This window comes from Streptosporangium sp. NPDC000563 (assembly GCF_040299985.1).
Lineage (GTDB): Bacteria > Actinomycetota > Actinomycetes > Streptosporangiales > Streptosporangiaceae > Streptosporangium.
In genome coordinates, this window is sequence record NZ_JBEPDA010000005.1 from 311,561 (window position 1) to 369,063 (window position 57,503).

Annotated in this window: 50 protein-coding genes (2 of these 50 running past the window's edge); 33 read left to right on the top strand and 17 right to left on the bottom strand. The window is 69.6% G+C overall.

All coding sequences use genetic code 11. The features are described from left to right. Window positions 1–389: the 3' portion of a VOC family protein gene (locus ABT352_RS16500; RefSeq protein WP_350945674.1), read on the top strand. Its footprint begins 31 nt before the window's first position; 389 of the gene's 420 nt are visible here — the last part of the coding sequence; its start codon lies beyond the left edge, outside the window; it ends in the stop codon at window positions 387–389. Between the two features lie 10 nt (window positions 390–399). Here ABT352_RS16500 and ABT352_RS16505 read toward each other — a convergent pair whose 3' ends face one another. Next, window positions 400–1,125 (bottom strand): alpha/beta fold hydrolase, encoded by a 726-nt coding sequence (locus ABT352_RS16505; RefSeq protein ID WP_350945675.1) that lies wholly within the window; start codon window positions 1,123–1,125, stop codon window positions 400–402. 163 nt (window positions 1,126–1,288) lie between these two features. On the opposite strand from ABT352_RS16505, the gene ABT352_RS16510 reads away from it, so the two are divergent. Continuing rightward, a complete protein-coding gene (locus tag ABT352_RS16510; protein WP_350945676.1) occupies window positions 1,289–2,107 on the top strand; it encodes a helix-turn-helix domain-containing protein in 819 nt (272 codons plus the stop codon). A 279-nt stretch (window positions 2,108–2,386) separates the two neighbouring features. Here ABT352_RS16510 and ABT352_RS16515 read toward each other — a convergent pair whose 3' ends face one another. After that, entirely contained in the window at window positions 2,387–3,199 is an 813-nt protein-coding gene (locus tag ABT352_RS16515; protein ID WP_350945677.1) for an NmrA family NAD(P)-binding protein, read from the bottom strand. A 493-nt stretch (window positions 3,200–3,692) separates the two neighbouring features. Here ABT352_RS16515 and ABT352_RS16520 point away from each other — a divergent pair, with 493 nt between their 5' ends. The 3 genes from ABT352_RS16520 to ABT352_RS16530 all read left to right on the top strand — a co-directional run bounded on the left by ABT352_RS16520 (window position 3,693) and on the right by ABT352_RS16530 (window position 8,462). After that, complete coding sequence (locus tag ABT352_RS16520; RefSeq protein ID WP_350945678.1) at window positions 3,693–5,159, top strand: MFS transporter; 1,467 nt, start codon at window positions 3,693–3,695, stop codon at window positions 5,157–5,159. 246 nt (window positions 5,160–5,405) lie between these two features. Further along, window positions 5,406–5,849, top strand: a complete 444-nt coding sequence (locus ABT352_RS16525) for a VOC family protein (protein ID WP_350945801.1) — start codon at window positions 5,406–5,408, stop codon at window positions 5,847–5,849. Between the two features lie 276 nt (window positions 5,850–6,125). Further along, the gene (locus ABT352_RS16530) at window positions 6,126–8,462 is read left to right on the top strand and encodes an NACHT domain-containing protein (RefSeq protein ID WP_350945679.1); all 2,337 of its coding nucleotides are present in this window, start codon (window positions 6,126–6,128) and stop codon (window positions 8,460–8,462) included. Between the two features lie 240 nt (window positions 8,463–8,702). Here ABT352_RS16530 and ABT352_RS16535 read toward each other — a convergent pair whose 3' ends face one another. The 7 genes from ABT352_RS16535 to ABT352_RS16565 all read right to left on the bottom strand — a co-directional run bounded on the left by ABT352_RS16535 (window position 8,703) and on the right by ABT352_RS16565 (window position 16,280). Further along, window positions 8,703–9,902, bottom strand: coding sequence for a cytochrome P450 (locus ABT352_RS16535; RefSeq protein WP_350945680.1), 1,200 nt, complete (start codon window positions 9,900–9,902; stop codon window positions 8,703–8,705). Window positions 9,903–10,100: 198 nt separating this feature from the next. Continuing rightward, the gene (locus tag ABT352_RS16540; protein ID WP_350945681.1) at window positions 10,101–10,892 is read right to left on the bottom strand and encodes an ABC transporter permease; all 792 of its coding nucleotides are present in this window, start codon (window positions 10,890–10,892) and stop codon (window positions 10,101–10,103) included. Beyond that, window positions 10,889–11,839 (bottom strand): ATP-binding cassette domain-containing protein, encoded by a 951-nt coding sequence (locus ABT352_RS16545; protein WP_350945682.1) that lies wholly within the window; start codon window positions 11,837–11,839, stop codon window positions 10,889–10,891. Before ABT352_RS16545 ends, ABT352_RS16540 begins: the two co-directional genes overlap by 4 nt. Before the next feature lie 22 nt (window positions 11,840–11,861). Next, window positions 11,862–12,710, bottom strand: a complete 849-nt coding sequence (locus ABT352_RS16550; protein WP_350945683.1) for a DUF4097 family beta strand repeat-containing protein — start codon at window positions 12,708–12,710, stop codon at window positions 11,862–11,864. A 190-nt stretch (window positions 12,711–12,900) separates the two neighbouring features. Next, entirely contained in the window at window positions 12,901–13,419 is a 519-nt protein-coding gene (locus ABT352_RS16555) for a YlcI/YnfO family protein (protein WP_350945684.1), read from the bottom strand. A 232-nt stretch (window positions 13,420–13,651) separates the two neighbouring features. Next, the gene (locus ABT352_RS16560) at window positions 13,652–14,743 is read right to left on the bottom strand and encodes a hypothetical protein (protein WP_350945685.1); all 1,092 of its coding nucleotides are present in this window, start codon (window positions 14,741–14,743) and stop codon (window positions 13,652–13,654) included. A gap of 361 nt (window positions 14,744–15,104) precedes the next feature. Beyond that, window positions 15,105–16,280: a hypothetical protein gene (locus tag ABT352_RS16565; protein WP_350945686.1), complete on the bottom strand. Its 1,176-nt coding sequence runs from the start codon at window positions 16,278–16,280 to the stop codon at window positions 15,105–15,107. A 377-nt stretch (window positions 16,281–16,657) separates the two neighbouring features. On the opposite strand from ABT352_RS16565, the gene ABT352_RS16570 reads away from it, so the two are divergent. The 8 genes from ABT352_RS16570 (at window position 16,658) to ABT352_RS16605 (ending at window position 23,929) form a co-directional block, all read left to right on the top strand. Continuing rightward, window positions 16,658–17,095: an ester cyclase gene (locus ABT352_RS16570; RefSeq protein ID WP_350945687.1), complete on the top strand. Its 438-nt coding sequence runs from the start codon at window positions 16,658–16,660 to the stop codon at window positions 17,093–17,095. 159 nt (window positions 17,096–17,254) lie between these two features. Then, the gene (locus tag ABT352_RS16575) at window positions 17,255–18,316 is read left to right on the top strand and encodes an iron ABC transporter substrate-binding protein (RefSeq protein ID WP_350945688.1); all 1,062 of its coding nucleotides are present in this window, start codon (window positions 17,255–17,257) and stop codon (window positions 18,314–18,316) included. Between the two features lie 110 nt (window positions 18,317–18,426). Further along, complete coding sequence (locus ABT352_RS16580) at window positions 18,427–19,938, top strand: ABC transporter permease (protein ID WP_350945689.1); 1,512 nt, start codon at window positions 18,427–18,429, stop codon at window positions 19,936–19,938. After that, the gene (locus ABT352_RS16585; RefSeq protein WP_350945690.1) at window positions 19,935–21,002 is read left to right on the top strand and encodes an ABC transporter ATP-binding protein; all 1,068 of its coding nucleotides are present in this window, start codon (window positions 19,935–19,937) and stop codon (window positions 21,000–21,002) included. The genes ABT352_RS16580 and ABT352_RS16585 overlap by 4 nt, the downstream gene beginning before the upstream one ends. 331 nt (window positions 21,003–21,333) lie before the next feature. Next, the gene (locus tag ABT352_RS16590; RefSeq protein WP_350945691.1) at window positions 21,334–21,879 is read left to right on the top strand and encodes a helix-turn-helix domain-containing protein; all 546 of its coding nucleotides are present in this window, start codon (window positions 21,334–21,336) and stop codon (window positions 21,877–21,879) included. Window positions 21,880–21,882: 3 nt separating this feature from the next. After that, window positions 21,883–22,245 carry a hypothetical protein gene (locus ABT352_RS16595; protein WP_350945692.1) on the top strand — a complete coding sequence of 121 codons (363 nt, stop codon included), beginning with the start codon at window positions 21,883–21,885 and terminating at the stop codon, window positions 22,243–22,245. Next, a complete protein-coding gene (locus tag ABT352_RS16600) occupies window positions 22,242–23,135 on the top strand; it encodes an ABC transporter ATP-binding protein (protein WP_350945693.1) in 894 nt (297 codons plus the stop codon). Before ABT352_RS16595 ends, ABT352_RS16600 begins: the two co-directional genes overlap by 4 nt. Beyond that, entirely contained in the window at window positions 23,132–23,929 is a 798-nt protein-coding gene (locus ABT352_RS16605; RefSeq protein ID WP_350945694.1) for an ABC transporter permease, read from the top strand. The genes ABT352_RS16600 and ABT352_RS16605 overlap by 4 nt, the downstream gene beginning before the upstream one ends. A gap of 128 nt (window positions 23,930–24,057) precedes the next feature. Here the strand turns inward: ABT352_RS16605 and ABT352_RS16610 are convergent, their stop codons facing one another. Then, window positions 24,058–24,573, bottom strand: a complete 516-nt coding sequence (locus tag ABT352_RS16610; RefSeq protein ID WP_350945695.1) for an FBP domain-containing protein — start codon at window positions 24,571–24,573, stop codon at window positions 24,058–24,060. Window positions 24,574–25,090: 517 nt separating this feature from the next. Between ABT352_RS16610 and ABT352_RS16615 the strand changes: the two genes are divergently transcribed. Then, entirely contained in the window at window positions 25,091–25,819 is a 729-nt protein-coding gene (locus ABT352_RS16615) for an FHA domain-containing protein (protein ID WP_350945696.1), read from the top strand. Between the two features lie 148 nt (window positions 25,820–25,967). Here ABT352_RS16615 and ABT352_RS16620 read toward each other — a convergent pair whose 3' ends face one another. Then, window positions 25,968–27,428, bottom strand: a complete 1,461-nt coding sequence (locus ABT352_RS16620; RefSeq protein ID WP_350945697.1) for a protein kinase domain-containing protein — start codon at window positions 27,426–27,428, stop codon at window positions 25,968–25,970. A 327-nt stretch (window positions 27,429–27,755) separates the two neighbouring features. On the opposite strand from ABT352_RS16620, the gene ABT352_RS16625 reads away from it, so the two are divergent. Further along, entirely contained in the window at window positions 27,756–29,264 is a 1,509-nt protein-coding gene (locus ABT352_RS16625) for a glycosyltransferase family 39 protein (RefSeq protein WP_350945698.1), read from the top strand. Window positions 29,265–29,345: 81 nt separating this feature from the next. Here the strand turns inward: ABT352_RS16625 and ABT352_RS16630 are convergent, their stop codons facing one another. Continuing rightward, window positions 29,346–29,564: a helix-hairpin-helix domain-containing protein gene (locus ABT352_RS16630; protein ID WP_350945699.1), complete on the bottom strand. Its 219-nt coding sequence runs from the start codon at window positions 29,562–29,564 to the stop codon at window positions 29,346–29,348. A gap of 688 nt (window positions 29,565–30,252) precedes the next feature. Between ABT352_RS16630 and ABT352_RS16635 the strand changes: the two genes are divergently transcribed. Beyond that, the gene (locus ABT352_RS16635) at window positions 30,253–30,672 is read left to right on the top strand and encodes a VOC family protein (protein WP_350945700.1); all 420 of its coding nucleotides are present in this window, start codon (window positions 30,253–30,255) and stop codon (window positions 30,670–30,672) included. Between the two features lie 87 nt (window positions 30,673–30,759). On the opposite strand, the gene ABT352_RS16640 is transcribed toward ABT352_RS16635, so the two are convergent. Continuing rightward, the gene (locus tag ABT352_RS16640) at window positions 30,760–32,421 is read right to left on the bottom strand and encodes an alpha-amylase family protein (RefSeq protein WP_350945701.1); all 1,662 of its coding nucleotides are present in this window, start codon (window positions 32,419–32,421) and stop codon (window positions 30,760–30,762) included. A gap of 116 nt (window positions 32,422–32,537) precedes the next feature. Here ABT352_RS16640 and ABT352_RS16645 point away from each other — a divergent pair, with 116 nt between their 5' ends. From ABT352_RS16645 to ABT352_RS16665, 5 genes are all read left to right on the top strand, one after another. After that, window positions 32,538–32,927 carry a hypothetical protein gene (locus ABT352_RS16645; protein ID WP_350945702.1) on the top strand — a complete coding sequence of 130 codons (390 nt, stop codon included), beginning with the start codon at window positions 32,538–32,540 and terminating at the stop codon, window positions 32,925–32,927. Window positions 32,928–33,136: 209 nt separating this feature from the next. Continuing rightward, window positions 33,137–35,413, top strand: a complete 2,277-nt coding sequence (secD, locus tag ABT352_RS16650; protein WP_350945703.1) for a protein translocase subunit SecD — start codon at window positions 33,137–33,139, stop codon at window positions 35,411–35,413. 270 nt (window positions 35,414–35,683) lie between these two features. Beyond that, on the top strand, window positions 35,684–36,040 hold the full coding sequence (locus ABT352_RS16655) for a four-helix bundle copper-binding protein (protein WP_350945704.1): 357 nt from the start codon (window positions 35,684–35,686) through the stop codon (window positions 36,038–36,040). 282 nt (window positions 36,041–36,322) lie between these two features. Then, window positions 36,323–36,538 (top strand): EF-hand domain-containing protein, encoded by a 216-nt coding sequence (locus ABT352_RS16660; protein WP_350945705.1) that lies wholly within the window; start codon window positions 36,323–36,325, stop codon window positions 36,536–36,538. 595 nt (window positions 36,539–37,133) lie between these two features. Next, a complete protein-coding gene (locus ABT352_RS16665) occupies window positions 37,134–38,810 on the top strand; it encodes a tRNA ligase subunit PheS family protein (RefSeq protein ID WP_350945706.1) in 1,677 nt (558 codons plus the stop codon). Window positions 38,811–38,832: 22 nt separating this feature from the next. Here ABT352_RS16665 and ABT352_RS16670 read toward each other — a convergent pair whose 3' ends face one another. Further along, window positions 38,833–40,143: a hypothetical protein gene (locus ABT352_RS16670; protein ID WP_350945707.1), complete on the bottom strand. Its 1,311-nt coding sequence runs from the start codon at window positions 40,141–40,143 to the stop codon at window positions 38,833–38,835. 482 nt (window positions 40,144–40,625) lie between these two features. Here ABT352_RS16670 and ABT352_RS16675 point away from each other — a divergent pair, with 482 nt between their 5' ends. Next, window positions 40,626–41,372, top strand: a complete 747-nt coding sequence (locus ABT352_RS16675) for a sensor histidine kinase (protein ID WP_350945708.1) — start codon at window positions 40,626–40,628, stop codon at window positions 41,370–41,372. Between the two features lie 87 nt (window positions 41,373–41,459). Here the strand turns inward: ABT352_RS16675 and ABT352_RS16680 are convergent, their stop codons facing one another. After that, entirely contained in the window at window positions 41,460–43,316 is a 1,857-nt protein-coding gene (locus tag ABT352_RS16680; RefSeq protein ID WP_350945709.1) for a sensor histidine kinase, read from the bottom strand. 140 nt (window positions 43,317–43,456) lie between these two features. On the opposite strand from ABT352_RS16680, the gene ABT352_RS16685 reads away from it, so the two are divergent. Next, on the top strand, window positions 43,457–44,152 hold the full coding sequence (locus ABT352_RS16685; RefSeq protein ID WP_350945710.1) for a response regulator: 696 nt from the start codon (window positions 43,457–43,459) through the stop codon (window positions 44,150–44,152). A 95-nt stretch (window positions 44,153–44,247) separates the two neighbouring features. Here the strand turns inward: ABT352_RS16685 and ABT352_RS16690 are convergent, their stop codons facing one another. Then, on the bottom strand, window positions 44,248–44,613 hold the full coding sequence (locus tag ABT352_RS16690) for a response regulator (RefSeq protein ID WP_350945711.1): 366 nt from the start codon (window positions 44,611–44,613) through the stop codon (window positions 44,248–44,250). Between the two features lie 234 nt (window positions 44,614–44,847). Between ABT352_RS16690 and ABT352_RS16695 the strand changes: the two genes are divergently transcribed. The 3 genes from ABT352_RS16695 (at window position 44,848) to nhaA (ending at window position 47,965) form a co-directional block, all read left to right on the top strand. Continuing rightward, window positions 44,848–45,480: an IclR family transcriptional regulator gene (locus ABT352_RS16695; RefSeq protein ID WP_350945712.1), complete on the top strand. Its 633-nt coding sequence runs from the start codon at window positions 44,848–44,850 to the stop codon at window positions 45,478–45,480. Window positions 45,481–45,604: 124 nt separating this feature from the next. Then, window positions 45,605–46,417 (top strand): SAM-dependent methyltransferase, encoded by an 813-nt coding sequence (locus ABT352_RS16700; RefSeq protein ID WP_350945713.1) that lies wholly within the window; start codon window positions 45,605–45,607, stop codon window positions 46,415–46,417. Between the two features lie 234 nt (window positions 46,418–46,651). Then, a complete protein-coding gene (nhaA, locus tag ABT352_RS16705; protein WP_350945714.1) occupies window positions 46,652–47,965 on the top strand; it encodes a Na+/H+ antiporter NhaA in 1,314 nt (437 codons plus the stop codon). A gap of 36 nt (window positions 47,966–48,001) precedes the next feature. On the opposite strand, the gene ABT352_RS16710 is transcribed toward nhaA, so the two are convergent. Next, window positions 48,002–50,809, bottom strand: a complete 2,808-nt coding sequence (locus tag ABT352_RS16710; RefSeq protein WP_350945715.1) for an ATP-binding protein — start codon at window positions 50,807–50,809, stop codon at window positions 48,002–48,004. A gap of 178 nt (window positions 50,810–50,987) precedes the next feature. Between ABT352_RS16710 and ABT352_RS16715 the strand changes: the two genes are divergently transcribed. The 7 genes from ABT352_RS16715 to ABT352_RS16745 form a co-directional block, all read left to right on the top strand. Next, window positions 50,988–51,344 carry a VOC family protein gene (locus ABT352_RS16715; RefSeq protein ID WP_350945716.1) on the top strand — a complete coding sequence of 119 codons (357 nt, stop codon included), beginning with the start codon at window positions 50,988–50,990 and terminating at the stop codon, window positions 51,342–51,344. Between the two features lie 182 nt (window positions 51,345–51,526). Then, a complete protein-coding gene (locus tag ABT352_RS16720; RefSeq protein WP_350945717.1) occupies window positions 51,527–51,979 on the top strand; it encodes an iron chaperone in 453 nt (150 codons plus the stop codon). A gap of 227 nt (window positions 51,980–52,206) precedes the next feature. After that, a complete protein-coding gene (locus ABT352_RS16725) occupies window positions 52,207–53,376 on the top strand; it encodes a homogentisate 1,2-dioxygenase (RefSeq protein ID WP_350945802.1) in 1,170 nt (389 codons plus the stop codon). Between the two features lie 149 nt (window positions 53,377–53,525). Then, the gene (locus ABT352_RS16730) at window positions 53,526–54,617 is read left to right on the top strand and encodes a hypothetical protein (protein WP_350945718.1); all 1,092 of its coding nucleotides are present in this window, start codon (window positions 53,526–53,528) and stop codon (window positions 54,615–54,617) included. Further along, on the top strand, window positions 54,617–55,753 hold the full coding sequence (gene fahA / locus ABT352_RS16735) for a fumarylacetoacetase (protein WP_350945719.1): 1,137 nt from the start codon (window positions 54,617–54,619) through the stop codon (window positions 55,751–55,753). Before ABT352_RS16730 ends, fahA begins: the two co-directional genes overlap by 1 nt. A gap of 157 nt (window positions 55,754–55,910) precedes the next feature. Then, complete coding sequence (locus tag ABT352_RS16740) at window positions 55,911–56,348, top strand: NfeD family protein (RefSeq protein ID WP_350945720.1); 438 nt, start codon at window positions 55,911–55,913, stop codon at window positions 56,346–56,348. 76 nt (window positions 56,349–56,424) lie between these two features. After that, window positions 56,425–57,503, top strand: partial view of an SPFH domain-containing protein gene (locus tag ABT352_RS16745; protein WP_350945721.1) — the 5' portion only. The gene runs 19 nt beyond the window's last position; the window shows 1,079 of its 1,098 coding nt (coding positions 1–1,079); the start codon lies at window positions 56,425–56,427; the stop codon falls past the right edge of the window.

The window sequence follows — 57,503 nt, forward strand, 5'->3', positions numbered from 1 at the left end:
ATGTCGAGCTCTGGGTGCCCGACCTGCCGCGGGCCGTCGCCGGTTGGGGGTGGCTGCTGGGCGAGCTGGGCTACACCCTCTTCCAGGACTGGGCCGACGGGCGCAGCTGGCGGCTCGGCTCCACCTATCTGGTCCTTGAGCGGTCGCCCGCTCTCAGCGCGGACGAACACGACCGGTGCCGTCCCGGCCTGAACCATCTCGCCTTCCACGTCGAGAGCCGGGCCATGGTCGACGTCCTGGCCGAGCGGGCCCCGCGGCACGGCTGGACGCTGCTGTTCCCGGACCGCCATCCCCATGCCGGCGGCGAGCAGCGCTATGCCGCCTATCTGGAGGACGCCGACGGATTCGAGGTCGAACTCGTCGCCCTCGAAACGTCACGCCAGGACTGAGACCGCGCAGTCAGCCGAGCTTGAGCAGCAGTTCGGTGAGTTCGACCGGCATGGTGATCATGCAGTCGTGGCCCGTCTCCAGTTCCCACACCTGCGCCGGGCTGCCGTTGGCCTGTATCGCAGGGATGGCCCGCCGCTCGATGCCCTTCGGCACGCCGGCGACGCAGTGGATGTGCGTCCGCGGAATCATGCGCACGGCCGGGTCGTCCAGCCGGACCGGTTGCAGGAGACAGAGCACCGACTGATCCGACAACATCGTCCGCAGCCACGCCACGTCCGCGGGGTCGGTGACCCCGAACAGGCCCAGGGGTGGTGGCGACTCGGGCATCGGCGGGATCCGCCAGCCGGCCTCGGACTCCGCGGCGCGGTCGATGAGGGCCTGGGTCACGGGCTGCACGTCCACCGCGCTCTCGCCGTTCTCCGGGACCATCGCGTCGAGATAGACCAGGTGGGCGATCCGGTCCGGGATTCGGTTGGCGGCGGAGGAGATGACCAGCCCGGCGTAGCTGTGGCCCACCAGGATCACGTCGGTGAGGTCCTCCTCGGTGATCAGTCTGACGATGTCGTCGACGTGCGTGTCCAGCCCTACCTCGGGGCCGAGCAGATGCGCCTTGTCGCCGTGGCCGGTCAGTGACGGCGCGACCACCCGATGCCCGGCCGATGCCAGCAACGGGACCACCCGTTCCCAGCATTGCCCGCTGTGCCAGGCCCCGTGTACCAGCAAATACGTTGACATGGTGTTGCTCCTCGCTCCGGAAAGGGGCCGCCGGCTGATTTCGCCGGTGTTCGTCGTCTTGGAAGCGAGGTTTCCGCTCACCCGCTGACGGAGCCAGAGTCCCCGCGATCCTGGGGGTGACAGGGCCAGGAACGCACGACGGCGCGCGGATTACAGTGGCGACATGGGCGACGACCTCAATCTCCTCGGCGATTACGTACGCGCTCGCCGAGAGCTCGTCACTCCCGAACAGGCCGGCATCCCCTCCCAGGGGGTACGGCGTGTGCCGGGCCTGCGCCGGGAGGAGGTCGCGATGCTCGCCGGTATCAGCGCCGACTACTACCTGCGCCTGGAGCAGGGCCGCGACCGCAACCCCTCCTCGCAGGTCCTTGAGTCCCTCGCCCGCGTGCTGCTGCTCGACGACAACGCGACGTCCTACCTGCTCCGTCTCGGGGCGGGAAAACCCCGGCGAAGGCGGCGGCCCCGGAAGGAGACCGTCCCTCCGGGCGTCGCCAAGCTCGTCGTCACGCTTCCGCTTCCCGCGTACGTGGAGGGCCGCTATTTCGACGTCCTCGCCGCCAACGCACTGGCGACCGCTCTGTCGCCGCGACTCGTGGCGGGGGGCAACCGCCTGCGGGACGTGTTCCTCGACCCCGCCGAACAGGCCCTCTACCCGGACTGGGAGGACACCGCGCAGGGCATGGTCGCCGGCTTTCGCGGGTCCGTCGGCACCGACATCGACGACCCCCGATTCATCGAGCTCGTCGGCGAGCTCTCCCTCGCCAGTCCTCGCTTCAGCAGGCTCTGGGCCCGCCACGATGTGAACACGTGCGAGGGCACCCTCAAGCACATCGACCACCCCCAGGTCGGTGGCCTGTGGCTGAACCGGGAGAGACTGGGTGTCAGCGGCGCGACAGGCCAGACGCTCGTCGTCCTCCACCCGGACCCCGGCACCGACAGTGCCGACAAACTGGCGCTTCTCGCGTCCGTCACGCGGACGTGACCCCGCTCATGCTCAGCCGCCGACGAGGCGGCGATCACTCGTGTCGATACTGTCCGGCCTGATCCGGGAAACAGCGAGTCAACGCGTCCAGCGGGTGATGGCGCTCACGGCGTGCAGCCAGGACCTCGTCACGTGCGTGACAGAACGACCGGCCGTGTCCAGAGCCGGCGAAGGCTTCGGCGTTCGGTGAGCTGATCTCCGACGCCCGGTTGTGGGAACGTGGAAACCCACGTCACAGGACCGGTGAGATCGGTCCTGGGCGGGTTCAGCCGATGGAGATCAAGCCCGGAAACGGTCCGCGTGCTCGTCCACCCACTGCGTGTACGTACGTGCGGGACGGCCGGTCACCCGTACGACCGTGTCGTCCACGGTCTTGGAGGAATCGCTGGACTCGGCGTACCAGCCAACGACGTACTCGGCGTCCGCCCGGGACACTCCGGTGGCCGTCAGCCTGTCGATCGCCTGTTCGTGCGTTATCGGCTCGAAGGCGATGTCGCGGCGGAGCGTCCGCGACAGGATCGCGACCCGCTCACTCGGGGTGAGCGGTTCGGGACCGGTGAGGTTGTATGCCTGTCCCGCGTGGCCGTCGTCGAGCAGTGCGACGGCCGCCACGGCCGCGATGTCGGCCTCGTGCACCAGCGCGCTGGGAAGGTCGTACGGTTCTCGGACCACTCCTTCGGCTCGGATCGATTCGGCCCAGGTCAACGTGTTGGACATGAACTCCTGCGCTTCCAGACGTGTCCATTCCACGCCCGAGTCCGCCACCGCCTGCTCGACCGGACCCACCCAGCCGCCCCACAGCACGGTGAGGCGCTGAACACCGGCGGCGACCGCCCGCCGGACCAGCTCGGGGCCGACCTCGGCGAGTCCGTTCGTCACCGTGATGTGCAGCCGGTTGACGCCGTGGAGTGCGGCGTCCAGCTTCTCCGGTGTGTTGTGCGTGCCGGCCACCAGCTCCACCTCGGCCGGAAACCTTCCCGTGTTCGCCGCCGGATCCCGCGTCAAGGCCCGAACCCGCTCTCCTCGGCGGACCAGCTCCGCCACAACGTGTCGGCCGGTGTTCCCGGTGGCACCTGTCACCAAGGTCGTCACAGTCGCGCTCCTTACATCGTCTTTGTCCGGATGCGTCGTTGACGAACCTAGAAACTCAACCGCGCTTGAGGTCAAAGCACCCGCTCGCCCCTGTCGTTGCGAGGCGCGTCACCAGGTACGCGCGAAGCGACACCCCGATGGCCGCATCCGGCCTCTTCGGAGGCCGACAGGTCAACAGACCGACAGATCGACGGCCTCGCGTTCTCCTCGCGGAGACCTCCAATGGTCTTAGGTCCAAGGTCTCAGGCCATGCCGGACCGGACGTCCGATGCCGTCGGCCACGGCGGGCGGCATAGTCGTCCCGAAGACAGCGCGGAACACGCGAAGACGGCGCGGAACACGAGAGGGAGGGGAGGGGCGATGATCGGACCGGACGGGCCGAGCGCGGGGGCCGCCCATCCCAGTGCCCTCAGGGGGTGTGCCAACAAATGTCCGCCGGTTCCGGTGCAGCCATGACAGGCCACCGGACCACATACGGACGAAAGGCACACCCATGTCCACAACCCAGTCCCCGGCTCGCAGCCGACGGCCGGGATGGAGCCTCGCGCTGCTCGCGCTCGGGCATCTGATCATCAGTCTTGACTTCACCATCATCTATGTCGCTCTTCCCGACATCGCGGCCGATGTCGGCTTCACCCCGCACACCCTGCAATGGGTGGTCACCGCGTACGTCGTCCTGTACGGAGGTTTCCTGCTGCTCGGCGGTCGGTTGTCCGACCTGGTGGGACGCCGGCGGATGTTCGTGCTCGGCATGGTGCTGTACGGGGTGGCCTCCGTGCTGGGCGGCCTGGCCACGGCGCCCGCGGTGCTGCTCACCGCACGCGCTCTGCAGGGTCTCGCAGGCGCGGTGCTCTTCCCAGCGGTGCTCGCCCTGGTCAACACCACCTTCGCCGAGGGCAGGGAGCGCAACCGCGCGCTGACGGTCTGGGCTATGGCGGGCGCCGGTGGGCTCACGGCGGGCGCGCTCGCGGGCGGGGTGCTCACCCAGGCCCTGGGCTGGCAGGCCGTGTTCTACGTCAACGTCCCGCTCGCCGCCGCGGGGGCCGTCGCCGCCTTCGCCCTGCTGCCTCCCGACGGCCGTGTCACCTCGGGGAGCGTCGACGTGCTCGGAACGCTCACCGGTACGGCGGGCATCACGCTGCTGATCTTCGCGGTCGCGCACGGCTCCGAGGTCGGCTGGACGCGGGCCGAGGTGGTCGCCTCGGCCGTTCTCGCGATGGTCCTGCTGGCCGCGTTCCTGCGCGTCCAGGCTCGGGGGCGGACTCCGCTGATGCCGTTGCGGCTGTTCGGCAACCGCGCGTTCAGCGGAGCGGTCGTGGTCATTCTCGTCTTCGGGCTGACGATGCAGGCCGTGCCGTACTTCCTCACCCTGTATTTCCAGGATGTCCTTGGCTTCAGCGCTATGGAGACCGGGCTCGCGTTCCTCGGCCCGACCCTCTCGATCACAGCGGGGAACTTTCTCAGCGAGCGACTGGTCCATCGTTTCGGCACCCGGAGCACGCTGATCACCGGCATCGTCGTCAACGCCGTGGGCGCCGCGTTCCTCGCCCCCGGCATGCACACGGACGGTTCCTTCCTCACTGTCCTTGCCGGGATCGTCGTCATCGGTCTGGGCATGGGCATCACCTACGAAGCCATGTGGATCGCCGCTGGCACCGGTGTCTCGGCGGACGAGCAGGGGCTCGCCTCCGGGGTGGCCTCCACCGCGCTGCAGGTGGGAACCGCCGCGGGCCTGGCGGTCCTGGTGGCGGTCGCCAACCACGGCATCGAGGGGCTGTCCGGGCAGGCGTTGCGCGTCGCCTCCGCCGAGGGAATGCGCGTCGCCGTCTACGTCCTGGGCGCCGTCATGCTGACGGCCGTCCTCGCCGCCCTCAGGCTTCCCGGTCCGGGTGCCCGGGACGCCGCCGCGTCCCAGCCCGCCCCCGACCCGGACACTGCCGACCTGCACCCCACCGGCTGACATCGACTGAAACCGACTGCCCCCGGCTCACACCGGCTGACCTCGGCTGACGGGTCCGCGGTGCGTCCTGGAGGCCGTGACGACTCATGTCGCCTACCCTCTCTCCAGGAGAACCACCAACCGACCTGGGTGATCGCCCCGGTCGGTCGGTGGCACGCTCGTCGACGGCGCCCCTGCTCGGGTAGGTCTGCCGCCGTGTCCGATTCGTTCAAGACGACATTCCTACCGCTCGGGCATGTTGATCATATGGAACAAAAAGTACATTTCATTACTTTGTCGACACGCGATCTCGATGCCGCCCGCGCGTTCTACCGCGAAGGTCTGGGCTGGACGCCGCTGCTGGACGTACCGGAGGAGATCATCTTCTTTCAGGTGGCCCCCGGGATGGTCTTGGGACTGTTCGACGCGGAGAAGTTCGTCGAGGACATGCAGGGCACGGCGGTCGACGGCAAGCTGGGGGGCTTCACCCTGTCGGTCAACGTGCCGACCCCCGCCGACGTCGACGCCACCGTGCGGCGGGCCGTCGAGGTGGGTGGCACGCTCGTGAAGTCTCCCCAGACCGCGAACTTCGGCGGCTACCACGGCCATGTCGCCGACCCCAACGGAGTGATCTGGGAGATCTGCTACAACCCCGGCTGGCGGCTCGATGAAACCGGCCAGGTTCACCTTGGCCTGGTGGAGACGGGATAACCGCACTGTCCGGGCAGCCGCCCCCCTGCCTCACCTTGTTGTTCACCGCTCTTCAGGGGCACTCCCCCCAGCACGGGCCGGGATCGACGGGTGCGGTGGGGCGGTGGCGCTTCTCCTCGTCGGCATGCGTCCGGTTGACGCCGTGGAGTGCGGCGTCCGGCTTCTCCGGTGTGTTGCAACGTCACGCCGCTGCATCGTCGCCGCTGAGAGGGTGCCAGTAATGATCGCGGTCGGCTGTCGGTAATCACGATTCAGCACTGAGATGGGCCATGATTCATGCCGCCGGTACTGGACGGCGGCGAATATATCGATGTGAGCCGACGCCCCATTCGCTGGTGGAATTCAGCCGCTCTGCTGGCCATCGTCGCGCTGGTCACCACAGTGGTCTCGGTATGGCGAGCGCTGAAACCGGACGACCCGGTCAATCCGGCTGATCTGGCCGCGGTCGCGATCGCCGCATCGGTGGCCACGGCCGCCGTCGTGGCATGGGCCAAGCGCCGCAACACCAGCGCCAACAGACCCGCCGATGTGACGAAAGCCGCCGATGTGCTGGCCGACCTGGTGCGCAGGCAATGGCAGGACGAGGCCCGTAACCGGCTGCTTGATGACCCCGCACCCATTCCGATCCGCTGGCAGCTCACCGCCAACGAGACGGTGATGAGCATCCCTCGGCTGATCAGCACCGCGACCGAGTTCACCTTCGCCGGCCGCAGCGACGACATCGCCGCCCTCGCGAGTGACTTTCGTGCCCTGACCCGGCGGCGGCTGGTCATCACCGGCGGCGCGGGCATGGGCAAGACCACCCTGGCGATCCAGCTGCTGCTGCAACTGCTGTCCACCCGCGCGACCGATCAGGCCTGCGCCGACGAGAGAGAGATCGTGCCGGTGCCGGTGCTGCTGCCGGTCTCCGGCTGGGACCCCGGCGCCCATCCCCGGCTGCAGGACTGGCTCACCGTCCGGCTGGTCCAGGACTACCCGGCACTGGTCGCTCCCGAGCTCGGTGCCGGCGCCGCCGCCGCGCTCGTCTCCGGCGGTCACATCCTGCCCGTCCTGGACGGCCTGGACGAAATCCCCGCACCCGCCCGCGCCCAGGTGATCGCCGCGCTCAACGCCTCGCTGACCACTCGCGACCAGTTAATCCTCACCAGCCGCCGCGCCGAGTTCACCACCGCCATCCACGAGGTCGGCCGCCCGCTCACCGCAGCGGCGATCATCGTCCCTCAATCCCTCCCCTCACACACCGCCGCCGACTACCTGGCCGCCTGCCTCCCCGCCTCCCCGGCCCAGGGCTGGAGACAGACCCTGACCGCACTGCGCTCCCGCACCGTCCCCGGCCTGACCCAGCTCGCCGCCACCCCGCTGGGCCTGTGGCTGATCCGCACCGTCTACGTCACCCCCGGCACCGACCCCGCCCCCCTGACCGGCCCGCTCGGAGCCGACGCCAGCGCGCTACGCACTCACCTGCTGGACCACGTCATCCCCGCTGTCATCGCCGCCCGCCCGCCCAGCACCGACCCCGCCGACCACTTCCGTCCCCGCCACCTGCTCGACCCCGACACCACCCGACGCTTCCTGACCTACCTGGCCCACGTCTTCCCTCCGGCCACCCGCGACATCACCTGGTGGCACATCGCCCGCACCACACCCCACATCCGTTCAACAGTCGGGATCGCGCTCGGCCTCGCACTCGGAATCGGGTTCGGGATCGTGTTCGGGATCATCGGGACCATGTTCGGGATCTCGTACGAGACCGCGTCCCGGATCGCGGCCAGGAGCGTGTTCGGTCTCGTGCTCGGGATCGCGCTCGGAATCACGTTCGGGCTCACGAGCGGGCTTGTGCGCGCCAAGCCCTGGGTCAACGAAAGGCCCGGCTACGCAGACCCGCACCTGCGCGGACGAACCTCTCTTCTCTTCCGCTCCATGAAAGACGCCCTCACGTTCGGGCTCACGATCAGGCTCACGATTGGGATCATGTCCGGGCTGACGCTCTCGTTCGTACCGTCGACGCTCAATGTCGATCTCGATTCCGGGGTCTTTTTACGTCCCGGCCGAGTCAATTTTTTCGATCTCAATTTTGAATTCATATTCGGGTTCGGGTTTCTAGTCTGGCTAGGGATCACGCTGGCATCCGGGCTGATCACATGGGCGGAACAACCCACACTCGCATCGACCAGCACGCCCCGCTCCAGTTGGCGAGCCGACAGAGCGCTTACCCTTCTGCGATTGGTCGTGGCCGTGCTCGCGTGCGGGCTCGTATTCGGGCCCTTGGTCGGGCTCGATATCGCGACCGAGATCAGGACCGGGATCTCGACCGAGCTCTGGGACTGGGTCTGGGAACAGCTCACGACCCTGCTCATGATCTGGCTCGCGTTGGGGCTCACGCTCGGGCTCGGGGCCGGGACCGTGATGGGCAAGCATCATGCGTGGCTGGTCTGCACCATCGCGGTGACCCGGTTAGCCCTCCAACGCCGGCTTCCCTGGCGGATTATGGATTTTCTCGATGACGCTCACCGCCTGGGACTGCTGCGTGCGGTCGGTCCGGTCTATCAGTTTCGCCATGCGGCCCTGCACGACCATCTCGCCACTACCGCCCCTTCTGGTGAAGCCTCGTAATCACTGATTCGTCTCGCCCTCTTCGCGTCCCCTTCGGCCCGGTACCGCTGTCAGAGGGACGGCCAGTTGCGCAGGGCCGCGTCGGCCGCCTTTGGAACACGGCGATGATCCGATGTTGTCCCCCGATCTCGCCTGGCCGACATGGGCCCTGGTCGGCAGCGGGTGCTGGAGCTCCTCGTCGAGGATGGCCGACGAGAGCCGGAGAAGTGGGGGCGGTGACGCTCTGCGTGAGCGGACCGGTCACGTGTCCCAGGTGACCGAGAGGCTTTTGACCCCGTAGATGTCGGCGGTCTCCGGGCGTAGGGCGATCTCCTCAGCCGGTACGGCCAGGCGCAGGGTGGGGAAGCGGGCGAGCAGGGCGGGGAAGGCGACCCGCAGCTCGACGCGGGCGAGTTGCTGGCCCAGGCACTGGTGGATGCCGTGGCCGAAGGCCAGATGCCCGCCGTCCTGCCTGCGCAGGTCGAGCCGGTGGGGGTCGGCGAAGCGCTCGGGGTCACGGTTGGCGGTGTTGTACGACAGGATCATCATCGAGCCGGCCCTGATGGTCTGGCCGCCCAGCTCGACGTCCTCCAGCGCGACCCTGAAGAACTGTTTGGCGACGCTCAGATATCTCAGCAGCTCCTCCACGGCCCGGTCGACGAGCGCGGGGTCGGCGCGCAGGGCGGCGAGCTGCTGCGGGTTCTGCAGCAGCGCGAAGGTGCCCAGCGCGAGCATGTTGGCGGTGGTGTCGAACCCGGCCGACAGCAGGATCAGGGCCATGCCCTTCAGCTCCTCGTCGGTCAGGTCGCTGTCGAGCAGGTCGCTGAGCACGTCGTCGGTGGGGTTGGCGCGCTTGGCGGCCACCAGCTCGGCGAGGTATTCCTGGGTCGCGGTGTAGGCCGCGATGAGTTCCTCGTCGGCGACCTCCCCGCCGAGGAACTTGTCGATGTTCTCCTGGAAGCGGCCGCGGTCCTCGTACGGCACGCCCAGCAGTTCGCAGATGATGACGGAGGGGATGGGCTTGGCGAACGCGGTCACCAGGTCGGCCGTCGGGCCGGCCGCCTCCATCGCGTCCAGGTGCTCGGCGGTGACCTGCTCGACGCGCTCGGTGAGCTGCCGCATCCGCCGGACGGTGAATTTGCCCACCAGCGGTTTGCGATAGCGGCTGTGCTGTGGCTCGTCCATCAGCAGGAACTCGCCGGGCGGTGCCGGAGGGACCTCGATGTCGCCGAAGTCGACCAGCGGGTGGTGGCGCATGAGCTCTCTGCGTGAGCTGAAGCGAGGGTCGGCCAGGACCGCTCTGACCAGGTCGTAGCCGGTGACCAGCCAGCCGGCGTGTCCGTCGGGGAAGGTGTAGCGGCTGATCGGGCCGTGCTCGCGGGCGTCGAGCAGTTCCTTGGGCGGGTCGAAGGGGCAGCCGGGCGGGCGCGCGGTCGGCAGCGTGGTGACGATGTGTTCCATGGTCGTTCCTCTTCTCGGCATGGGGGTTACTCGCGATGGCGCCGCGTGTTCTTCGCGGCTCGAAGTCGCTGTCGACTTCGGGAGGCGCATGAGCCGAACCGGGTGTCCGCGAGTCGAGGTGCGGCTTGGCGGGTGGACTCGCGGTCGAACGGCTTCTTCGACCAGGCGGGGCTCAGCGGTTCTTCGACCGGACGCGGTTCAGCGGGTGGACTCGCGGTTGAAGAGCCTCTTCGACCAGAGGTAGCCGCCGAGGCCGATGACGAGGCACCAGCCGACCGCGATGGCGGCGCTGTTTCCGATCGGGGTGCCCATCAGCAGGCCGCGCAGGGTCTCGATGAGCGGTGTGAACGGCTGGTACTCGGCGAACCAGCGCAGCACGGTCGGCATCGAGTCGGTCGGGACGAACCCGCTGCCCAGGAACGGGAGCAGCACCAGCGGCAGGCCGACGTTGCTGGAGGACTCGACGGTCTTGCTGGCCAGGCCGAGCGCGACCGCCAGCCAGATGAAGGCGAAGGCCATCATCACCAGGACCCCGGCGAGGGCGAGCCAGTCGCCGGGGCCCGCCGACGGCCGGAAGCCGATGAGCAGCGCGACGCCGAGCACCGCCGCGATGCTGAGCATCGTCTGGATGAGGCTGCCGATGACGTGTCCGGTCAGGACGGACACGCGGGCGATCGCCATGGTGCGGAACCGGTCGACGATGCCCTCGGTCATGTCCATCGCGATCGAGATCGTGGTGCCCTGGATCGCGGCGGTGATCGTCATCAGGATGATCGCGGGGGTGACGTAGTTGACGTATTCGGCGCGTCCGCCGGTGACTCCGCCGATCCCGGCGCCGAGCGTGCCGCCGAAGACGTAGACGAACAGCAGCAGGAAGACGATCGGCATGCCGATGAGCTGCAGTGTCATGGACGGGTAGCGCACCATGCGTCTGAGGTTGCGGCGGAGCATCGTCGCCGAGTCGGTCAGGGCGTGCGACATGGTGCTCATCGGGGGGCCACCTTCTCCTTGTTGCCGGTGAGAGCGAGGAAGACGTCGTCGAGGTCGGGGGTGTGCACGCTCAGCGAGCCGACCTCGACCGCGTCGCGGTCGAGCCGGTCGAGCAGGGCCTTCAGCGATGTGAGGCTGCCGTCGTGCGGTACGCGCAGGACGAGCGTGTCGCTGTCGCGGGACACCTCGCCCACGGCGCGTGCGGCGGATTCGAGGTCGCGTTCGTCGGCGAACCGCAGCAGGACGTGGCCGCCGGGGACGCGCCGCTTGAGCTCGTCCGCAGTGCCCTCGGCGACGATCTTGCCGTGGTCGAGGACCGCGATCCGGTCGGCGAGCTCGTCGGCCTCCTCCAGATACTGGGTGGTGAGGAAGATGGTGACGCCACCGGCCACGAGCTCCCGCACGATCTGCCACATGGCGCGGCGGCTGCGCGGGTCGAGCCCGGTGGTCGGCTCGTCGAGGAAGATCACCTGTGGTGAGCCGACCAGCGTCATCGCGAGGTCGAGCCGTCGCCGCATCCCGCCGGAGTAGGTCGCCGCCGTCTTCTTCGCCGCGTCGGCGAGGTCGAACTGATCGAGCAGCCGCGCGACCCTGCGCCTGCCCGTCTTGCGGTCGAGGTGGTGCAGGTCGGCCATGAGGGCGAGGTTCTCCTCGCCGGTGAGCAGGTTGTCGACCGCGGAGAACTGGCCGGTGACGCCGATCGCGGCGCGCACCGCGTCCGGCTCGGTGGATAAGTCGTGCCCCGCGACGCGCGCGCTGCCTCCGTCCGCCCGGATGAGGGTGGACAAGATCTTGACCGTGGTGGTCTTGCCGGCGCCGTTCGCGCCGAGCAGCGAGAAGACGGTGCCGCGCGGGACGTCCAGGTCGACGCCGTCGAGCACGACGTGGTCGCCGTACGAGCGGCGCAGCCCGGTCGCCGTGATCGCGGAGGGGGACGGCATGTTCATGAGAGACCCTTCTGATGTCTGGTCAGGAGCGACGGACGGTGATGTCGCCGAACGACGTGTGCGCGCGGACCTCGACGGTCTGCTCGGACTCCTCGGGTGCCTCGCCGAGGTCGTCCAGCGAGTTGGACACCCGCCCGTAGGAGGTGTCCAGGTCGAGCCATGCGGCGGTGCCGGAGGCGATGCCGATGTCGAGGTGGCCGGTCGAGGTGTGCAGCGTGACCGTGTCGCGTGCGACCCGGCCGACGCGAATGGCTCCGTTGGAGGTCTTGGCGTCCACCAGCGCGTCGGCCCGGTCGACGGAGATGTCACCGTTGGCCGAGCGCACCCGCAGCTCACCGGTGACGGTGCCGAGGTCGGTGTTGCCGTTGGAGTTCTTGACGACGGCGGCGCCGTCGATCTCGCCGATGCGCACGCGTCCGGTGCCGGTGGAGACCTCGACGTCGCCGGTGACCGCTTCGACGGTGATGTCGCCACCGGAGGTGCTCAGTCGAAGCGGCCCGGTCCGGTCGAGGTGGAAGTGCCCGGCCGACGCCTTGAACCGGCACTCTCCCAGCGTGCCGACGCCGCGCAGGTCTCCCATCGACAGGTCCGCCTGCACGTGTGAGCCGGTGGGGAGCTCGATGAGCAGGTCGACCGATCTGGTCTTCTTGGAGAAGTCGAGCATGCGGGCCTTCGGCCCTCGCACCGTCAAGGTGCCGTTGGCGTATTCGACGCGGGTCTTCTGCGCGGCGTCCACGTCGGACTCGTCGGACGCGTCGCTCGGCCGCACCTCGACGACGGTGTCGGTCCGGTCGCTCGCGATGATCTGGACGTCGCCGATGAAGAGCTCGATCGTGGCGGAGATCGGTTCGGGCGTGGCGAAAATTGGCATGGCTGTCCCCTCGGAGTGAGTCAGAAGAACATTTCCGCTGGTCGGAAGTGTGTGGAGAAAGTGGCTCTGGATGTCGGGGTGGGCCGGTGAGCCCGGCCGGTGAAACGCCGTACGCCGCGTTCGCCGCGTCGGTCGGGTGGGCCGGTGAGCCCGGCCCGTGGGACGCCGCGCGACGCGTCGGTCGGCTGGGTCAGCGAGCCCAGCCGGTGGAACGCTGCGCGCCGCGTTTGCCGCGTCGGTCGGAGTCGTGGTCGCGCTCCGAGGCACGCAGCGCGGTCGAGGCGGCCCGCACCAGCCAGGCGTTGAGCGAACGGCCCTCCTTGGCGGCCGCCTCCTCGATCGCGGCCTTGAGCTGCTCGGGGAGGCGGACGTTGATCCGTGTCACCGGCCCGTCCTCGAAGCTCGCCGCGGCGTCGTCGGCCGACGGCGCGCTCGGAGCCGGGGTGTCGGCGGCGAGATGCTCCATCTGCCGAACCGCCACGACGAAGCTCGGGTCACGCCCCCGCAGGTGAACCTGGACCGAACCGGGAGCCAGATCTCGGGTGATCTCGTCGGCGGCCGCCGACAACGCCTCAAGCAGGGTGAGCCGGATCGCCGACTCCATCGAAACGGTCAACCGCTCGATCAGCACACTGGCGTCGCCTTCACCGGTCTCGGCGGCGGTCAGCAACTCGCGACCGAGCGAGGCCACATACGGGGTCAAGTCCATGGCATCACTATGGCACACGGTGATGCCACACACAAGCCATATTGGCTCAGCTTGGCATCACTCTGGCTCAGGACGGCCGTCCGGGCGATATCGACCTCGCGGGCGTCGGTCTTTCCCAGTGGCGGCCGACGGCGTTCGACGGCGCCGTCATCACCGCCGACCGCCGCCGGGAAAGGCCGACGCTGTTTCCCTCGTCGGCGGCCCGGTGCCCGGAGGGGAAGGAAGGCCGAGGTCAGCGGGCTATGTATGTGATCATCGCTGGGTGGTCGACCGGGACAGTGCCGTTGTAGCAGCTGACGTACCGGATGCTCACATACGTCGAGTACGTCTCCCAGGGGTAGTACAGATTGCAGAACTCCGGGCCGTAGCCGAACGCGGTCACCTGGACGTTGTCCGCATATCCGTTGACCTCGCCGAACATCACCTGTTTCCTGGCGACCCCGAAATTGTTGAGCTGCAGGCCCCCGGACTGCGAGTTGTAGTTGACCGGGTACGGCGTCGGCACATAGGGGCCCTGGGTCGCGGGGGCGTTGTCGAAGGTGTAGGCGAAGCGGTACCCCGAAGGCGTCCAGGTGATGGCCCGCTCGCGGTGGTAGGTCAGGCTCCATCCGGTGTTCAGTGATGTGCCGACGGCGTCGTAGCAGCGCACCACGATGCTCTGCGCGGCCGTCGTCGCGCTCCATCCGCCCAGCTTGCAGTGTGCCGGTACGGTCGGCTCGACCGCGGTGACCTGGATGTTCCCAGCCTGGCCCGCCGAGCCGAGTCCCGGCAGGGTGACCCGCCACGTTCCCGGGGCCGTCAGCGGCACGACGGTGTTCACCGCGGCCGGCCCCGAGGAGTTGAACCCCGTGGCCACGGCGGAGCCGTCCCAGTGCACGTACCCGAACGCCTGGCGCGCGGGCAGGTACTGTTCGCTGGAGCCGAAGGTGACCGAGAACCGCGAGGCGATCGGCCCGACGCCGTACCGGTGACACCGCACCGCCACGATCTCGTCGGCGCCCGACTGCCACCAGCCCTCGACCTGGCACCAGTCGGCTGAGGAGGAGATCGCCGTGACGTGGGCGACTCCCCCCGCGGCCATTCCGATCTGCGGGAACCTCACGAACACCTGACCGGGCTCGCCCTGGGTGGCCTCGACCTTGAGCCCCTGCGGCCACGAGCCCGCCTGGTGCAGGGTCTCCACCACCGCGCTGCCTCTGACGACGGCGAATCCCCAGCGGGGAGGCTCGGCCGCGGTGGCGGTCACAGTGGCTGCGGCGGTCGTGACGGTCCCGGTGAGCCCGGTCGCGGCGAGGGCCGCGACGCAGAGCGTTCTTACGATCACTGCCCATAGCCGGCGCATGTCATCCCTCGTCCGCATCGGAGTGGTGGTCATGAGCGGGGATGGCGCGCGGGCGCCCCCAGACTCTTGATAACCCGCCGACCGGGCGGTCGAGAAGGCCCAATTTGACCGCTGAACTTGACTCCTGTTCGACGGTCAAAGTCGAGAGTGGTTCACCTTCTCAGCGCGGGGGGCACAGACCGATGACCACCGACCGCCGTCCCGCCTTCCGAGCCGCGCCTTCCGGGGTAACCCGGCGAGCTTCTCGCCGGGCCACCCCGGTCGGATTACGGGATGCGGGCCGATCGAGCGAGACGATCAGGCGATCAGGTGAGTGGTCGAGAGAGACGGGCGGTGACGCCGGTCAGGTTTTCGGCTTCAGCAGGTGGTGCCGCAGCCGCACGTAGCCGTACCCGTCGGACAGGTTGAGCGTCGCCACCTTCGGCGTGACCCAGGAGAAGGTGCCGTCAGAGTCGTGATCCCGGAAGTCGATCTTCACCCAGGTGTGGGTGTCGCCCACCGCGACCACCGTTCCCTCCTCGAAGTGGAGCCGGCCGTTGATGGCCGGCATGTCCACCACCCACCGCTCCGTCTCAAGATCGGGGACGGCGTAGACGGTCTGCTCCGCGATGGAGGGCCCCAGCGGATAGTCCTCGAACAGCCGGCCGTCGGCGACGACATCGGACCACACGACCACGGTGCCGACCTTCAACCCCGCAACGGCCACCACCGGAGGCCGGGAGACGGCGGCCTTCTTCGCCTGGAGGTACTCCTCGTAGCTCGCGGCGGTGAACACCGGGGAGATCTCCCCGGGAATCACGAACTCCTCGCCGGGATGCCTCGGACCGAAGACGAAACGCACGGTGATGGTCTTCTCGTGCACCGTGAACCGGTATTCGATCGGCGAGTGATGACCTTTGTCGTCGCGTTTGTAGGAGTGAGCGCACAGGGCCTTGTAGACGGCGAGGACGCGGGGACCCCAGTTGGCCAGGTCACCGGGGTCGGCCGGGATCACGTACGCCGCTCCCATCTCGATCAGACGGGTGACCAGTTCCTTGATCGCCCCTTCCGTCGAGTCGGCGGAGCACTTGGGCGCCAGACCGGCGACCAGTCCGAAGGAGCACTCCCAGGCGCGCTGGAAATCCTCGATGTGTTCCCGTTCGGAGATGCGAACCTCGGCGGCGTCCTCGGTGGTTATCTCCGCCACCAGGTTGAAGGCGCCCCCCTTCGGCTCAGCGGGCTTCCACACGCAGGGCTTGCCCGACTGGAGATAGCGGACGATGCCGCCGCCCCACCCCTGGGAGGTGCAGGTCGCCATGTCGAACTGGAACGTGCCAACACCGATCCCGAAGGAGTCGTGCTGGGACGGGTCGTACGGCGGACCGCTGACCAGGACCAGGTCGCCGGGTTTCCCCTGCGTGGCCAGGGTGATCGTCCTCGGCGTCCAGTAGTCGCTTATCCCCAGCGCCTTGGGGAATCCGCGCAGCTGGTCGGGTGCCACGACTCGGTAGTTGTGAGGGGGGTGATAGGAGGTGCTCATGCTGGTCAACCTAACCCGCACGGGACTCGCCGACCAGCGCTATTTTCGCTGATTTCCATTTATGGTGCAGAGTTCAATATAAATCGCTTTTTTGATGGTTTCAGCTGTTTTGTAACTGAATCCTTCTCGCCGACGTACCGGGCGAGCGGGCATGACGAAGCCATGACACCCCCATGGGGTGACCGGGAATCTACAGCACCTTCCGTGGTGCGAATACCACGACACCCGGACCAAAGGCTCACTTCCCACTGGATAGCTTTGAAAGAGCGCCGTCAAGGCCCCCGGTCCGATGCCCCCTGAGCACACCCGACGTACGGCATCCCGGTCGGATCGGAAGTCCCGGAAGCTCAACGCCTCGTCCAGCACCAGGAGGTCACGTGAATTCCTTGGAGCTCGAACGCCGTCTGATCGAAGCGATCAACGCTCATGATCTGCACCGATTACTCGACTGCTACAGCCCGGACGCCGTCCTCGTCTCACCGGCGGGCACGCTGGAGGGACACGAGCAGATCGCCTGGTTCTACGAGCAGTACTTCAAGGGGTTTCCCGACTTCAAGAAGACGGTCTGGCTGGAGGTCCCCTGCGAGGATCCCGTGGTCGCGGAATGGACGCTCACCGGCACCCACACGGGGCCCTTCCTCCTGCCCGACGGGCGCGAGGTGGAGGAGACCGGCCGCCGCATCACCATCCGCGGCGCGTGCATGGCCTACGTCGCCAACGACAAGATCATTACGCAACGGGACTACTTCGACCAGCTGGAGCTGTACAGCCAACTCGGCTTCGGCCTGACCGACCTCGGCCTCCCCGGCACGTAGGTCCTGACCGAACCCGGACACAGGTCCCGACCGAACCCGGCACACAGATCAGGCGCCCGCCCCCGGGCCACCCCACCCCCTGCCACAGCTCCTTAGGTTAGGCTCTGCTAACTTCTACAGCGATGCAGTTGCAAGCGCCATGATCGAAGGAGCACCCCGGTGCCGACGTCCCTCCCCAGAACCATGCTCAAACTGGCCACCACGGGTGCTCTCCTCTTCGGTCTGGCCGCGTGCGGCGGCGAGTCCGCGGACACCGGCGATGCCGCCGGCCAGGCGGCCGAGAAGAAGATCACCGTCTACAGCGGGCGCAACGAGGCCCTGGTCAAGCCCCTGCTGGAGAAGTTCACCGCGCAGAGCGGCATCGCCGTCGAGGCCCGCTACGCCAGTACCTCGGCCATGGCCACCCAGCTCCTGGAAGAGGGGGAGAAGTCACCGGCGGACGTCTTCTTCGCCCAGGACGCCGGCGCGCTCGGCGCCGTCGCCAAGAAGGGGATGTTCGCCCCGCTTCCCGCCACCGTGCTCGACAAGGTGCCCGCCACCTACCGCGCCAAGAGCGGGGAGTGGGTCGGCGTCACCGCCCGCTCGCGGGTGCTGGTCTACAACCCCGACCTGGTCCCCGCCGACCAGCTGCCCACCTCGGTGTTCGACCTCACCGCTCCGGAGTGGAAGGGCAAGGTCGGGGTGGCCCCGACCAACGCGTCCTTCCAGTCGTTCGTCACCGCCGTGACCGTGCAGCACGGAGAGGCCAAGGCGAAGGAGTTCCTCGCCGGGCTCAAGGCCAACGAGCCGCAGATCCGGGAGGGCAACGGCCCGATCCTGGAGGAGGTCGACTCCGGCAAGGTCGCCGTCGGCCTGATCAACCACTACTACCTGGGCGAGCTGGCCAAGGAGCGGGGCAAGACGCCCGACGGGCTCGCCGCCAAGCTGCACTTCTTCCCCGACGGGGACAGCGGCGCCCTGGTCAACGTGGCGGGCGTCGGCGTGCTGAAGAAGGCCGCCGGCAACCCCGACGTGCAGACCTTCGTCGACTACCTGCTCGGCGCCGAGGCGCAGAAGTATTTCGCCGAGGAGACCTTCGAGTACCCGGTCCTCGCCGACGCCGCCCCGCCCGCCGGGGTGCCCGCCCTGGACGAGCTGAAGGTCCCCTCGGTCGACCTGAACGACCTCGACCAGCTTGAGGCGACGATCGCGCTCATCAAGGAATCGGGACTGGTCCCCTGAGAACGTCGCCGCTCTCCGTGAGGCGGCCGGGTCGCGGCGGATCCTCGCCGCGGCCCGGCCGTCCCGGCGTCCCGGCAGGAGGTGCGAGGCGGCCCCGTCCGGCCAGGCCCGTGGTGCTGGCGCTGTCGGTGCTCGCCGTCGCGGTCGCCCTCATCCCGCTCGCCTACCTCGCCGTCCGGACCGCCGAGGCGGGCGGCGCCAGGATCGCCGAGGAACTGCTCACCGCGCGGGTCGCGGCGCTGGCGGCGAGCACGCTCGCGCTCGCGGCCGTGGTGACCCTCGCCTGCCTGGTGCTCGGGGTCGGCTCGGCCTTCCTGCTGGTGCGCACCGACCTGCCGGGCCGCCGCGTCTTCGCCGTCCTCGCCGTCCTGCCCCTCGCGGTGCCGACCTACATCGCCGCCTTCGCCTGGGTGTCGGCGGTGGACGGCTTCGAGGGCTTCTGGGCGGCGGCCCTGGTGCTGACGCTCTGCTCCTACCCCTACGTCCTGCTGCCGACCGCCGCGGCCCTCGCCGGTGCCGACCCGGCGCAGGAGGAGGTGTCGCGGTCACTGGGCCACGACGCCTGGCACACCTTCACCCGGGTGACGCTGCGCCAGATCCGCCCCGCGATCGCCGGTGGCGGGCTGCTGGTGGCGCTGTACGTGCTGTCGGACTTCGGCGCGGTCTCGATCCTGCGCGCCGACACCTTCACCCGCGCCATCTTCCTCGCCTTCGACCTCGGCTTCGACCGTACCGGCGCGCTGGTGCTGTCGACCGTACTCGTGGCGCTGACCGTGCTCATCCTGGCCGGGGAGGGCGCGACCCGGCGGCGCGGAGCCCGCTATGCCCGGCTGAGCGGCACCCGCCGCCCGCCCGCCAGGGCCGCCCTGGGCGCGGCACGCCTGCCCGCCGCGGCCGCGCTGCTCGCCGTCGCGGTCCTCGCGCTCGGCGTCACCGCGTACAGCCTCGCCCGGCGGATGGCCGAGGGCATCTCCCGTCCGGGAACCTGGCCGGAGGTGCTGGCCGCCGCGGGCAACTCCCTCCTGCTCGCGCTGGCGGGGACGGCGCTGACCATGCTGCTCGCCTTGCCGGTCGGGGTGTTGAACGCCCGGGTGCCGGGGCGCCTGTCCGCGACGCTGGAGCGGCTCAGCTACCTCAGCCACGCCCTGCCGGGGGTGGTGATCGGCCTGTCCCTGGTGTTCTTCGGGATCAACGTCGCCTTCCCGCTCTACCAGACGACCTGGCTGCTCGCGCTCGCCTACGCCGCGCTCTTCCTGCCGCTGGGCGTCGCCGCCGTCGCCACCGCGACGGCCCAGGCGCCGCCCGTACTCGAAGAGGTCGCCCGCTCCCTGGGCAAGGGGCCGCTCGCGGTGCTGGGCACGGTGACCCTGCCGCTCACCCTGCCGGGGATCGGCGCCGGCGCGGCGCTCGTCTTTCTCACCTGCATGAAGGAACTGCCCGCGACGCTGCTGCTCCGCCCGACCGGTGTCGACACCCTCGCCACCGAGCTGTGGTCGAACACGGCGGTCGCCGCCTACGCGGGCGCCGCCCCCTACGCGGTGTTGCTCGTGTTGTTGTCATCGGTGCCCACCTGGCTGCTCGCCGCGCGTACCGGGATTCTCAGCAAGGAGGTTCAGCGGTGAGCCGGTTGGAACTGCGCGGGCTCGCCCGGCGCTACGGGTCCGTCGCCGCCCTCGACGGGGTCGACCTCACCGTGCCGAGCGGCACCCTCACCGCCGTCCTCGGCCCCTCCGGCTGCGGCAAGACGACCCTGCTGCGCTGCGTGGCGGGCTTCGAACGCCTCGACGCGGGAGAGATCACCGTCGACGGGCGGGTCGTCGCCGGTCCCGCCGCGCACACGCCGCCCCAGCGGCGCCAGATCGTGATCGTGCCGCAGGAGGGCGCGCTCTTCCCCCACCTGTCGGTGCGCGAGAACGTGGGGTACGGGCTGAGCCGGGCCGAGCGGCGGGGCGACAGGATCGAGGAGGCGCTGAGCCTGGTCGGCCTGGCCGGGTACGGCGATCGGATGCCGCACCAGATGTCCGGAGGACAGCAGCAACGGGTGGCGGTCGCCCGCGCCATGGCGCCGCGCCCCTCCCTCATCCTGCTCGACGAGCCGTTCAGCGCGCTCGACGCCGGGCTCCGCGCCGAGTTGAGGCACGACGTACGGGCCGCGCTGCGCGCGGACCGCGCCACCGGGATCCTGGTCACCCACGACCAGGGCGAGGCGCTGTCGACGGCCGACCAGATCGCGGTGATGCGCGAGGGCGTCATCGTGCAGAGCGGCTCCCCCACCGATGTCTACCACCGGCCCGCCGACGCCTGGGTGGCCGCCTTCGTCGGCGAGGCGATCCTGCTGTCCGCACAGGACGAGCCGGGTCACCACGGTGATCCCGCGGTGTTGCGCACCGCGCTCGGCCCGGTCGTGGTGGCCGAACTCCCCCCGGGAGGCGGGGCGCTCACCGTGCTGGTCCGTCCGGAACAGGTCCGGATCACCACGCCACCGGCACCGCAGGCCGTGATCGCGACCGTGGTCGGCGACGACTTCCACGGCCACGACGCGCTCGTCACCCTGAGCCTGTCCGACGGCACGCACGTCATCGCGCGGGTGACGGCACCGACCGAGCCGATGACCGTCGGCGACAGGGTCGGTGTCCAGGTGGAGGGCGGCGGCCTGGCCTGGCGCGACCGGCCGGGCACCGGGTGACACGGGAGGACGCTCCTTCCCGCCCGGTCTTCCCACGGGGTGAACACGGTCGCACCGGGTGAACACGGTCGCACCGGCCATGGTCACGGTCCTCGTGCGGTCCCGTGAATGGGCGGCGCGCTCATCGACTCGCCGAGGAGGCCCGCTGGGCCGAGGCCGGCCGGGGGCCGCCGGCCACGGCTGCGCCACCAGGCGATGGCGGCCTTCATCTACCGCGTCGGCGTAGGTGTCGGGCCGATCATGTCCGGGTGGGAACACGCCGACGGCGATCAAGCTCACGTGTTCGCACCCCCATGTCTTTCTCATTATCGATAGTGATAATGTTCTGATCGTGAGTACTTCGACAGGGCGCTGGGCCGAGTTGGCGCTCCATCCCGTGCGCATCCGCATCCTGGGCGCCGTGGCCGGCGGCCGTCGCACGGCATCCGATCTGGCGGGCCTGCTGCCCGACGTGCCACAGGCGACGCTGTACCGGCAGATCGCCACGCTGGCCAAGGCGGGTCTTCTGGAGGTGGTGGACGAACGCAAGGTCGGAGGAGCGACGGAGCGGATTTACGTCGTGGCGCAAGGCGGGGTGACCCCCACCGCCGAAGCGCTGGCTTCGACTTCCACCGAAGATCACGCGCGGTATTTCACCGCGTTCATCAGCAGCCTGCTGTCGGAGTTCTCGCGCTACCTCGCCAGGGAGCACGTCGACCTGGCTGCCGACGGCGCCGGCTACCAGCAGCTGGTGCTGCACCTGGATGACGAGGAGTTCATCCGCTTCGCGCAGGGGTTCGCCGAGTTGGTCCAGCCCCTGCTCACCAACGAGCCGGGACGAGGCCGCACGGCCCGGTTGCTGGCGACGATTCTCCTCCCTCTGACGAAAGAAGGCTGACACATGGCGACGGTGATCATCAAAGACGGTTCGATCATTATGGAGTTCGGCCCGTGGGAGCGATTCTTCGTCGGCCGCGCCCGGCACACCATTCCCTTGGCGGCGGTACGACAGGCGATCGCCGCGGATCAGCCGCTGCGTGTCCCGCGCGGCGCAAGAAGGGGACTGACCGTGTCAGGCCACACCAAGATCGGCGTGTGGGGCCTCTACGGTGGTCCACGGCAACTGGTGTCGGTCAACCGCCACCTGCCCGGAGTGCACCTGCTGCTGGATCGCGCGAGCTCCGGCGGCGAATTCGACGAAGTCGTCATCTCGGTCCCCGACACCGACCGGCTCGTCGAGGCGATCCGGGCCGTGGCCTCATGAGCGGCATCGAGGTCCGTGACCTGACGAAGAGGTACGGTGCGCTCACCGCCGTCGACGACCTCAGCTTCACCGTCAGACCGGGAGCGGTCACCGCCTTCCTCGGCCCCAACGGGGCCGGCAAGACCACGACCATGCGCATGATGATCGACCATGTCGTGCCCACGTCCGGCAGCGTGACGATCGGTGGACGACGCTACCGCGACATCCCTCGTCCGACCACCGTGGTAGGCGCGGTCTTCGACGCCGCCTCCTTCCATCCGCACCACTCGGCAAGGGACCACCTGCGAATCTACGCCGCGATGGGCGGATACCCCAGTGGCCGGGTCGAGGACCTGCTCAGCCTTCTGGGCCTGGCCGGGGCCGCCGGGCGCAGGACGGGCGGTTTCTCCACCGGCATGCGGCAGCGGCTCAACCTGGCCACCGCTCTGCTGGGCGACCCCCACGTCTTGCTGCTGGACGAGCCGAGCAACGGCCTGGACCCCGAGGGCATCGCGTGGCTGCGGTCCTTCCTGCGCGATCTGGCCGATGAGGGCCGCACCATCCTGGTCTCCAGCCACGTGCTCAGTGAGGTCCAGCAGGTCGTCGACGACGTGGTGGTCATCAGGCAGGGGCGGTTGCTGGCCGCAGGCTCCCTGCGTGAGCTGTCCGATACGACGCAAGCCGTGCTGGTACGCACGCCCGACGCCGCCGAGCTGCGGCCGATCCTGTCACGCCAGGCCCACCAGGTGGACGCGACCGGCCCGCAGAACCTGCGCGTCCACGGTCTCGACCCGGCCCAGATCGCCGATCTGGCCGCTGCTCACGGGTTGCGCGTCCACGGCCTGACCACCGAACACCGCAGCCTGGAGGAGATCTTCCTCGACCTGACCGGCGAACGGACGAACGCATGAAGCCCCTCATCCACGCGGAGCTCCGCAGGCTGCTCGCCACCCGGATGTGGCTGGGCACCCTACTCGTGGCCGCCCTCCTCGGCGGCGGCCTGATCGGACTGCTTGCCCTCGTCGGACCGGAGAACTTCGACCCCCCGATGCCAGGGCTGCACACCGAAGCCGGAGTGCGAGCCGTTGTCGGCTTCCTCAGCTTCACCGCCTTCATCCCCGCCGCGATCGGCACCCTGGCCGTGACCTCGGAATACCGGCACCGGACCATCAACTTCACGTTCCTGTTCGCGCCGGAGCGCTGGCGGGTGCTGGCCGCCAAGCTCATCACCTACGGTCTGGCGGGCATGATCTACGGACTCGTCCTGTCGGGCACCGCTGCTGTGGCGTTGTTCGGCGCCGCCGCGGCCCGCGGCATCAGCCTGGGGCTGCCCGCCGGGACCGTCATCGAGCTGCTGGGCCGCCTGGCGGTCGCGATGGTCGCCTACACAGTGCTCGGCGTGGGCATGGGCGCGCTGATTCGCCACCAGATCGCGGCGTTGTGCGTGGTGATCGGCTACCTGTACGGGGCGGAGCTGCTGCTCATCATGATCCCCGGTGTCCGCAACCTGTACCCCTGGCTACCCGGTGGCGCGACCGCGGCACTGACCGACTTCACCGCCGTGGCCGACGCCATGGCCCGGCAACTGTCCAGCGACCCCGTCCAGTTGGTGTCTCCGACGGCCGGGACGTTGATCCTGCTCGGATACACCGCGCTGGCGAGCACGGCCGCGCTGCTCCAGCCGATGCGCCGCGACCTCGCCTGATCGCTCCCAGCCGGCTCCGTCGCCGCCCCGATCTCCGGGAAGCGCAACCATCTTCTTGTCGGCCAGGCACCGGCGCGGCCTGCTCCGGCCGTCTGTCCTGACCCGCCCTCGTGCGGACCGCGATCAGGTCACGCCGAACGCAGGTCGCCGTCGAAGACCTTGTCCAGGAAGTCCTCCAGGTTGACGGTGGTCCTCGCGATCCGCTCCTCCATGGTGAGCGTCTCCTCGAACCGCACGCCGGCCTCCGACCGTTTGATGCCCCGCATGTAGAGGGAGCAGGCGAGGTCGGCGCAGATGTAGGTGCCGACCGTGTTGCCCTGGCGGCCCGCCGCGCCGACCCTGGGCGCGACGAACAGGGCGACCCCGCTGCCGGAGTGGGGGGTCACGCAGATCGAGCACACGGTGCTCTTGGTGAAACCCCTGCGCACATCCTGCGCGACGCGCAGGGTGACGCCGACGAGCTCGCCCTGCCGCTCGACGACCAGGTAGCCCCGGTCGGGAGCCCCGGGATCGCGCCAGCCGAGGAAGTCGAGGTCGGCCCAGGGGAGCTCGGGCAGGCCCCTGGGCAGGTTGATCCTGCTCGCCTCCCCCTTGGAACAGTTGACGAAGGCTCTGCGTATCTCTTTCTCGCCGACCGGATTCATCACTCACCTACCGTTACCACGATCATCGGAAAACCTCCCCGCGCCCCGCCTCCGCCGGCGCCGCGCTCGGCGCCTCCACCGGCCCGCGAGCGGTCAGGTCATGCGCGACCAGGACAGGTTAGGCCAGTCCGCCGACCGATCGGACCAGGTCGGACCCGGATGGGCAGGCCGGGGCAGGGCTCGGCCGGGCCGAGGTGCTCTCGGCTCTTCGGGCAGCGGCCAGTGTCTCAGCACGTCCCGGAGGACGTCGAGGGATTTTTCCACGGCTCGGCGGCCGAAAGGCGACGGGAAAGAGACGGTGGCCGGTCCCCGTGGGGGCCGGCCACCGCTTCAACGGCCCTGACTCGGACGAGGCGTTCCGTTCCCCGAGGGAATCTCATGCCGTTTTCGGCCCTCGCCGAACAGCGGCCGTCAACGCGCTGAGCCCCGGTAAATCCAGCACGGACGAGAACAGCATTCGGCATAGGCTGAGGACCAGGGAACCTGGAAGCTTCCAGGGTGCTGTTAGGGCGGGTGGATGCGAACGATCCTCTTACAGGCCGAAGGCTCTGGCGCCGAACCGGCCGTCATCGAGCTTGCCCCAGGCCACGAGATCGTTTTTGGTCGCGGGACGGCGAGCGTCCCCGTCGACTTTCCGCTGGATCATCCGGAGATCTCCAGGCGGGCCGGGGTCATCCATGCCATGGAGGATTACTGGCTGCTCACCAACCTCAGCCGTAATTCCACCCTGGTCGTGGAGAATCCCGAAGGCGGAGGAGAGTTCCTCAAGGTGGCTCCTCGGCGGGTCGCGGCGCCCGTGCCGTTCGAGTTCGCCCGCGTGGTGCTTCCGGTGGCGGGCGGCGCCTGTTCCTTCCTGGTGTTCGCCTCGCAGCACAGTTTCATCGACCCCGACACACCCGAGAGTCTGACGGTCGGCGAGCCGACGATCTCCAGCTTCTCCCTGGACGAGACGGCGAAATACTTCCTCGTGCTGGTCGCGCTCTGCGAACCGCGCCTTCGCGACTGCGCCTCCTCGGTCATCCCGACGGTGCCGGAGGTGTTGGAGCTGCTGCGCGAGGTGCCCGGCTGCGAGGGGCTGACCCGCGCGGCGGTCAACTTCCACATCGACTATCTGGCGCGTAAGAAACTGCGCGTCAAACCGTCGGCCGGTTCGCGCAAGGCCGACTGGCAACGCGCCGCGCTGGTCTCCGTCGCGCTGCGCTTCGATCTGGTGCGGGAGGAGCACCTGCAGCGACTGAGCCTGTGATCACGGCTGACGCCCGGCGCCCCCTCCCCGCGATCACGGCCGACGCCCCCTCCGCGCGATCGCGGACGCCCCCTCCGCCCGATCACGGCTGACGTCCGACGCCTTTCCACGCGATCACGGCTGACGCCCGCGGCGCCCCTCCACGCGATCACGGCTGGTATTCGGCCCGGTGCTTCCGCACCCGTTCGACGAACGACCGGAACCGTTCGGGAACCCCGTTCTCCTCCCGGATCACCCCGTCGGAGGAGCGGAAGGCCGCGGCTCCCAGGAGGCCTGGATCTCCGGGCACCCCGGCCAGCAGAGGGAGACGTACGCACAGATAGCGGCCGACGGCGGGGATGGTGTCCTCCGGCGACAGGGGCGGGGTGAGAATGACGCCTCGACGGTCGGCGGGCAGGTAGTACTGCAGCACCGACGGCGTCCAGCGCGCGAGGCCGTACTCGTCTTTCTCCACGTCGTGCAGTCGCGCGTCGAAGCCGCTCTCCGTCTTCAGTATCGCGGCGACCAGCGCCGGGCTCAGGCCCGGCTCGTCGCACATGGTGCCGGCTTCGACGATCAGGGCGCGGTACTCCCGGGGAATGTCGGAATCGGCACGCAACCAGCGCCCGAACGGATCGGCCACGGACGCGTCGACCATCCCGGCCCCCGACGCGCCGGCCAGTACCAGAAAGGCCGCGGCCACCATCCCCGCCGACCGGATGCCCGTGCGCCGCGGCGGGGCCTCGGTGGTACCGGCCAGCACCCGCGCCCGGTAGAGCTGGCGGGCCGCACTGGGCCGGAGCCTCGCGTCAGGGGCGAGGCAGTCACTCACCCAGGAACGCCAGGTCTCGGGAAGCGAGACCGGGAGCGTCAGGGGGCGCTCGCCTGCCGCGTACTCGACGGCGGCGACGTAGCGCGCGCGGGCGGTCGGGGCGCTGAAGGGAAGATGGCCGGTGAGCAGCCGGCACGCCATCACGCCCAGCGCCCAGACGTCGGCCGAGAAGCGCACGGCGTGTCCCCGTTCGGTCACGGACTCGCCCCAGCGTTCGGGAGGCACGTGGTCCACCGAGCCCATCGGGGGAAGATAGCCGTGGGTCCCGTCTATCTCGGTGCTCAGGCCGAAGTCGGCGAGACGTATCGAACCGTCGGCCATCATGAGCACGTTGTTGGGCTTGAGATCTCCATGCACCCATTTCTCGGCGTGCATGTACGCTATTCCCTCGCAGATCTCGGCGATCAGCCTCGGCGCGTCGGGAACGGGTTCCCCCGCTCGGATCAGATCGGCGAGCGACCGTTCCGCCAGGTCCATCACCAGAACACACGCGCCGTCGAGATCGGGATTCTCCTGATCGTCGACGACAAGCGTTTCGTGTAATCGAATAAGCCGGGAATGCTGGAGCCTGCTGTGCAGACGTATTTCCCGCTGCGTCATTTCCATGAGATGTTTCAGCTGCCGTCGGGTGACCGTCCCCGTGGGCAGAAACTTCAACGCCGAGGGCGTCGAGTCCTCCCCGTCCCGAACCCCCACATAGACGCTCCCCCAACTCCCCGTGGCGACGGGCCTGCCGACCCGCCATTCACCGACGCGATATCCTCGGGGAACATCGACCGCCCACCCCGCGTTGTCCATCGGTCTCCGCCCCCCTTGATCATCCTTCGATCGGAATCATCTCAGCACGGTTCCTCGAATCGTTCGCCGGAATCATCGGCGCACAGTCCCTCGAATCGTTCATCGGTTTCACGTCGCGTAAATCGATGTTCTTTGTGAGCATCCTCGCCGGACTTTCCGCGGTGATCATAACAGGCGACTCGGGGTCGTTCCCCGTCCTGGATAACAGGCGCACCGGGATCGCCCCCGCCCCGAATGCCGAGCGGCTCGGAATCACCTCCCGCATCGAACGGCGGGCGAACCGAAAACCCCCTCGCGTCACCGGCGTCGAAAGCCGATGATGAACGGGTGCCCGCCACCTCCCCCTCCGCCCCGCGCACCCCAGGCACGACCGCACCGGCCGCCCCCTTCGCCGGGCGGCCCGTCGGCGCGGTCGCACTCGCCGCGTTCGCCGTGCTGCTGGTCGCGAGCCCACGCTACGGCTACCACCGGGACGAGCTGTACTTCCGGATGCTGGGCGAACACCCCGCCCTCGGATACTTCGACACCCCGCCGCTCACCCCGCTGATCGCGCGGGCCTCGGTCGCCGTGTTCGGCGACACCGTGGTCGCCCTGCGCGTCGTTCCCGCCCTGATCGCGTCGCTCACCGTCGTCCTGGTCGCCCTCCTGGCCCGGGAGCTCGGCGGCGACCGCGGGACGCAGATCGTCGCCGCGGCGGGAATCGCCACCACGAGCCTGCTCCTGATCGGCGGGCACTCCCTGCTCACCCTGGGTGTCGATCTTCCGTTCTGGGTCGCGGCGGCGCTGTTCGCCGTACGGGCGCTGCGTGGCGACGGCCGCTGGTGGCTCGCTGTGGGCGCCGTCGCGGGGGTGGCGACGTACAACCGGCAGCTGATCGTGTTGTTCCTGGTCAGCCTGGGGGTGGGGGTCTTGGTGGCGGGGCCGCGCGACGTGCTGCGGGAGCGTGGGCTCTGGCTCGGCGCGCTGCTCGCGCTCGTGATCGCCGCACCCAACCTGGTCTACCAGGCGACCCACGGCTGGCCGCAGCTGGTGATGGCCGGGGCGCTGGAGGCGGACGAGGGCTCGGGCAACCGTCTCGCCTTCCTGCCGCTGCAGTTCCTGCTGCTCGGCCCGCCGCAGGCGGTCCTCCAGGTGGTCGGCGCCGTACGGCTGTGGCGAGAACCCCGCCTGCGCTGCCTCGCCCTCGCCTATCCACTGGCCTGCGCGCTGACGCTCTACTCCGGCGGGCGCCCCGACTACGTGGCGGGCCTGCTCGTGCTGCTCTTCGCGGCGGGGTGCGGCCCGGTCGTCCGGTGGATGTCCTCGGGTGGGGGGCGACGCGTACTGGTCGTCGGCGCGCTCGCGGTCAACGCGGTCACCTCCGTCGTCATCGCGCTGCCGGTGATCCCTCCCTCTGCCCTGGAGGGCACCCCGGTCGCCGGGATCAACGAGGTGGCGCGCGAGTCGATCGGATGGCCGGAGTTCGCCGCGCGGGTCGCGGCGGTGGTCGACGGGCTCACGCCCGAGGAGCGCGCACGGGCCGTGCTCCTCACCGACAACTACGGCGAGGCCGGGGCGCTGGACCGCTACGCCGACCAGTACGGCCTTCCCGAGGTCCACAGCGGGCACAACGAGCTCTACTGGCGCGGCCCGCCGCCCGCGTCCGCCCGGGTCGCCGTGGTGGTGACCGACTCCCCCGGCGGCTACGCCCGCGCGTTCACCGCCTGCGAGGAGCGCGGCAGGATCGACAACGGCGTCGGCCTGTCCAACGAGGAGCAGAACCTGCCCGTCCTCGTCTGCCGTGACCCGCTGCTGCCCTGGCCGCGACTCTGGCCCCAGATGCGGCACCACAGCTGACCTCCCCCGATGGCGAACCGGCCGTCTTTCCTGTGGCTCGGGTCCTCCAGGTTTCCCGGGGCTCGGGTCCTCCGGATGAGCTTACCTGGCGGGCAGGGTGAGCCCGCGTTCGGCGAGGGCCTCGCGCAGCAGGCGGATCGCCCTGGGGCCCACGCCGTGCAGCCGCAGGAGATCCTTCTCGGTCGTGGCGGCCACCTGGGCGAGCGTCGTGTAACCGGCCGCGGCGAGAGCCCTGCCCGCGGGACGTCCGATGCCGGCGGGGATGTCGGTGGGAACGTCGCCCTGGCCTGGGGTCGTCATGACGTCTCCTCGGGGGAACGGGCGGCCGGTCGCCCGGCGACGCGGGAGAACACCGCGCCGTGGGGACCCGGCATGCCGGGGACCCCGTGCCGTGGAAACCCGCGGCACGGTGGCGCAAGTTTGGCATGCCCCTACGACAAAACCGGTGAGGCGCGTACCGGGCGTCGAGTGATCACGAGCGTTGAACGATCGCGGACATCGGGCGACCTTGGAGAAACCGTTCCCACGGAAACCGGGCGCGTCGGAGCTCCTCGGGGATCCCGGCGTCGGCGGCGAGGTCCGCGCCGGGATTCCGGGTCAGGCAGTGATCATGAAAGCGAGTCCGAGCAGCACTACGACGGGGATCACCCAGACCACGGCCTCGATCGCGAACTCCTTGTACACGGTGAGCTTCTCCCTCTGGACGCTTGGCCCCTTTTAGGCACTGCCTGACATGAAAACGACGATGCGCAGCATATGCGCATCGGGAGATGTCCTCACATCCGGGCCGACCGACCCCCGCGACAAGGCGCGGCAAACCGGGGCACGCCCGTCACCAGGCGTTGTGACCCGGCGAGGGGGAGCGTCACAAGGCGTTGTGACCCGGCGAGAACGCGAAACACCGGCCAACGACCGGTCCGCGGGAATGCCGGACGCCGGTGGTCGTGCTGTCGTGGTCGAGAGATCCGCGATCACCCTGGGAGCCGTCATGACCGTTCGAGAGCTGCGCCTGGTCGTCACCGCCGACGACTACGACGAGGCGTTGCGCTTCTACCGCGACGTGCTCGGCCTGCCCGAGCGGGCCGCGTACTCCTCGCCCGACGGCCGGGTGACGATCCTGGAGGCGGGGCGGGCCACCCTGGAGATCGCCGACCCGTCGCAGGCGGAGTTCATCGACCGGGTCGAGGTGGGGCGGAGGGTGGCCGGGCACATCCGGGTGGCGTTCGAGGTGGACGACTCGCCCGCCGTCACCGCCGAGCTGGCCGGGGCCGGCGCCACGGTGATCGCCGAACCCGTCCGGACCCCGTGGAACTCGCTCAACTCCCGCCTTGAGGGTCCGGCCGGGCTCCAGCTCACGCTCTTCACCGAGCTGGGAGAGGCCCCGGGGCCCCAGGAGATCGCCCCTTGATCTTTTCCGGCTCTCAGGCCCCGGTCGTCAGGCCGGCGGCCCGCGGGAGGAACCCCGGACGTGGTCCGGGGTGGTCTCCCGGCCCTGTCACTCGCTCTTGACCGAGGTCTCCTCCGGCGCCGCGTCGCGGAGGGAGGTACGGAGCCAGCGGGTGCCGTAAGGCTCCAGGGTGAACTTCACCCGGCCGTCGGCGGGCAGATCGAGGGTGCCGTCCACCAGCAGGTCGACCAGCTTGTCGCGGTCGCCGAGACCTTCGAGCACGAGATCCACCTTCGCCTCGCGGTCGGCGAAGTTGTGGACGGCGACCACGGTGCCGCGCTCGGCGTCGGCCCGGTGGGCCAGCACCGCCGTGTCACCGGCGTCCAGGATCTCGTACTTCCCCCAGGCCAGCTCGGGCGACTCCCGGTAGCGCTCGATCAGCAGCATGATCCACTTCAGCAGCGAGTCCGGGTCGCGGCGCTGGTCCTCGACGTTGACGTTGCGCGGGCCGAACTTGCCGGCGGGCGCGGAGACCTTGGTCTTCGGGTTGGGCGAGAAGCCGCCCTTCGCCGACCACTGCATCGGGACCCGGACCGCCATCCGGCCCTCGGCCTTCAGGTTCTCACCGAGGCCGATCTCCTCGCCGTAGAAGAGCACCGGTGTGCCCGGCAGGGAGAACAGCACGCTGTAGGCCAGTTTGATCCGCCGCATGTCGCCGCCGAGCATCGGCGGAACGCGACGGCGCAGGCCCCGGTCGTACAGCTGCATGTTCTTGTCGGGGCCGAAGGCGTCGAAGACCTCGTGCTTCTGCGCCTCGGTGAGCTTGTCCAGGGTCAGCTCGTCGTGGTTGCGGACGAACATCGCCCACTGGGAGTCGTCGGGCGGGTCCGGCCGGTCGCGCAGCGCGTCGGCGAGGGCTTCGGGGTTCTGGCGGGCCATCGACAGATAGAAGCGCTGCATGGCGATGAAGTCGAAGCACATGGTGACCTCGTCGCCGTTCCCCGAGTCGCCGAAGTACTTCAGCAACTCCGGGTAGGGCAGGTTCACCTCGCCCAGCAGGATCGAGGAGCCGTCGCGGCGGTTCATGAAGGCGCGCAGGTCGGCGAGGAACTCGTGCGGGTCGCCGCTGATCTCCTCGATCAGGAACGGCACCGCGTCCACCCGGAAGCCCGACAGGCCGAGCTCCATCCAGAAGCCCACGATGCGCACGATCTCGTCGCGGACCTGCGGGTTCGCCGTGTTCAGGTCGGGCTGGGTCTTGTAGAAGCTGTGGTAGTAGTACTGGCCGGTCTTCTTGTCCAGCTCCCAGAGGCTGTCCTCCTTGTCGGGGAAGACGATCGCCTTGGGATCGACGGGGTCGGGCTCGTCCTGCCAGATGTACCAGTCGCGCTTGGCGGAGTCGCGGCTGGAGCGGGCCTCCTTGAACCAGGGGTGCTCGTCGGAGGTGTGGTTGACCACCAGGTCGGCGATCACCCGCATCCCCCGGTCCCTGGCGGTGCGCATGAACTCCACGAAGTCGCCAAGGGTGCCCAGCCGGGGATCGATCGCGTAGAAGTCGCTGACGTCGTAACCGTCGTCGCGGCTGGGGGTGGCATAGAACGGCATCAACCAGATGCAGGTCACCCCGAGCCGGTCCAGATGGTCGATCTCCTGGGTCAGGCCCCGGAAATCACCGATGCCGTCACCGTTCCCGTCCTTGTAGGTCTCCACGTCCAGGCAGTAGACGACGGCGTTCTTCCACCACAGATCAGCTGTATAGGTGAGGCGCATGCGTCCGCACTACCCTCCCTTGACCTTTTTATGAGACAACGCCGACACTGGGTCGACGTCGATGGGATCGCGGGGCCTCCGACACGTTACGGTGGACGGATGGCCAGGAGGAGATCATGCGACAGCTGAGGCGCGGCGCGCCCTTCGGCTGGCTGTTCGCCCTCCTGCTGCCGATGCTCGTCTCCGGAGGGCTGAGCGGGGGCGGCGCCGCCGTCCTCCTGCGGCACTCCACCGTCGCCCAGGTCTCCGGCGAGCACCAGCGGCCCTCCCGACCGGTCTCCGACGTCGGGCACAGGAACGTCCTCGTCTCCGGTCTCTCCGTCGCGGGGATCGGCCTGCTGGGTGGCGGGGGCGGCCATCCGCTCGCGACCCCGCCGTCCGACCTCCGGCACCTCTCCCTCGCCACCGGCCGGAGCACCCGTCCGGCCCGCGACGACGACACCCGCCCGCTCGCGGCCCTGCTCGTCAGGCCGGGGCGCGCACCGCCCGCCTCCACCGTCGGCTGAATCGTCCCGGAGCCCCTCCGGGCCTTTCGCCGTACCGGGAGAACGCCTTTCCTTCCCCCAAGGGCCGGAAGGCCGCCTTTTCGAAGGTCGTCCTTCCGAAAGGCCGTCGCGCCTGGAAAGCGCTGCTCCCGTACGCGAGACATGCCGACGTCCACGAAAAGGCACCTCCGGCATTCCCGAGGACAATTTCCCAGCCTGTGGAGGCTTCCATGTCGCGTGCCCCGGTGGTACGCGCGGTGGCGGCGTTCGCCGTCATCGCCACCTCGCTGTTCATCGCTTTGACCATGTCGCCGCGCCTCGGTCTCGACCTGCGCGGCGGCACCCAGCTCGTACTGGAGACCCAGGACTCACCGACCGTCAAGGCCGACGCGGCGGCCACCGACCGCACCCTTGAGGTGCTCCGCCGCCGGGCCGACGGCCTGGGCGTCGCGGACGCGCCGCTGGCCCGCTCCGGCGAGCGGCGCATCATCGTGGAACTGCCGGGCGTGCAGGACCCGACCAAGGCCGCCGAGGTCATCGGCAAGACCGCGCAGCTCACCTTCCACCCCGTCATCGCCGTCCCCAACCCCGCCGACGAGACCAAGCCCAAGGACGGCGAGCTGATCCTGCCCGACGAGGACGGCAGCCCGCTGCACGTGGGACCGGCCGCGCTCACCGGTGACGGCGTCAGCGACGCCCAGGCGGGGATCGACGCGCAGCAGGGCAGCGGCTGGTTCGTCACCGTCGACTTCCGCGACAACGGACGGGCGGAGTGGGCCGAGCTGACCGGCCAGGCCGCCTGCAACCAGCCGGGCGACCCCAAGCGCAGGGTCGCCATCGTGCTCGACTCCAAGGTGATCGTCTCACCCCAGGTGAACGAGAGCGTGGGCTGCAACGTCGGCCTGGCCGGAGGTTCCACCCAGATCACCGGCACCTTCACCGCGGAGGAGGCCGCGGACCTCGCTCTGCTGATCAAGGGCGGCTCGCTGCCGGTGCCCGTCGAGATCGTCGAGCAGCGGACCGTCGGCCCGACGCTCGGCGCCGCCGCGATCACCGCGAGCGCCCAGGCCGCGGTCATCGGCATCATCCTCACCGCGCTGTTCATCATCGTGATCTACCGGCTGGTGGGCCTCATCGCCGCCTTCGCCCTCGCCTGCTACGCGCTGATCTCGTACGCGGCGCTCGTGGCGCTCGGCGCCACACTCACCCTGCCGGGACTGGCGGGCTTCGTGCTCGCGATCGGCATGGCGGTCGACGCCAACGTGCTGGTCTTCGAGCGGGCCCGGGAGGAGTACGAGGCGGAGCCTGGGCTGCGGGGCTCGCTGGAGAAGGGCTTCCGCAACGCCTGGAGCGCGGTGGCCGACTCCAACATCACCACGCTGCTCGCCGCCGGACTCCTGTTCTTCCTGGCGTCCGGACCGGTACGCGGTTTCGGCGTCACGCTGAGCATCGGCGTGATCGCCTCGCTGATCACCGCGATGGTCATCACCCGCGTCATCGCCCAGTGGGCGGTGTCCCTCCAGGGCGTGGCCGCACGGCCCAGGATGACCGGCCTGTCCAGCATCGGCCGCGTCCGCACCTGGCTGAACACGCACAAGCCTGACCTGATGGGCCGCCGCGCGCTGTATCTCCTGGTCACGTGCGTGCTGGTGGCCGCCTCCGTGGCGGGAGTGGCGGTGCGCGGGATCAACTTCGGCGTGGAGTTCACCGGGGGCAGGCTCGTGGAGTACTCCTCGAGCACCCCGATGACCGCCGACGCCGCCCGCGCGCTCGTCAGCGAGGCCGGGTTCCCCAACGCGGTGGTGCAGACCTCCGGCGACGACATCTCCGTAAGGACCGGGCAGATCAGCCCCGCCGAGGTGGTGCGGATCGAGAACGCGCTGGAGAGCCAGGGCGCGCAGGTCACCAAGGAGCGCGACGAGCTCATCGGGCCGAGCCTCGGGGACGAGCTGCGCCGCAACGCGCTGATCGCGCTGGGGGTCGCGCTCGCCGCGCAGCTCGCCTATCTCGCCTTCCGGTTCCGCTGGACGTTCGGGCTGGCGGCGGTGCTCGCCCTCGCCGCCGACGCGACGATCGTGATCGGCGCGTTCGCGTGGATGGGCAAGCCGGTGGACGGGGTGTTCCTCGCCTCGATGCTCACCGTGATCGGCTACTCGGTCAACGACAAGGTGGTGGTCTTCGACCGGGTCCGCGAACTGTGGGGAGCGCGGCCGAAGGCCTCGTTCGCCGAGGTGACGAACACCTCGATCCTGCAGACGATCCCCCGTACGGTCAACACCGGCCTGGGCGCATTGTTCATCCTGGCCGCGCTCGCGGTGCTCGGCGGTGACTCGCTCACCGACTTCGCGGTGGCGCTGCTGATCGGAATCGTCGTCGGCACGCTCTCCTCCGCACTGGTCGCGGGGCCGATCGCCATCGAACTGGAGAAGCGCAGCCCCGGCACTCCGCCCTCGCCCAAGCGGAAGGGGCCGGCCCGGCCTCGCGAGGGTTCGGGCGCGGTGGTCTGACAACGGCGATCCGACCGAGGTGATCTGGCCGAGGCCCGGGGACGGACCCGGGAACGGAGGCCAGGCGGCGGTCCGAGCACGGTGCTCGGGCCGCCGCCCTCCTTTTCCCGTTAATCCTACAAATTAAGGGTGAATTCATACACAAAACTATTTCCATCTGCGACTAAAGGCGGAACTCCCCGGCGAGCAGAGGTATCCGGCAGGGGCACAACCCTGTTGCGACACCTATGGCCGTCAAAACGATGCCGGTCACGAAAACGGGGAGAAAGCATGAGTCACGCGGTGAAGATGAGCCCTCAGATGCAGAAGTGCATCGATGCCTGCATGGAGAGCCACAGCCGTTGCGAGCAGACCATGTCCTACTGCCTGAGGCAGGGGGGTCAGCATGCCGACATGGCGATGATGGCCCCGCTCATGGACTGCTCCGACATAACCCGTATGTGCGCGGACATGATGATGCGCCAGTCGCCGATGGCGATGGAGATGGCCGCGATGTGCGCGAAGGTCGCGAGCAAGTGCGCCGAGGCGTGCATGTCCATGAACGGCGACGCGATGCTGAAGGAGTGCGCCAACGCCTGCCGGGCATGCGCCGAGGCGTGCCAGGCCATGGCCGGCGCACGGGCCTGAACCGTCCCGCCCTGCCCTTACCGGGCCGTCCGACATCGACATCCGCATCACCCGCGCGGCCGATGTCCGTACCGGCGCCCATACCTGCGTCCACGCCGCAGGTATGACGCCGTCGGAACGCGGGACGACGTGAGGGGACGCGGTTTCGAAGGGGGCGCCGCCGATCGAATCGGCGGCGCCCCCTTTCCGCGTGAATACTCCGCTTTCCAGCGGAAGACGCGCCTCGAATCCCGCTAGTGTGCTTGGCGTCTGATTTCCCTGCTGCCGAAGGCGGATGCAATCGTGGCGGACGACTACGCGACAACTTTCAAGATCGTTGATGTTGACGGTGACGGCCTCATCTCGATCCCCGAACTGACGAGACTCATGGAGGTGCTCGGCCAGCCGATCACCCCGGAGGCGGCCGCGGCGGCCGTCGCCAGGATCGACCAGGACGGCGACGGCCTCATCTCCCTGGAGGAGTTCGCCGACTACCTCGCCCAGACCCGGCCGAGCTGACCTTCCCCCGATCCGAACACCTCACCGAATCGACCTGAGCACTCGGGCCCGCCCCGGACGCCTCAGGCCGAGTCGGCCCCGGCGTCCCGGAGCCGATCCGGAGCCGACCCGGGCACCGGACCCCGGATCGGCCGACGAACCGGATCCGATCAAGGCCCCCACCCCCGGGCAGGGGCACCCCGATCGGATCCGGTCCCGCCGTTTCCACCCCCGCCCTCCCGTCTCACCCCGGCCCTCCCCCTCGGCCCCGCGCCGGCCTTACCCCCGCCTTCACCGCCGTTCCCGTCGCCGACCTGGTGGCATGTTGACGCGCCATTGACCTGGCAATAACTTTGGGTAGTCATATGAGCGCAAGGCGTAGCGAAGGCTCGGGTTGACGTGTGAACACCGATGTTCCCGAGTGGTTTTCGCACGCCCATCCCTTTCCAGAAGGTGATCTCGCGTCTCACGCGTGAGGTCGTCCGGTCGCCACGATCCGCGCTTCCGCTTGCTTCCCGTCACATCCCGGCCAAAAGCGATCCGGCTGCTCTCGCCTGACCGCCTCAAGAGCCGGCCCTGCCGGGAAGCCTCACAGAGGAAGAGGGCAGAAGCAGTAATGAGGAGCGCATCCAGCGGCAGCGCGGGGAGTGCGCCGCATGACTCGCGTGGGGCCAGGCATCCGGTGACGATCATGGCCGAGCAGATGACCGATCTCTTCCTCGACCTCGGCTATCACGTCGTCGAGGGGCCCGAGGTCGAGGCCGAGTGGTTCGCCTTCGACGCACTCAACATGGACGACGGCCACCCCGCCCGCGCCCCGGAACGCGCCTTCCACATCGAGAACCCCGCGGGCTCCGGCCGGAGGTCGGGCCTCCTGCTGCGTACGCACACCTCACCGGTGCAGGTGAGGGCGATGCTCGGCACGCCCCCGCCCCTGCGGGTGATCTGCACGGGCCGCGTCTTCCGCCCCGAGGCGGCCGACGTCACCCACAGCCCGGTGTTCAACCAGGTCGAGGGCCTCGCCGTCGACGTGGGCCTCACCATGGTCGACCTGAAGAAGACCCTCGACCACTTCGCCGTCTCCATGTTCGGCAGGGGCACGGCGATCCGGCTCCGCGCCCGCCGGTTCGCCTACGCCGACCCGTCGGCCGAGGTGGACGTGGAGTGCGCGGTCTGCCGTGACCTCCCGAAGGAGGACCCGGCGAGGGCGCTCCGGGAAGGGGCCTCCTCGGATCCGTGCGGGACGTGCGGTGGAGAGGGGTGGATCGGGTGGGGCGGGTGCGGCATGGTCCATCCCCGGGTGCTGGCCGCCTGCGGTGTCGATCCGCACAGATACGGCGCCTTCGCCTTCGGCATGGGCATCGAGCGCACGCTGATGCTCCGGCACGGGCTGAAGGACATACGCGACGTCGTCGACGGCGACATCCGATTTCCCCTTCAGATGGACGGGTTCGCCCCCGGCAGGTCGCGGCCCATGCTCCTTCCCCTGGACAGGGTCACGAACACGGCGATGACGCGGGCCGTTCCCGCCGCGCGGGCCGTGCCCGACATGGAGATCATTCCGCTGGCGCGCGGCGGTCACCGCGCAGGGAGCACCCGAAGACGGGAGGCCGGTGGAGGGCTGCCCCCGTCACAGGACCTGCGGCGGCGGATCGGGCACGCGCTGGCGAGAGCGGGATACGTCGAGACGCCCGGTTTCCCCTTCGTCTGCGACGCCGCCTGGGACGCCTTCGGCCTGGCACCCGACGATCCGCGCCGCGCCACGCTCACGCTCACGAACCCGATCAGCCCGCACGAGCCGTCGCTGCGCACCACGCTTCTCCCCGGGCTGCTCACGACGCTCGGCCTGAACCTCAAACGGGGAAACCTCGTCCCCGCGCTCTTCGAGCAGGGAGTGGTCTTCGCCCCCCTCACGAGCGACGCCCCTCCGCCCCGCCCCCGCGCGGACCGCCGCCCCACCGGCGCCCAGCTCGACGCGCTGGCGGCCGCGATCCCCGCCCAGCCCAGGCACCTCGCCGCCGCCCTCACCGGCGAGTCGTCGTGGGCCCGCGCGGTCGACGCCGCGCGTACGGCGGCGCACGTCATGGGGGCCGGGCTGGTCACCCGGCCCACCGAGTACGTGCCCTGGCTGCCGGGACGCTGTCTGGAGCTCCTCGTCGGCGAGGCCGTGCTGGGCCATGCGGGCCAGCTGCGCCCCGGTACGGTTCAGGCGCTGGGCCTGCCCCCCGGGACGAGCGCGATGGAGATCGACCTCACCGCCATGGAGCATCTCGCCGATCTCGGGAGAACGTGACGCGGGAAAGGGCCGCGACGCGTCAGGCGGTCTTGAGATAGATCTGGCCGAAGACCTCGGAGAGCTTCTTGAGGTCGGCGGTCACGTCCGTCTCGGGGTTGGCCGGGTTGTAGACGGCGGCGAGGCGGCGCTGGATCGGGGCGAGCTTCTTCAGCTGGTCCCAGGCGGTCAGCCTCTTCACGGTTCCCTGGGCGTCCTGGACGCTCGTCCACACGTTCACCTGCTGGGCGGCGTTGTCCTTGACGGGCGTCGAGAGCCGGGAGACGACCTTCTCCGCGGTCACCTCGCCGACGATCCCGGTCTCCTCGGCGGCGACCTGGGCGAGAACGTCCCACGACCGGGCGCGGACCTGGATCCACTGGTTGAGGTGGGCCTGCTCGGCGTTGATCTTCCAGGCGTCGTAGCCGCCGTACAGCAGGCCGGTGTCCAGGGAGATCTGGTCGACGCGGCCCGCGATCAGGGGAGACTCGATCTTCTCGGGGGTGAGCAGCGGGTACCGCTTGCGCATCTCGGCCTTGCAGGTGTCGTTCGCGCCGCAGGCGAGCTCGGGCACCACCGTGTGGATGCCCAGCCGCTTGCCGGGCGCGGCCTGGCGGAGGGCGTCGGAGGCCGCGGTGACGAACGCGGCGACCTCCTCGTTCGTCGTGAAGGTGGTGTTGTAGCCCAGCTGGGAGGTGAACCGGATGCCCGCGACCTCGGGGCGCGCGGCCAGCGCACCGATGCGCTTGACGGCGGCGGTGAAGGTCTCGGTGCCGGCCTTCCAGTCGTCGGCCAGTTCGGTGTCGATCCAGACCCTCAGCTGCAGGGCCTTCGCCGCGGTGATCGCCTGGCCTGCGGGGGTGAGCGCCGCGGCCGCGACCGCGGGGTCCTGGACGTTCTTGGCGGTGGAGGCGCCGGTCTGCTCGGCTCTGGAGGGCGTGCCGTCGCCGCCCTCACCGTGTCCGTCGACCGAGCACGGCTGCCCTTCCTCGCACTCGGGAAGGCCGCCCTCTCCGGCCCCTTCGGGGAAGGGGGAGTTCTCGTCGCCCTCGGCACCGCCACCGGGCGGCTCCGGGCAGACCGAGCCGGCGGCCGAGCAGTCGATGAACTTGCCGTCGCTCGGGGTCGCCTCCTTGAGGTTGGCGTTGTCGTCGGCCCCCCAGAACAGCGCGACCCCGAGGGCCTCTTCTGGCTTGGCCAGCCAGTGGCAGACGACGTAGGCCGGGGTGTCGGGTCCCATCGTGTCGTTACAGCTGCGGGGATCGTCCTGCGAGTACGCGGCCGCGGGGGTCATGACACCGACGAGCGCGAGCGTGGCGCCCGTGGCGAGGGCCCGGCGCAGTGTAAGTCGCATGGTCTGAACTCCCCGGCAAACTGGACAAAACGATCGACCCGCACTTTACCCAGATCACGGTGGACCCGACAGCCCCGGTCAGGGAATCATCAGCATTCCGATATATCCCGTCGAACCCATACCAGCCATCACACCGGCCACCCCCGTCGCACCTGCGTGGACCGATCCCGGTCTCGCGCGGCGGACCGTCCCCACGAGAGGACCCGGGCATTACGGCTAGCGGGAATGCCCGGAGCCCGGTGGCATGGGGTGCCGAACGGAGGCTGCCAGCGCAGACGACGGGCGACGGACCAGGTAATGATGATGACGTGGGTAACTGTCCAGAGCGGGAGGACTCCCCAGGCCGTCAGGCCGTGGGTGAGAAACTCCACCGCCGTCGACGAAACAGGACTCCTCAACGCATATCGAAACGGACTCTCATGTCGCCGCGTGCCAAGAATCTGAGCAATGGATTCCACGGCCTTCCAGGGGCAGACGAGATCATGAATCTCGCACTGGCGACCGGCAATCTGTTGAACCGACTGGAAAGCGCCAGAAGCAGAATCGATCACTCGCTGACCCAGCAGCGCCGCTTCGTGTCCGACGCCTCGCACGAGCTTTTCACGCCGATCGCCGGGCTTCGGACACTCCTGGAAGAAGCACGGCTACACCCCGACGAGACGGAGTTGGACGAGCTTCTGGACGACGCGCTGGAGGGCGTCGGCCGACTCCAGACGATCGTCACCGACCTGCTGGTGCTGGCCAAGGTGGGGGCGAACCCTCCCGACTCGTTCGTCAACGTGGATCTGGCGGAAATGGTCCGCGCCGCGGTCTCGCGGCACGAAAAGGGCGTCCCCGTACGGCTGCGGCTCGTCCCCGGCGTGCGGGCGAACGTCGTCGACGTGGAGATCACCCGCCTCCTCACCAATCTCCTGGACAACGCCCAGCGCCATGCCAGGAACGCGGTGCTGATCGAGGTGCGCAAGAACGGCCGGTACGGCGAGCTCGCGGTCGCCGACGACGGTGACGGCATCGCCGCCGCCGACCGTGAAAGGATCTTCGAGCGGTTCACCCGCCTGGACACGGCACGCTGCCGCACCCGGGGAGGCACCGGACTCGGCCTCACGATCGCCCGTGACATCGCCACGGCCCATCGGGGAACCATCGACGTGGAGGACTCCGCCATGGGCGGCGCGCGTTTCGTCCTCCGCCTTCCGCTCGCCGATCACCAGGTGTCCGAACACCTCTGACGCCGGGCCCGATCTCCCTCCGCCCGTCACCGGCGAGCCGCGATCGCCCTTCGGCACCGTCACGAAGACACCGTCACGAAGGCGTCGTCATGAAGGCGTCGTCACCACCGGCACCGTCACCGAGAGCGCTGTCCCCTCCCCCTCCTTGCTCACGACCTTCAGCTTGCCGCCGAGCGTCTCGACGCGGTCCCTGAGCCCGATGAGCCCCGACCCCTTGCCGTAGTCGGCTCCCCCGCTTCCGTTGTCGCGGACCGAGAGCCGGATACCCGATCCGTTCATGCCCAGGGTGACGTACACCACGGAGGCGTTCGCGTGCTTCACCACATTGGTGAGCGCCTCCGCCGCCGTGTAGTAGACGGCCGCTTCGACGCGCTCCGGCAGGCGCGGGACGGAGGCGAGTTCGAGATCGACGGGAACGGCGGAGCGGCGCGCGAGCGTCTTCAGCGCGGGCACGAGCCCGCCCTTCGAGAGGATCGCCGGGTGGATACCGCGGGAGAGCTCCTGCAGATCGTTCACGACCCCGGTCAGCCCGTGGACCGTGTGGGAGATCTGCTTCCTCAGCTCCGTCATCGACGGTGGCACGCCTGTCTCCATGGCGCGCAGTTCGAGCCCGAGCGAGACCAGGCGCTGCTGGGCTCCGTCGTGCAGGTCGCGCTCGATGCGGCGGCGGGTCTCGTCGGACGCGGCGACGATTCGGGCGCGGGAGGCGGCGAGATCGGCGCGGGTCTGGGCTTTCATGATGGCCGTGCCGACCAGCTCGGCGAAGTCCGTCAGGCGTTCCTCCATCTCCTCGAACTTCGTTTGCGAGCTGCTGGAGAAGATGAGCAGCCCGCCCCACAGGCTTCCGTCGACGATCACCGGAGCACCCATCCCCGCGACGATCCCTCCTGCCTTCGACCACCTCGCGATCGGCCCGTCGCCTGTCACGTAATCGGTCCTTCGTGCCGGACGCCCCGTCCTCAGCATGATGGCCGTGAGGCTCACCTCGTCGAGCGGCCACTCCGAGCCGACGGGCAGCGTCTTCTCCAGGCAGTCCTGCCGGCTCCACGAGCCCACCACCGTCACGTGGCCGGGGTCGTAGCGAGTGATCGCCGCATGGTCCGCCTCCATGAGGGAGCCGACCTCGGAGGCGACCGCGCTGAACAGCTCCGTCGAGGAGATGCCCTGCGCCGCGAGTGTCGCGACGCGACGCAGCGCCATCTGCTCCTCCGCGATCCGGCGGAGCTTGTCACGGTTCGCCGCCAGGGCGATCCCGGTGTTCTCGCGATCACGGGCCGCCAGCAGCAGCGCCTCCAGGGAGGGCACCATCCGCTCACGCAGGCGCCTTCGTACGGCCTCGGGAAGGCGGGCGGGCAGGAGCAGCGTGCCGGTCCTGACGTCGTTCTCCATGAGCGGCAGCGCCTCTCCCCCCTCCTCCGCGGGCACCGCCCCGAGCCGGATCTCCGCGTTCGGCGCCTCCATGGCCTCCGCCAGCAGACGCGAGGCCGGTGGCAGCGCCGCCCGCAGATTCTCCGCGCGCAACAGGATGTGGGCCAGCCGAGTGGAGAGGTCCGCCTCGCGACGACGTTGCTCCGCCCGGATCCCCAGCGAGCGTGCCAGTGCCGCGATCGCGCTGGTCGCCAGTCCTACGACGATGAAGATCGGGAGCGGTGCCCAGAGCCAGCGTGTCTCGAGCAAGAAGGTCCCCGGGGGCGGAAGGTTGAAGTAGTCGAAGGCTGCGGCGCTGGCGACCACGGTCACCAGCCCCAGTCCCAGCCCCCACTCAAGCGAGATCAGCAGAATGCCGAGAAGATAGATCCCTCCCAGCGAAATTCCCGGAGCCATGCTCTCCAGGAGAAGAGACAGCAGGACTCCCGCCGCGACACTCAGGACGACACAGATGATCCCCACCGAAAGGGGTGGACGCTTTGTGCGCAGCAACAACGACAGCAGCCGTTCCGGCATAGAGACTAAGATACTCGCATGTCAGAGGGGGGTCGACGGCTCCCGTCCGGCCGTATTCCGGCCTGGCGGCGCATAGACGGCCACTCGGAGTGACAAAGGAATAAATCCTTTTATATCGCATGACCATTTCTGTAACAAGAATGCGGCGGGAAGCAGTGGGAAAGGGGGCGAGAGCGGTGGGCGAGGACCGCATAAGAATAGCGCTGGCGGACGACGACGTGCTTTTCCGCGAGGGGATGGCGAGCCTCATGTCGCGGTCGGGCCTGGAGGTCGTCGGCCAGGCCGGGGACGCGGAGGGGATCCTCGCCCTCGTCCGGCTGCACCAACCCGATCTCGTCATTCTCGACATCCGGATGCCTCCGACCCACACCAACGAGGGCCTTGACGCGGCGCGGGTGATCCACGAGGAGTTTCCCGAGACGGGGATCCTCCTGCTGTCGGCACATGTCGAGGTGGAGGAGGCGATGGAGCTTCTCGCGACGGGACATCGGGTCGGCTACCTGCTCAAGAGCCGGGTCACCGGCGTGGAGGACTTCGTGGAGACGCTTGAGCGCATCGCCCAGGGCGGCTCGGTCGTCGATCCGAGCCTCGTGAAGGAGCTCATCAGGTCCCATCGCAGGGACGACCCGCTGGAACTTCTCACGACGCGTGAGATGGAGGTCCTGTCCCTGATGGCCGAGGGGCGCTCCAATTCCGGCATCGCACACAAGCTCTGGATCACCGAGGGGACGGTCGAGAAGCACGTGCACAGCATCCTGTCCAGGATGCAGATCCCGGGGACGGAGGACGACCACCGCCGCGTTCTCGCCGTGCTCACCTTCCTCGACTCCCGCTGAGAGGTCATCGGCGAGGACGTCGGCCACAAAGCACGACGTCACCTGTGACCATGCCTCCGCGTCTCCGTACCGCAGAGGCCGCAGAGGTCCCCTCCTTAGCGGGCCTCTTGGAGGATCTCCCGGATCGCCGCCCCGGAAAGGGCTGATTTCGAGAGGAACGCGACGGCGGGACTGCCCGCGATCATCTCTTCGAAGTCCCTTTCCTCGTACGTCGAGATCAGGATGACGTGCGGAGGGCGGCGGCGACCGTCCACAAGCTGCTGGGCCACCTCGAAGCCGTTCTCCTCACCGAGATCGATGTCGACGAGCGCGACATCCGGCCGGGCGTCGTCGACCTGCCGGAGGGCGTCGCCGCTCTCTGCCGCCATGCCGACCACGGCGATCCCCTCCCCCTCGAGCAGCGCGCGGGCGGCACTGCGGAAGTGATCGTTGTCGTCGACGATGAGACAGCGTATGGCCACACATCAAGGATGTCAGGGGGAGGACTCCCTGACATTGCAGCTAGCGGGCAAATCCGGTGCGGGAGTACTTCTACGGTCGACCGGCTCCCGCCTCCTGCCGGGATGCCCGTCCCGCAAGGAACCTCCGGCCCGCACCGGGGTGGCGGCGATGATCGCAGCGTGGTTCCCGTCCAACGGTCATCCCGGATACCGAGCGATAATTGGGACATGCTTCCAGCCCAGTGGGCCTCCTAGATGCCGGCCGAATCCTCGCAGACCCTGGAGCGCGGCCTGCGTCTGCTGCGCCTGCTCGCCGACGGGCGTCGGGGTCACACCCCCACGGAGCTGGCGGCGGAGCTGGAGCTGAGCCGCCCGGCGGTGTACCGGCTGCTCACCAGCCTCCAGAACGAGGGCTTCGTCCGCAGGGACGGGGGCGGACGCGTCCACCTGGGCTTCGGGGTCCTCGTCCTGGCCCGTGCCGTGCAACCGCTGCTGCGGGAGGGCGCCCTCCCCGCCCTGCGCGGGCTGGCCGAGGAGGTGGGGGCGACCGCGCACCTCACGGTGGCCGAGGGCGACGACGGCCTCGCCGTGGCGGTGGTCGAACCCTCCTGGACGAACATGCACGTCGCCTATCGCGAGGGCTCCCGCCACCCGCTGAGCCGGGGTGCGGCGGGACTGGCCATCCTCGCCCTGCGCGAAGGCCACACCGGCTATCTGCTCTCCGAGGGCCAGCTCCAGGAGGGGGCGAGAGGCATCGCCGCCCCGGTGGCCGGTCTCCCCTGGCTGGAGGCGTCGGTGGGCGTGGTCGCCTTCACCCGGCTCGATCCGGACACCGTGGGGCCCCGGGTCGTCGCCGCCGCCGAGGAGCTGTCCGCCTCGCTGACCTGAGGGTTCCTCACCGCAGGTCAGCTAAATAATCAAATAAATAGACAAATGCGGACAAGAACGGCACAGAACCGGCAAGATGGCAAAATAGGATCTTCCTTCCCCTGCATCAGAGAAAGAGCAGGCCGTGTCCGACGAGACCTCCCCGCACGATGCCTCCACGATCAACTCCAGCGTGGCCCACTCCGCCCGCATCTGGAACTACTGGCTCGGCGGCAAGGACAACTACGCTATCGACCGCGAAATCGGCGACCAGTTCGTCGGGATTTTTCCTGACATCGTCGATATCGCTCGCTCGTCCAGGGCGTTCCTCTCCCGCGCCGTCGAGTACATGGCCGGTGAGGGCGGTATCCGCCAGTTTCTCGACATCGGCACCGGGTTGCCCACCGTCGACAACACCCACCAGGTCGCCCAGCGGGTCGCCCCGGACGCGCGCATCGTCTACGTCGACAACGACCCCATGGTGCTCACGCACGCCCGCGCCCTGCTGACGGGCACCTCCGAGGGCGCGACCGAGTACATCGACTCCGACCTGCGCGACCCCGACAGGATCCTGGAGGCCGCCGGGAACACCCTGGACTTCGACAGGCCCATCGGGCTGATGCTGATGAACATCCTGGGTCACATCACCGACATCGACGAGGGACGGGCGATCACCCGCCGCCTGCTCGCCGCCCTGCCCTCCGGCAGCTACCTGGCGGTCGCCGACGGCACCAACGTGATCCGGGGCGTGGAGTTCGAGAAGGCCATCGCCATCTGGAACGAGGCCGGCTCGGTCCCGTACACCCTCCGCAGCCCCGAGCAGATCGAGAGCTACTTCGAAGGGCTGGAACTGGTGGAACCCGGCGTGGTCTCGTGCCCGCTCTGGCGTCCGGGACCGTCGATCGTCGGCGGCCTCCGCGAGGTGGACGAGTTCTGCGCCGTGGGACGCAAGCCCTGAGCACGCCCTGCCCTCAGGGCCGCCGGACCACGGGCGGCCCTGACACGTGGCACCTTCCGTGCCCCTCGGGGCCGCCGGACGACGGGCGACGGCGCCACGGGCGGCCGCGCCACGGGCGGCCCTGACACGTGGCACCCTCCGTCGGGTTCCGCCGAGCCCACGGGTATGGTGAACGGCGGTGCGCCGGGAAGTCTGGTCGGCAGTGTCCGACCCGACCCCTGAAGCGGAGCTCACATGGGCAACACCTCTCCCGGCACGCCTCGCCTGTTCAGCCGCGGCTCATGGGACGAGGCCCGCCGCATCGCCGACATCCTGCGCGGGGAGACCGTCGGCGGAGCGCTGCTGCTGGTCGGCGCGGTAGTCGCGATGATCTGGGCGAACTCCCCCTGGTCGGGCGCCTACGAGGCGCTGCGCGCCATCAGGATCGGGCCCGCGGCCCTGCACCTGGATCTGACCCTCGCCACCTGGGCCGCCGACGGGCTGTTGGCGATCTTCTTCTTCGTCGCCGGGCTGGAGCTCAAACGCGAGTTCGTCGCCGGTGACCTGCGCCAGGTGCGGCGGGCGGCGGTGCCGGTCGCGGCGGCGTTCGGCGGTGTGATCGTCCCGGCCGGGCTGTATCTGCTCGTCACCCTCTCCAGCGACGCGGCCGACTACGCGGGCAAGGGCTGGGCGATCCCGACGGCCACCGACATCGCCTTCGCTCTGGCCGTGCTCGCGGTCGTCGGCCGGTTCCTGCCCACGGCGCTGCGCACCTTCCTGCTCACCCTGGCCGTGGTCGACGACCTGCTCGCCATCGCCATCATCGCGCTCTTCTACACCGCGCACCTGTCGCTGCTGCCCCTGCTGGGCATGCTGGTGCCGCTGGCGATCTTCGCCCTGCTGGTGCGGCGCCGGGTACGTGCCTGGTGGCTGCTGCTACCGCTCGCCACCGCGACCTGGGCGCTGATGCACGCCTCGGGTGTGCACGCCACCGTCGCCGGGGTGCTGCTCGCCTTCACCGTGCCGGTCGTCCGCAGCGAGCGGGCCGGTGGTCCCGGCGCCGGACCCGGCCTGGCCGAGCACTTCGAGCACCGCATGCGACCGATCTCGGCCGGAGTGGCCGTGCCGATTTTCGCGTTCATGTCGGCGGGGGTGGCCATCGGCGGCCTGAGCGGCCTCGCCTCCGCCCTCACCGACCCGATCGCGGTGGGCATCGTCATCGGGCTCGTGGTCGGCAAGCCCATCGGGATCATGGCCGCGACCTGGCTGGTGTCCCGCTTCACCCACGCCGACCTGGACGAGAGCCTGAGCTGGGTGGACGTGGCCGGGCTCGCGATACTCGCCGGCATCGGCTTCACCGTCTCCCTCCTCATCGGGGAGCTGGCGTTCGGGGCCGGCAGCGAGAGTGACGCCCACGTCAAGGTGGCGGTCCTCACGGGCTCCCTCGTCGCGGCCCTGCTCGCGACACTCATCCTCCGCATGCGCAATCGCACCTACCGGCGCATCCACGAGGCCGAGACCGTCGACCGTGACGGCGACGGCATCCCCGACGCCTACCAGCAGCCCTGAGAGGACGCCTGCCGATGACACCCCGGCAGGCCGTACTCAAAAACGGCTCCGGGGCGCATCCGGTGGGGCCATCGGGGCGAAACCGAGATCGGCCAGCGCGACCGCGCCACGGGCGGCGTGGCCGCCGCCGACGAGCACCAGGGTCCGCGCCGACTGATAGCGACAGCCGGCGGCGTCAAACGCGTCCGCCGTGGCGAGCAACCGCTCCCGGTCGTCGTCGAGCAGCGCCTGGGCCCGTTCCACGATGGCGGTGGCGACCGGGTTGCCGGCCACGACGGTCCGAGCCTCGGCCAGACGGTCGCGGGCATCGGAGCTCCCGGCGAGTACGGCGGCTTCGGCACGCAGCGCCACATACCAGTGCAGCCAGATCCAGGTGACCCATTGCCATACCTCGCCGGGCTCAGGCGCCAGCCGCTCCAGCGCCCGCGGTGCCCGCCCACGGTGGAGCAGGAGCATCGCGTCGAAGACCGCCCCGTACCCGCGGGTATTGCCCGGTGAGGGGTCGAGCCGATTCAGGACCGCGCTCCATTCGCGCCAGGCGTCCTGGTCGTCGCGTAGGCCGTGGATCATCGCCACCGCGGCCGCCGACGGGCCGAGGACGGACCTGGCGGGGCTGCCGGCCTGCTGCCACGCGTCGAGGAACCGGACGCTGCCGGTGACCACCTCCTCGACGTTGCCCGCCATCGCGTCGGCCACAAGGAGCCAGCTCGTGGCACGATGGCCGACTTCCGCCAGCAGCGGATGATCCGCGAGTCGCCGCGCCCACCGGCGGGCCCCCGGCAGGTCGCCGGTGCCGAGGCCGGCCTCGGTGACCTCACCAAGTGCCTCGATCAGCTCGTGGGTACCGGCCGGGGTGTCCGGTGTGGACGAGAGCAGCATGATCCGGCGCCGGGCCGAGTCGGCGGCGGCGAACGGGTCGCCGGCCCAGCTCCGAGCACAGGTGAGCGTATCGAGCGCGGCGGACTCGGCGAGCGGGTCACCCGTGCGGTGAGCGAGTTCGACCGCTCGTTCGGCGCGTGCGATCGCCATGGGAATCGCGTTGTCGTTCACGCCCGGTGCGGCACCGATCTCGGTGAGCGCCCGTCCGGCCTCGGCCAACGCCACCGCGCCCTGGGCTGCAGGGTCGTCGCCGCCCAGCTCCCGCGCCCGGGTGATGAGCGTGATCGCCTCTTCCGGTGGCAGCTTCCTGACGAACTTTCCGGAGAACCGGTAGGCGTTGGCGGCGGCGGTCGCCAGGTCACGGGCGGCGCCGGCGGTGTCACCGGCCCGGTCGGCGGCCTCCGCGGCCGCACGGTGCAGGCGGTACATGTCATCGCCGTGCATCCGGCAGCCGGCCACGGCCGCGGCGTGCCGGAGCATCGACGCCCCGGCGGCGGGGTCGTCGGCGAGCGCGGCGGCCTGCTCGTAGCGCCCCTGGGACTCGCCGATCAGGTGACGGACGAAGGTCAGCTCCGCCATGAACCGAGCGAGGCGGTACGCGTCCGCGCGCTGTTCCGGCCGGTCGGCCGCCCACGCCAGGGCGGCGCGTAGATCGTCCACCACCGCGTCGAACCGGGCCCGCCAGTCGGCTCGCACCACCGCCAGCTCGGCGGCCCTGGTCAGGCACCAGCGAACGTGCCGGGATCGGGCGTCGACCAGCTCACCGGCCTCGGCCAGCCGCTCCACCCCGTACTGACGGATGGTCTCCAACGCCCGGTACTTGGTCCCGCCCGGGGACCCCGTCACCACCAGCAGGCTCTGTTCGGCCAGCCGAGCCAGTCCCTCGGCGACGATGCCTTCCTCGCCCCCGGCCGCCTCCGCCGCCGCGGCAGCGGTGAACGGTGCCACGAACACCGACACCCGGCGCAGCAGCGCCCGGTCGGCCGGTTCCAGCAAAGCATGGCTCCAGTCCAGCGCCCCCCGCACCGAACGGTGCCGCTCGTCGGCACGGGAGCCACCGGTCAGCATCCGCAGCGGATGGGACAGGGCGGCGTTGATGCCGTCCAGCCCGAGCGTGGAACACCGGGCGGCGGCCAGTTCGATCGCCAGCGCCATCCCATCCAGCCGCTCACAGATCGAGGCGACCTGATCGCGCAGCGCGGGATCCAGCGACCGGCCCACCGCCGCCGCCCGTTCCCTGAACAACGCGACCGCGTCGGACTCACCGTCGACGGACAGCGACAGCGGCGGGACCGGATACACCCGTTCGAACGGCACCATCAGCCGTGCCTGGCTGGTCGCCAGCACCGTCATCCGAGGGCACACCGCCAGCAGCCGCTCGAGAAACAGCGTCACCCCGTCCACCAGGTGCTCGCAGTTGTCCAGCACCAGCAGCGCGTGGCGGTCGGCCAGCGCGGCGAGCACGGATTCGGTCATGTCGCGGCCGGGCTGCTCACCGAGGCCGAGCGCCCCGGCGACCGCCGTGGCGATCAGGTCCGGATCGGTGACCGGAACCAGGTCGACGAACCACACCCCGTCGGCGTACTCGCCGGCCGCTTCCGCGGCCACCGCCAACGCCAGCCGCGTCTTGCCCACCCCGCCGGAACCGACCGCGGTCACCTGACGGTGTTCCTTGATCAGCTCGGCCAGCTCGGCCCGCTCGCTCACCCGGCCGACGAACGAGGTCAACGGGGCCGGCAGAACCGGTGCCGGGTGAGACGGGCCGACGCCGATCGGCTCGGACGCGCGGCGGGCGAGCGCCCGCCGATCCGGCACCTCCAGCTTGCGCAGCAGCGAGGAGACGTGGCTCTCCACGGTGCGCACCGAGATGTGCAGCCGTGCCCCGATCTCGGCGTTGCTGAGATGGGCCCCGACCAGCTCCAGCACTTCGGCTTCCCGGGGCGATATGTCCGCTGCTGCAATCACTGTCACATATTGCCGCACCCCCTCCGTGCTCTCATCCGTGGTGGCCACCGGGCGCGATCCGTGCCGTCGGTCCGTGGGCGGTTCCGTGGTCACCACGGATGCCGGCCGGGCAGGCCGGAGGCGAAGCTGTGAACACGCGAACAGCGGGTCGACGAGGCCCACGACCACAGGAGTGACCATGACCGGCTCTTCCGCCCAGGGAATCAAGACCGTGCTGCACCCGGTGTCCGACCTGGCCAAGGCCAAGACGGTTTATGCGGCCCTGCTCGGCGTCCCGCCCCAGGTTGACTCGTCCTACTACGTCGGCTTCGAGGTCGGGGGCCAGCACATCGGGCTGGTGCCGGGCGGTGGACCTCAGGGCATGACCTCGCCGGTGGCCTACTGGCACGTGCCGGACATCGAGGCGAAGCTGGCCGAGGTGATCGCAGCGGGGGCCATCGTCCGGGAGGCCGCGCACGAGGTCGGCGGCGGACGCCTGGTGGCCACCGTCGTCGACCTCGACGGCAACGTCCTGGGGCTTCTGCAGGACCGCTGATCGCCACCCGCCCCTGCCATGCCCGCCGCTTGGCGGCCGCCGACAGGACCACGAACCCACCTCGCTCGAAGGATCCGCTGAGGCGGGCGGCGAGACGACCTCGACGACGCCATCACGACCGAGGACCACAAGGTCCCTTCTCGAAATCCAGAAAATCAAGATCCTCCAGGAGGAGATCCGCCATGAGCAGCACCGAAGGCAGCACGTACGAGGGATTCACCGCCGAGGAGCGGGCCGCGATGAAGGATCATGCCCAGGAGCGGAAGACGGCGGCGCGCCGCAGCTCACGCGTGGACAAGGCGGCGCAGGACCAGCGGGACGTGCTCGCGAAGATCGCCGAAATGCAGGAATCGGACCGGATCCTGGCCCAGCGCGTCCATGCCGTCATCACCGCCGACGCCCCGGCCCTCGCGCCGAAGCTCTGGTACGGGATGCCCGCCTACGCGCTGAACGGCAAAATCGTGTGCCACTTCCAGAGCGCGGCCAAGTTCAAGACACGCTACGCGACGCTCGGGTTCAGCGACCAGGCGAACCTGGACGACGGCGCGATGTGGGCCGCCGGTTTCGCCCTGACCGAGGTGACGGCCGAGGTGGAGGCGCGGATCAGCGCGCTGGTGAAGCAGGCGGTGAGCTGAGACTCGCCCGGGAATGTGCGCCCCGAATCGCGCCGAGTCGGGTCCGTACATCACTTCGCTCGAACGGCGTCGGCTCGCGTACGTCACCGGGGCGGCGCCGGCGGAGGTGGGATTCCCACGGGACGGACACCCTGGGACGACGTTTGACATCTCCCATCCCCCTGACAGATGGTTGTTCGTATAAAGGACGTATGCGTCCTATAAACGGACAGAGCTGGGAGAAGCGGATGCCGTACTACCGGGTCGTAGGGGAGATCCCCCGCAAGCGGCACGTGCAGTTCCGGCGGCCCGACGGCGGGCTGTACGCCGAGGAACTGATGGGCGAGGAGGGGTTCTCCAGCGACTCGTCGCTGCTCTACCACCGCCACCTCCCCACGGCGATCGTCAAGGCCGAGGCCGTCGAGCCCGACGAGTCGCGAAACCTCACCCCCAACGTGCCGCTCTCCCCCCGCCACCTACGTACCCAGGACCTCAAGCCCCAGGGGGACCTCGTCTCCGGGCGCGGGCTGATCGCCGGGAACGCCGACGTCCGCATGTCGTACGCCGCGAGCGAGGAACCCAGCGGGCTCTACCGCAACTCCATGGGCGACGAGTGCGTCTACATCGCGAGCGGGCAGGTCAGGTTCGAGTCGACGTACGGGGCGATCGAGGCCGGGGAGGGTGACTACGTCGTCGTCCCCACCGGGACGATCCACCGGTGGGTGCCGAGGGGCCGCGTCACGGCGTTCACCATCGAGGCGGCCGGTCACATCCGGCCGCCCAAGCGCTACCTGTCCAAATACGGCCAGTTCCTGGAGCACGCCCCCTACTCCGAGCGCGACCTGCGCACCCCGCAGGAGCCCCTGATCGCCGAGGGCGAGGAGGTGCCGGTGCTCGTCCGCACGCGTGGCGGACTCACCCGGCTGGTCTACCGCGACCACCCGTTCGACGTGGTCGGCTGGGACGGCTGCCTCTACCCGTACGCGTTCAACATCAACGACTTCGAGCCGATCGTGAAGCGCACCCACGCCCCGCCGCCGGTGCACCAGACCTTCGAGGGTCCCAACTTCGTGATCTGCTCGTTCTGCCCCCGGCCGCTCGACTTCCACCCCGACGCGATCCCAATCCCGTACAACCACCACAACGTCGACTCCGACGAGCTGATGTTCTACGCGGGCGGCGACTACACGGCGCGCAAGGGATCGGGCATCGACGTCGGCTCGGTCTCCCTGCACCCGGCGGGGTTCACGCACGGGCCGCAGCCGGGCGCCGTCGAAGCCGTCATCGAGGCGGTCCGGCAGGGCCACACGCAGACGAGCGAGCTGGCCGTGATGGTCGACACCTTCCGCCCCCTCGACCTGGGTCCCGCCGGGCTTTCCGTGGAGGACCCCGCGTACGCGTGGACGTGGGCCCGTTGACGAACGCGGCCCCGGACCCGGAGCCGCCTCCGGACACGGCCCGAGGCCGGGACACGAACGCGGGGGCGTCCCCGGACGTGACCACGAACACGGATACGGTCTCCGGTCCGAGCGCGACCTCCGACCCGCCACGGGGTAGGGGCAGAACCATGAGCGTAGACGCGAGCACGGGAACGGGAACGGGCGCCGGCGTGGACGGTAGGGACGCGAGCGGTACGGGCGTGGACGGCACGGACGCGAGCGGCACGGACGTGGACAGCACAGGTGTGAGCGGTGTGGGCATGGGAACGGCGACGCTCTTCCGGGAGCTCGTCGACGACGCGGGGCTGTTCCCGCCGACCGGACTGCCGATGGCGGAGGCCCTGGAACGCCACAGGAACGACCTGGCGGGCAACGACCCGGTGCTCACCCACCGGTTCCTCTGCCCGGCCGGACGCCTGGGGGAGCTCCGCGACCACCTCACCTTTCCCATCCGGCTCGGTCTGATCCTCGACACCCCCGACCTACCGCCGTTGGAGGACGTCGCCGTCGAGCTGGTCGAGGTGCGGCAGGCGCCGGGCGAGACCCCCGGAGCGGTGTGGGAGCGACTGGCCGGACGGCTGCCCGGCGACGCCCGGCTGTTCGTCGAGGTGTCCGCCGGCGACCATGCCTCCCTCGCCTCCCTGACCTCCCTGCCGCGCGACGGCGAGGGCCCCGGTCTGAAGTTCCGCTGCGGCGGGCTGACCGCGGGCGCTTTTCCCAGCGCCGCGGACCTGGGCGCCCTCATCGCGCACTGCGCGAGGCACGGCGTGCCGTTCAAGGCGACCGCGGGGTTGCACAACGCGGTCCGCCACTTCGATCCCGCGCTCGGCGTCGACCGGCACGGATTCCTCAACCTGGTCCTCGCGGTCTGCGCGGCCGTGGAGGACCGCGACCCGGTGCCGGTGCTGAAGCTCACCGACGTCGGCGAGCTGGTACGGCTGGCACAGGCCGTGCCCGACGACACCTCGGCACGCGCCAGGGAGCTGCTGGTGTCGTACGGGTCGTGCGACACGCACACCCCGATCGAGGACCTGGTGGCGCTGGGCCTGATCGCCCGGCGCCCGCCCGCCCCCGCCGGCACGGCGCCCCACAACACCACCACCGCCACCGCCACCACCGGCACCGGCACCGGCACCGGCACGGCCATCCCCGATACAGCGACCACCGGCGGAGCGGCCCACGGCATGGCCGCCCCCGACACAACAGAGGAGAACGTGTAATGGGTTGGGACCTGGAGAACCTGCCCTACGGAGTCTTCTCCCGTCATGAGGGAGAGACCCCTCGCGTCGGCGTCCGGTACGGAGACCACGTGGTCGACCTGGCCGGGGCGCTGCACGACGAGGTGTTCGCCACCGGATCGCTCAACGCCTTCATGTCCAGGGGCCCGGCCGCGTGGCGGGACACCCGGACCCTGATCCAGAACAAGCTGAGCACCGACCACGTGGTGGTGGAGCCGCACCTCATACCCCTCGACCAGGTCACCCTGCACCTGCCGATCGAGGTGGCCGACTACGTCGACTTCTACTGCTCGCTGGAGCACGCCTCCAACCTGGGCCGGATGTTCCGCCCCGACGAGGAGCCGCTCAAGCCGAACTGGCGTCACCTGCCGGTCGGCTACCACGGCAGGGCGGGGACGGTCGTGGTGTCCGGGACCCCGGTCACCCGACCTTCCGGGCAGCGCGGCGCGGGGGTCTTCGGCCCCTCCGCCAAGCTGGACATCGAGGCGGAGCTGGGATTCGTCGTCGGCGCGCCGACCGCCCTCGGGGAGCGGGCAGGACGGTTCGAGGACCACGTGTTCGGCGTGACCCTGGTCAACGACTGGAGTGCCCGCGACATCCAGGCGTGGGAGTACGTCCCGCTGGGCCCGTTCCTCGGCAAGTCCTTCGCCACCTCGATGTCTCCGTGGATCACCCCGCTCGCGGCCCTGTCGGAGGCGCGCGTCGAGGGCAGGCGGCAGGATCCCGAGCCGCTCGACTACCTGCGCCGCGAGGAGCCGTGGGGGCTCGACCTGCGGATGGAGGTCTCCGTGAACGGCGAGGTCGTCTCCCGTCCCCCGTACCGGGACATGTACTGGACGCCCGACCAGATGCTCGCCCACATGACCGTCAACGGCGCCGCCCTGCGCACCGGCGATCTCTACGCGAGCGGTACGGTCTCCGGCTCCGGGCCGGGCGAGCGCGGCTCGCTGATCGAGCTGACCTGGAACGGGACCGAGCCGCTGAAGCTGCCCGACGGCTCCGCCAGGACCTTCCTGGAGGACGGGGACACCGTCACGATCACCGCGACCGCCCCGGGGCCCGGCGGGACCGTCATCACTCTGGGTGAGGTCTCCGGAAGGATCGAGCCCGCGCGGTAACCCGGCGATTCGAGGGAAGGGATGAGCCGAGGCGCTCGAAGTCGGCGGCCTGCGGGGAGAACCGGGCCTGTCCGCGATATGGCGAAAGGCATACGGTGAGCAAAGGAACCTACCTGACGTCCGGAACGTTGTACAAGTAGGACAGGAGGGTCGGAGCATGGAGTATTGGGTCATCTGGTTGATCTTGGCTGTGGCGCTTGGTGTCGCAGAGATACTCACCCTCACCACCGCTCTCGGCCTGCTCGGGGGCGCCGCCCTCATCACCTCCGTCGCCGCCGCGCTGGGGCTGCCGATCCCACTCCAACTCGTGGTGTTCGTCGCCTCCATGGCCGCCGGAGTGACCTTGGTCCGTCCCGTCGCCCAGCGCCACATCGCCAAGCTGCAACCCCGGAGCCAGCGCTTCGGGATCCAGGCGATCGTGGGCAGGTCCGCCTACGTCCTGAGCGAGGTGACCGGCAGGGACGGCCGGGTTCGGATCGGCGGCGAGGAGTGGTCCGCCAGGGCCTACGACGAGACTCTGGTGATCCCCGCCGGAGCGACCGTCGACGTCATCGAGATCGAAGGCGCGACCGCACTCGTGTATCCACGGGAGTGAACGCCACGACCCCTCTGCCCGTACAGCCAGACCGCGGGAGTGCCGCCATAAATAAATCCACGTCGGGAGTGACGCCATGGATGCTCTACTCGTAGCCGGACTGCTCATCGCTTTGTTGGCGGTGTTCACCGTGATCCGTTCGGTGCGCATCGTCCCCCAGGCGCGAGCCCGCAACGTGGAACGACTCGGCCGCTATCACAGCACGCTGAAGCCCGGCCTGAACTTCGTGATCCCGTACATCGACCGGGTCTATCCGATGATCGACCTGCGTGAGCAGGTCGTCTCCTTCAGGCCCCAGCCGGTGATCACCGAGGACAACCTGGTCGTCGAGATCGACACGGTCCTGTACTTCCAGGTCACCGATCCCCGGGCCGCCGCGTACGAGATCGCCAACTACATCCAGGCCGTGGAGCAGCTCACGGTCACCACGCTGCGTAACGTCGTCGGCTCGCTCGACCTGGAGATGACGCTCACCTCGCGCGACACGATCAACAGCCAGCTGCGCGGTGTGCTCGACGAGGCGACCGGCAAGTGGGGCATCCGGGTCAACCGGGTGGAGATCAAGGCCATCGACCCGCCGAAGAGCATCAAGGAGGCGATGGAGAAGCAGATGCGCGCCGAGCGGGACAAGCGCGCCGCGATCCTCAACGCCGAGGGCCAGCGGCAGTCGCAGATCCTGACCGCCGAGGGTGACAAGCAGAGCGCGATCCTGCGGGCCGAGGGTGACCGGAGCGCCGCGATCCTCAAGGCCGAGGGTCAGTCGCAGGCCATCGACGAGGTCTTCCAAGCCGTGCACCGCAACGACCCCGACCCCAAGCTGCTGGCGTACCAGTATCTGCAGGTCCTGCCCGAGCTGGCCAACGGCCCGAACAACACGTTCTGGGTGATTCCCAGCGAGGTCACCTCCGCCATCCAGGGCGTCTCCAAGGCGTTCACCGAGGCGCTGCCGCAGTCGTCGGCCGTCCGCGAGACCCCCAGGGTGAACGAGGCGGCGGCCGAGGAGCGGAAGCAGGCCGAGCAGGCGGCCGCCGACGCGGTCGCCGAGGCCGCCGAGACCGATCTCGGTCCCCGCCAGCTCAACGCGCCTCCGGCGCCTCTCCCCGGCAACGGCCTCCTCGGAGCGGAGACGGAGTCGCAGCAGGAGCGTCACCTCCA

Bases quoted from the DNA above. Each gene is read 5' to 3' on its own strand.
- ABT352_RS16605 (WP_350945694.1), top strand. From the start codon at position 23,132: ATGAAGCCCCTCATCCACGCGGAGCTCCGCAGGCTGCTCGCCACCCGG.
- ABT352_RS16510 (WP_350945676.1), top strand. From the start codon at position 1,289: ATGGGCGACGACCTCAATCTCCTCGGCGATTACGTACGCGCTCGCCGA.
- ABT352_RS16740 (WP_350945720.1), top strand. From the start codon at position 55,911: ATGGAGTATTGGGTCATCTGGTTGATCTTGGCTGTGGCGCTTGGTGTC.
- ABT352_RS16520 (WP_350945678.1), top strand. From the start codon at position 3,693: ATGTCCACAACCCAGTCCCCGGCTCGCAGCCGACGGCCGGGATGGAGC.
- ABT352_RS16720 (WP_350945717.1), top strand. From the start codon at position 51,527: ATGAGCAGCACCGAAGGCAGCACGTACGAGGGATTCACCGCCGAGGAG.
- ABT352_RS16695 (WP_350945712.1), top strand. From the start codon at position 44,848: ATGCCGGCCGAATCCTCGCAGACCCTGGAGCGCGGCCTGCGTCTGCTG.
- ABT352_RS16620 (WP_350945697.1), bottom strand. From the start codon at position 27,428: ATGGACAACGCGGGGTGGGCGGTCGATGTTCCCCGAGGATATCGCGTC.
- ABT352_RS16635 (WP_350945700.1), top strand. From the start codon at position 30,253: ATGACCGTTCGAGAGCTGCGCCTGGTCGTCACCGCCGACGACTACGAC.
- ABT352_RS16550 (WP_350945683.1), bottom strand. From the start codon at position 12,710: ATGCCAATTTTCGCCACGCCCGAACCGATCTCCGCCACGATCGAGCTC.
- ABT352_RS16670 (WP_350945707.1), bottom strand. From the start codon at position 40,143: ATGCGACTTACACTGCGCCGGGCCCTCGCCACGGGCGCCACGCTCGCG.
- nhaA (WP_350945714.1), top strand. From the start codon at position 46,652: ATGGGCAACACCTCTCCCGGCACGCCTCGCCTGTTCAGCCGCGGCTCA.
- ABT352_RS16525 (WP_350945801.1), top strand. From the start codon at position 5,406: ATGGAACAAAAAGTACATTTCATTACTTTGTCGACACGCGATCTCGAT.
- fahA (WP_350945719.1), top strand. From the start codon at position 54,617: ATGGGTTGGGACCTGGAGAACCTGCCCTACGGAGTCTTCTCCCGTCAT.
- ABT352_RS16555 (WP_350945684.1), bottom strand. From the start codon at position 13,419: ATGGACTTGACCCCGTATGTGGCCTCGCTCGGTCGCGAGTTGCTGACC.
- ABT352_RS16645 (WP_350945702.1), top strand. From the start codon at position 32,538: ATGCGACAGCTGAGGCGCGGCGCGCCCTTCGGCTGGCTGTTCGCCCTC.
- ABT352_RS16545 (WP_350945682.1), bottom strand. From the start codon at position 11,839: ATGAACATGCCGTCCCCCTCCGCGATCACGGCGACCGGGCTGCGCCGC.
- ABT352_RS16565 (WP_350945686.1), bottom strand. From the start codon at position 16,280: ATGAGCACCTCCTATCACCCCCCTCACAACTACCGAGTCGTGGCACCC.
- ABT352_RS16610 (WP_350945695.1), bottom strand. From the start codon at position 24,573: ATGAATCCGGTCGGCGAGAAAGAGATACGCAGAGCCTTCGTCAACTGT.
- ABT352_RS16730 (WP_350945718.1), top strand. From the start codon at position 53,526: ATGAGCGTAGACGCGAGCACGGGAACGGGAACGGGCGCCGGCGTGGAC.
- secD (WP_350945703.1), top strand. From the start codon at position 33,137: ATGTCGCGTGCCCCGGTGGTACGCGCGGTGGCGGCGTTCGCCGTCATC.
- ABT352_RS16505 (WP_350945675.1), bottom strand. From the start codon at position 1,125: ATGTCAACGTATTTGCTGGTACACGGGGCCTGGCACAGCGGGCAATGC.
- ABT352_RS16640 (WP_350945701.1), bottom strand. From the start codon at position 32,421: ATGCGCCTCACCTATACAGCTGATCTGTGGTGGAAGAACGCCGTCGTC.
- ABT352_RS16655 (WP_350945704.1), top strand. From the start codon at position 35,684: ATGAGTCACGCGGTGAAGATGAGCCCTCAGATGCAGAAGTGCATCGAT.
- ABT352_RS16615 (WP_350945696.1), top strand. From the start codon at position 25,091: ATGCGAACGATCCTCTTACAGGCCGAAGGCTCTGGCGCCGAACCGGCC.
- ABT352_RS16595 (WP_350945692.1), top strand. From the start codon at position 21,883: ATGGCGACGGTGATCATCAAAGACGGTTCGATCATTATGGAGTTCGGC.
- ABT352_RS16540 (WP_350945681.1), bottom strand. From the start codon at position 10,892: ATGAGCACCATGTCGCACGCCCTGACCGACTCGGCGACGATGCTCCGC.
- ABT352_RS16675 (WP_350945708.1), top strand. From the start codon at position 40,626: ATGAATCTCGCACTGGCGACCGGCAATCTGTTGAACCGACTGGAAAGC.
- ABT352_RS16725 (WP_350945802.1), top strand. From the start codon at position 52,207: ATGCCGTACTACCGGGTCGTAGGGGAGATCCCCCGCAAGCGGCACGTG.
- ABT352_RS16715 (WP_350945716.1), top strand. From the start codon at position 50,988: ATGACCGGCTCTTCCGCCCAGGGAATCAAGACCGTGCTGCACCCGGTG.
- ABT352_RS16665 (WP_350945706.1), top strand. From the start codon at position 37,134: ATGAGGAGCGCATCCAGCGGCAGCGCGGGGAGTGCGCCGCATGACTCG.
- ABT352_RS16685 (WP_350945710.1), top strand. From the start codon at position 43,457: ATGCGGCGGGAAGCAGTGGGAAAGGGGGCGAGAGCGGTGGGCGAGGAC.
- ABT352_RS16535 (WP_350945680.1), bottom strand. From the start codon at position 9,902: ATGGAACACATCGTCACCACGCTGCCGACCGCGCGCCCGCCCGGCTGC.
- ABT352_RS16630 (WP_350945699.1), bottom strand. From the start codon at position 29,564: ATGACGACCCCAGGCCAGGGCGACGTTCCCACCGACATCCCCGCCGGC.
- ABT352_RS16600 (WP_350945693.1), top strand. From the start codon at position 22,242: ATGAGCGGCATCGAGGTCCGTGACCTGACGAAGAGGTACGGTGCGCTC.
- ABT352_RS16680 (WP_350945709.1), bottom strand. From the start codon at position 43,316: ATGCCGGAACGGCTGCTGTCGTTGTTGCTGCGCACAAAGCGTCCACCC.
- ABT352_RS16530 (WP_350945679.1), top strand. From the start codon at position 6,126: ATGCCGCCGGTACTGGACGGCGGCGAATATATCGATGTGAGCCGACGC.